Source organism: Amycolatopsis pigmentata (assembly GCF_042684065.1).
GTDB classification, from domain to species: Bacteria; Actinomycetota; Actinomycetes; order Mycobacteriales; family Pseudonocardiaceae; genus Amycolatopsis_E; species Amycolatopsis_E pigmentata.
In genome coordinates, this window is sequence record NZ_JBHUKR010000021.1 from 485,625 (window position 1) to 541,791 (window position 56,167).

At 68.9% G+C, this 56,167-nt stretch carries 54 protein-coding genes (1 of these 54 running past the window's edge); 35 read left to right on the plus strand and 19 right to left on the minus strand.

The annotated features are described in order from the left end of the window. Together ACFSXZ_RS33525 and ACFSXZ_RS33530 are read left to right on the plus strand one after the other, a co-directional pair. A partial coding sequence (locus tag ACFSXZ_RS33525) for a class I SAM-dependent methyltransferase (RefSeq protein WP_378269739.1) occupies window positions 1-386 on the plus strand: 386 nt, incomplete at its 5' end. A 276-nt stretch (window positions 387-662) separates the two neighbouring features. After that, window positions 663-1,166, plus strand: a complete 504-nt coding sequence (locus ACFSXZ_RS33530; protein ID WP_378269741.1) for a helix-turn-helix transcriptional regulator — start codon at window positions 663-665, stop codon at window positions 1,164-1,166. Window positions 1,167-1,238: 72 nt separating this feature from the next. Here the strand turns inward: ACFSXZ_RS33530 and ACFSXZ_RS33535 are convergent, their stop codons facing one another. Both ACFSXZ_RS33535 and ACFSXZ_RS33540 read right to left on the minus strand, forming a co-directional pair. Then, entirely contained in the window at window positions 1,239-2,231 is a 993-nt protein-coding gene (locus ACFSXZ_RS33535; RefSeq protein WP_378269742.1) for an LLM class flavin-dependent oxidoreductase, read from the minus strand. Window positions 2,232-2,266: 35 nt separating this feature from the next. Continuing rightward, window positions 2,267-4,387: a HelD family protein gene (locus ACFSXZ_RS33540; RefSeq protein ID WP_378269743.1), complete on the minus strand. Its 2,121-nt coding sequence runs from the start codon at window positions 4,385-4,387 to the stop codon at window positions 2,267-2,269. Window positions 4,388-4,452: 65 nt separating this feature from the next. Between ACFSXZ_RS33540 and rsmD the strand changes: the two genes are divergently transcribed. The 4 genes from rsmD to ACFSXZ_RS33560 all read left to right on the plus strand — a co-directional run bounded on the left by rsmD (window position 4,453) and on the right by ACFSXZ_RS33560 (window position 7,003). Then, window positions 4,453-5,028, plus strand: coding sequence for a 16S rRNA (guanine(966)-N(2))-methyltransferase RsmD (gene rsmD / locus ACFSXZ_RS33545; RefSeq protein WP_378269744.1), 576 nt, complete (start codon window positions 4,453-4,455; stop codon window positions 5,026-5,028). Between the two features lie 21 nt (window positions 5,029-5,049). After that, entirely contained in the window at window positions 5,050-5,523 is a 474-nt protein-coding gene (gene coaD / locus ACFSXZ_RS33550; protein ID WP_378269746.1) for a pantetheine-phosphate adenylyltransferase, read from the plus strand. A gap of 136 nt (window positions 5,524-5,659) precedes the next feature. Beyond that, the gene (locus ACFSXZ_RS33555; RefSeq protein ID WP_378269747.1) at window positions 5,660-6,088 is read left to right on the plus strand and encodes a ribonuclease domain-containing protein; all 429 of its coding nucleotides are present in this window, start codon (window positions 5,660-5,662) and stop codon (window positions 6,086-6,088) included. Window positions 6,089-6,313: 225 nt separating this feature from the next. Beyond that, window positions 6,314-7,003, plus strand: coding sequence for a DivIVA domain-containing protein (locus tag ACFSXZ_RS33560; protein WP_378269749.1), 690 nt, complete (start codon window positions 6,314-6,316; stop codon window positions 7,001-7,003). On the opposite strand, the gene ACFSXZ_RS33565 is transcribed toward ACFSXZ_RS33560, so the two are convergent. Further along, the gene (locus ACFSXZ_RS33565) at window positions 7,000-7,575 is read right to left on the minus strand and encodes a helix-turn-helix domain-containing protein (RefSeq protein WP_378269751.1); all 576 of its coding nucleotides are present in this window, start codon (window positions 7,573-7,575) and stop codon (window positions 7,000-7,002) included. The genes ACFSXZ_RS33560 and ACFSXZ_RS33565 overlap by 4 nt on opposite strands. Before the next feature lie 88 nt (window positions 7,576-7,663). On the opposite strand from ACFSXZ_RS33565, the gene ACFSXZ_RS33570 reads away from it, so the two are divergent. The 4 genes from ACFSXZ_RS33570 to rnc all read left to right on the plus strand — a co-directional run bounded on the left by ACFSXZ_RS33570 (window position 7,664) and on the right by rnc (window position 9,819). Then, window positions 7,664-8,146 carry a DinB family protein gene (locus tag ACFSXZ_RS33570; protein WP_378269753.1) on the plus strand — a complete coding sequence of 161 codons (483 nt, stop codon included), beginning with the start codon at window positions 7,664-7,666 and terminating at the stop codon, window positions 8,144-8,146. A 100-nt stretch (window positions 8,147-8,246) separates the two neighbouring features. Then, window positions 8,247-8,792 carry a YceD family protein gene (locus ACFSXZ_RS33575; protein ID WP_378269755.1) on the plus strand — a complete coding sequence of 182 codons (546 nt, stop codon included), beginning with the start codon at window positions 8,247-8,249 and terminating at the stop codon, window positions 8,790-8,792. Window positions 8,793-8,884: 92 nt separating this feature from the next. After that, the gene (rpmF, locus tag ACFSXZ_RS33580) at window positions 8,885-9,067 is read left to right on the plus strand and encodes a 50S ribosomal protein L32 (protein ID WP_378269757.1); all 183 of its coding nucleotides are present in this window, start codon (window positions 8,885-8,887) and stop codon (window positions 9,065-9,067) included. An 11-nt stretch (window positions 9,068-9,078) separates the two neighbouring features. Then, the gene (rnc, locus tag ACFSXZ_RS33585) at window positions 9,079-9,819 is read left to right on the plus strand and encodes a ribonuclease III (RefSeq protein ID WP_378269758.1); all 741 of its coding nucleotides are present in this window, start codon (window positions 9,079-9,081) and stop codon (window positions 9,817-9,819) included. A gap of 33 nt (window positions 9,820-9,852) precedes the next feature. Here the strand turns inward: rnc and ACFSXZ_RS33590 are convergent, their stop codons facing one another. Then, window positions 9,853-10,449, minus strand: a complete 597-nt coding sequence (locus tag ACFSXZ_RS33590) for a Uma2 family endonuclease (protein WP_378269760.1) — start codon at window positions 10,447-10,449, stop codon at window positions 9,853-9,855. Between the two features lie 52 nt (window positions 10,450-10,501). On the opposite strand from ACFSXZ_RS33590, the gene mutM reads away from it, so the two are divergent. Together mutM and ACFSXZ_RS33600 are read left to right on the plus strand one after the other, a co-directional pair. After that, window positions 10,502-11,365: a bifunctional DNA-formamidopyrimidine glycosylase/DNA-(apurinic or apyrimidinic site) lyase gene (mutM, locus tag ACFSXZ_RS33595; RefSeq protein WP_378269761.1), complete on the plus strand. Its 864-nt coding sequence runs from the start codon at window positions 10,502-10,504 to the stop codon at window positions 11,363-11,365. 63 nt (window positions 11,366-11,428) lie between these two features. Next, entirely contained in the window at window positions 11,429-12,421 is a 993-nt protein-coding gene (locus ACFSXZ_RS33600; RefSeq protein ID WP_378269763.1) for an alpha/beta fold hydrolase, read from the plus strand. Window position 12,422: 1 nt separating this feature from the next. Here the strand turns inward: ACFSXZ_RS33600 and ACFSXZ_RS33605 are convergent, their stop codons facing one another. Continuing rightward, window positions 12,423-12,944 carry a general stress protein gene (locus ACFSXZ_RS33605; protein ID WP_378270092.1) on the minus strand — a complete coding sequence of 174 codons (522 nt, stop codon included), beginning with the start codon at window positions 12,942-12,944 and terminating at the stop codon, window positions 12,423-12,425. A 338-nt stretch (window positions 12,945-13,282) separates the two neighbouring features. Between ACFSXZ_RS33605 and ACFSXZ_RS33610 the strand changes: the two genes are divergently transcribed. Continuing rightward, a complete protein-coding gene (locus ACFSXZ_RS33610) occupies window positions 13,283-14,536 on the plus strand; it encodes an ATP-binding protein (protein ID WP_378269765.1) in 1,254 nt (417 codons plus the stop codon). A 58-nt stretch (window positions 14,537-14,594) separates the two neighbouring features. On the opposite strand, the gene asnB is transcribed toward ACFSXZ_RS33610, so the two are convergent. After that, a complete protein-coding gene (gene asnB, locus ACFSXZ_RS33615; RefSeq protein ID WP_378269767.1) occupies window positions 14,595-16,424 on the minus strand; it encodes an asparagine synthase (glutamine-hydrolyzing) in 1,830 nt (609 codons plus the stop codon). Window positions 16,425-16,615: 191 nt separating this feature from the next. On the opposite strand from asnB, the gene ACFSXZ_RS33620 reads away from it, so the two are divergent. Together ACFSXZ_RS33620 and ACFSXZ_RS33625 are read left to right on the plus strand one after the other, a co-directional pair. Next, window positions 16,616-19,291, plus strand: coding sequence for a sensor histidine kinase (locus tag ACFSXZ_RS33620; protein WP_378269768.1), 2,676 nt, complete (start codon window positions 16,616-16,618; stop codon window positions 19,289-19,291). A gap of 22 nt (window positions 19,292-19,313) precedes the next feature. Then, window positions 19,314-20,003, plus strand: a complete 690-nt coding sequence (locus tag ACFSXZ_RS33625; protein WP_378269770.1) for a response regulator — start codon at window positions 19,314-19,316, stop codon at window positions 20,001-20,003. 46 nt (window positions 20,004-20,049) lie between these two features. On the opposite strand, the gene ACFSXZ_RS33630 is transcribed toward ACFSXZ_RS33625, so the two are convergent. Further along, on the minus strand, window positions 20,050-20,592 hold the full coding sequence (locus tag ACFSXZ_RS33630; RefSeq protein ID WP_378269772.1) for a hypothetical protein: 543 nt from the start codon (window positions 20,590-20,592) through the stop codon (window positions 20,050-20,052). A 250-nt stretch (window positions 20,593-20,842) separates the two neighbouring features. Here ACFSXZ_RS33630 and ACFSXZ_RS33635 point away from each other — a divergent pair, with 250 nt between their 5' ends. From ACFSXZ_RS33635 to ACFSXZ_RS33645, 3 genes are all read left to right on the plus strand, one after another. Continuing rightward, on the plus strand, window positions 20,843-21,139 hold the full coding sequence (locus ACFSXZ_RS33635) for an acylphosphatase (RefSeq protein WP_378269773.1): 297 nt from the start codon (window positions 20,843-20,845) through the stop codon (window positions 21,137-21,139). Between the two features lie 160 nt (window positions 21,140-21,299). Then, complete coding sequence (gene smc / locus ACFSXZ_RS33640; protein WP_378269774.1) at window positions 21,300-24,914, plus strand: chromosome segregation protein SMC; 3,615 nt, start codon at window positions 21,300-21,302, stop codon at window positions 24,912-24,914. Between the two features lie 202 nt (window positions 24,915-25,116). Beyond that, window positions 25,117-27,663, plus strand: coding sequence for a glycoside hydrolase family 172 protein (locus ACFSXZ_RS33645; protein ID WP_378270094.1), 2,547 nt, complete (start codon window positions 25,117-25,119; stop codon window positions 27,661-27,663). On the opposite strand, the gene ACFSXZ_RS33650 is transcribed toward ACFSXZ_RS33645, so the two are convergent. From ACFSXZ_RS33650 to ACFSXZ_RS33660, 3 genes are all read right to left on the minus strand, one after another. Then, complete coding sequence (locus ACFSXZ_RS33650) at window positions 27,647-28,183, minus strand: hypothetical protein (RefSeq protein ID WP_378269775.1); 537 nt, start codon at window positions 28,181-28,183, stop codon at window positions 27,647-27,649. The genes ACFSXZ_RS33645 and ACFSXZ_RS33650 overlap by 17 nt on opposite strands. Before the next feature lie 93 nt (window positions 28,184-28,276). Next, window positions 28,277-29,821, minus strand: a complete 1,545-nt coding sequence (locus tag ACFSXZ_RS33655) for a sodium:solute symporter (RefSeq protein ID WP_378269776.1) — start codon at window positions 29,819-29,821, stop codon at window positions 28,277-28,279. Beyond that, window positions 29,808-31,019, minus strand: coding sequence for an anhydro-N-acetylmuramic acid kinase (locus ACFSXZ_RS33660; RefSeq protein ID WP_378269778.1), 1,212 nt, complete (start codon window positions 31,017-31,019; stop codon window positions 29,808-29,810). Before ACFSXZ_RS33660 ends, ACFSXZ_RS33655 begins: the two co-directional genes overlap by 14 nt. Window positions 31,020-31,286: 267 nt before the next feature. Between ACFSXZ_RS33660 and ftsY the strand changes: the two genes are divergently transcribed. The 5 genes from ftsY to ACFSXZ_RS33685 all read left to right on the plus strand — a co-directional run bounded on the left by ftsY (window position 31,287) and on the right by ACFSXZ_RS33685 (window position 35,691). After that, window positions 31,287-32,576: a signal recognition particle-docking protein FtsY gene (gene ftsY / locus ACFSXZ_RS33665; protein WP_378269780.1), complete on the plus strand. Its 1,290-nt coding sequence runs from the start codon at window positions 31,287-31,289 to the stop codon at window positions 32,574-32,576. Window positions 32,577-32,746: 170 nt separating this feature from the next. Then, the gene (locus ACFSXZ_RS33670) at window positions 32,747-33,196 is read left to right on the plus strand and encodes a hypothetical protein (protein WP_378269782.1); all 450 of its coding nucleotides are present in this window, start codon (window positions 32,747-32,749) and stop codon (window positions 33,194-33,196) included. Further along, window positions 33,196-34,587, plus strand: coding sequence for a putative T7SS-secreted protein (locus tag ACFSXZ_RS33675; protein WP_378269783.1), 1,392 nt, complete (start codon window positions 33,196-33,198; stop codon window positions 34,585-34,587). The genes ACFSXZ_RS33670 and ACFSXZ_RS33675 overlap by 1 nt, the downstream gene beginning before the upstream one ends. A gap of 139 nt (window positions 34,588-34,726) precedes the next feature. Continuing rightward, window positions 34,727-35,218 (plus strand): hypothetical protein, encoded by a 492-nt coding sequence (locus ACFSXZ_RS33680; RefSeq protein ID WP_378269784.1) that lies wholly within the window; start codon window positions 34,727-34,729, stop codon window positions 35,216-35,218. Further along, window positions 35,215-35,691: a YbaB/EbfC family nucleoid-associated protein gene (locus tag ACFSXZ_RS33685; RefSeq protein WP_378269786.1), complete on the plus strand. Its 477-nt coding sequence runs from the start codon at window positions 35,215-35,217 to the stop codon at window positions 35,689-35,691. The genes ACFSXZ_RS33680 and ACFSXZ_RS33685 overlap by 4 nt, the downstream gene beginning before the upstream one ends. A 2-nt stretch (window positions 35,692-35,693) precedes the next feature. On the opposite strand, the gene ACFSXZ_RS33690 is transcribed toward ACFSXZ_RS33685, so the two are convergent. Then, a complete protein-coding gene (locus ACFSXZ_RS33690) occupies window positions 35,694-36,476 on the minus strand; it encodes an IclR family transcriptional regulator (protein WP_378269787.1) in 783 nt (260 codons plus the stop codon). A gap of 87 nt (window positions 36,477-36,563) precedes the next feature. Here ACFSXZ_RS33690 and aceB point away from each other — a divergent pair, with 87 nt between their 5' ends. After that, the gene (gene aceB, locus ACFSXZ_RS33695) at window positions 36,564-38,138 is read left to right on the plus strand and encodes a malate synthase A (protein ID WP_378269788.1); all 1,575 of its coding nucleotides are present in this window, start codon (window positions 36,564-36,566) and stop codon (window positions 38,136-38,138) included. A gap of 22 nt (window positions 38,139-38,160) precedes the next feature. Next, window positions 38,161-39,360: a DUF6986 family protein gene (locus ACFSXZ_RS33700; RefSeq protein WP_378269790.1), complete on the plus strand. Its 1,200-nt coding sequence runs from the start codon at window positions 38,161-38,163 to the stop codon at window positions 39,358-39,360. Window positions 39,361-40,168: 808 nt separating this feature from the next. On the opposite strand, the gene ACFSXZ_RS33705 is transcribed toward ACFSXZ_RS33700, so the two are convergent. Next, complete coding sequence (locus tag ACFSXZ_RS33705) at window positions 40,169-41,152, minus strand: NAD(P)/FAD-dependent oxidoreductase (RefSeq protein WP_378269791.1); 984 nt, start codon at window positions 41,150-41,152, stop codon at window positions 40,169-40,171. A gap of 89 nt (window positions 41,153-41,241) precedes the next feature. Here ACFSXZ_RS33705 and ACFSXZ_RS33710 point away from each other — a divergent pair, with 89 nt between their 5' ends. After that, window positions 41,242-41,811 carry a helix-turn-helix domain-containing protein gene (locus ACFSXZ_RS33710; RefSeq protein WP_378269792.1) on the plus strand — a complete coding sequence of 190 codons (570 nt, stop codon included), beginning with the start codon at window positions 41,242-41,244 and terminating at the stop codon, window positions 41,809-41,811. Between the two features lie 4 nt (window positions 41,812-41,815). Here ACFSXZ_RS33710 and ACFSXZ_RS33715 read toward each other — a convergent pair whose 3' ends face one another. Next, window positions 41,816-42,346, minus strand: coding sequence for a GNAT family N-acetyltransferase (locus ACFSXZ_RS33715; RefSeq protein WP_378269793.1), 531 nt, complete (start codon window positions 42,344-42,346; stop codon window positions 41,816-41,818). Window positions 42,347-42,506: 160 nt separating this feature from the next. On the opposite strand from ACFSXZ_RS33715, the gene ACFSXZ_RS33720 reads away from it, so the two are divergent. From ACFSXZ_RS33720 to pucD, 5 genes are all read left to right on the plus strand, one after another. After that, on the plus strand, window positions 42,507-43,370 hold the full coding sequence (locus ACFSXZ_RS33720) for a class I SAM-dependent methyltransferase (RefSeq protein ID WP_378269794.1): 864 nt from the start codon (window positions 42,507-42,509) through the stop codon (window positions 43,368-43,370). Window positions 43,371-43,459: 89 nt separating this feature from the next. Next, window positions 43,460-44,323 carry an FAD binding domain-containing protein gene (locus ACFSXZ_RS33725; protein WP_378269796.1) on the plus strand — a complete coding sequence of 288 codons (864 nt, stop codon included), beginning with the start codon at window positions 43,460-43,462 and terminating at the stop codon, window positions 44,321-44,323. Beyond that, entirely contained in the window at window positions 44,314-44,769 is a 456-nt protein-coding gene (locus tag ACFSXZ_RS33730; RefSeq protein WP_378269798.1) for a (2Fe-2S)-binding protein, read from the plus strand. Before ACFSXZ_RS33725 ends, ACFSXZ_RS33730 begins: the two co-directional genes overlap by 10 nt. Next, the gene (locus tag ACFSXZ_RS33735) at window positions 44,766-46,112 is read left to right on the plus strand and encodes an 8-oxoguanine deaminase (protein ID WP_378269799.1); all 1,347 of its coding nucleotides are present in this window, start codon (window positions 44,766-44,768) and stop codon (window positions 46,110-46,112) included. Before ACFSXZ_RS33730 ends, ACFSXZ_RS33735 begins: the two co-directional genes overlap by 4 nt. A gap of 128 nt (window positions 46,113-46,240) precedes the next feature. Further along, window positions 46,241-48,493, plus strand: a complete 2,253-nt coding sequence (gene pucD, locus ACFSXZ_RS33740; RefSeq protein WP_378269800.1) for a xanthine dehydrogenase subunit D — start codon at window positions 46,241-46,243, stop codon at window positions 48,491-48,493. Here the strand turns inward: pucD and pucL are convergent. Genes pucL through ACFSXZ_RS33755 form a run of 3 tightly spaced genes read right to left on the minus strand, consistent with a single transcriptional unit; the run spans window position 48,480 to window position 50,236 of the window. Then, on the minus strand, window positions 48,480-49,367 hold the full coding sequence (pucL, locus tag ACFSXZ_RS33745; protein WP_378269801.1) for a factor-independent urate hydroxylase: 888 nt from the start codon (window positions 49,365-49,367) through the stop codon (window positions 48,480-48,482). The two genes, pucD and pucL, sit on opposite strands and share 14 nt — an antisense overlap. A 6-nt stretch (window positions 49,368-49,373) precedes the next feature. Next, window positions 49,374-49,688, minus strand: a complete 315-nt coding sequence (gene uraH, locus ACFSXZ_RS33750) for a hydroxyisourate hydrolase (RefSeq protein ID WP_378269802.1) — start codon at window positions 49,686-49,688, stop codon at window positions 49,374-49,376. Continuing rightward, window positions 49,685-50,236, minus strand: coding sequence for a 2-oxo-4-hydroxy-4-carboxy-5-ureidoimidazoline decarboxylase (locus ACFSXZ_RS33755; RefSeq protein WP_378269803.1), 552 nt, complete (start codon window positions 50,234-50,236; stop codon window positions 49,685-49,687). Before ACFSXZ_RS33755 ends, uraH begins: the two co-directional genes overlap by 4 nt. Before the next feature lie 103 nt (window positions 50,237-50,339). Here ACFSXZ_RS33755 and ACFSXZ_RS33760 point away from each other — a divergent pair, with 103 nt between their 5' ends. Genes ACFSXZ_RS33760 through alc form a run of 4 tightly spaced genes read left to right on the plus strand, consistent with a single transcriptional unit; the run spans window position 50,340 to window position 54,334 of the window. Further along, window positions 50,340-51,140 carry a hydroxypyruvate isomerase family protein gene (locus ACFSXZ_RS33760; protein WP_378269805.1) on the plus strand — a complete coding sequence of 267 codons (801 nt, stop codon included), beginning with the start codon at window positions 50,340-50,342 and terminating at the stop codon, window positions 51,138-51,140. Beyond that, window positions 51,137-52,018 (plus strand): 2-hydroxy-3-oxopropionate reductase, encoded by an 882-nt coding sequence (locus ACFSXZ_RS33765; RefSeq protein ID WP_378269806.1) that lies wholly within the window; start codon window positions 51,137-51,139, stop codon window positions 52,016-52,018. Before ACFSXZ_RS33760 ends, ACFSXZ_RS33765 begins: the two co-directional genes overlap by 4 nt. Window positions 52,019-52,025: 7 nt before the next feature. Continuing rightward, complete coding sequence (allB, locus tag ACFSXZ_RS33770) at window positions 52,026-53,333, plus strand: allantoinase AllB (RefSeq protein WP_378269807.1); 1,308 nt, start codon at window positions 52,026-52,028, stop codon at window positions 53,331-53,333. Next, on the plus strand, window positions 53,333-54,334 hold the full coding sequence (alc, locus tag ACFSXZ_RS33775) for an allantoicase (protein ID WP_378269808.1): 1,002 nt from the start codon (window positions 53,333-53,335) through the stop codon (window positions 54,332-54,334). Before allB ends, alc begins: the two co-directional genes overlap by 1 nt. On the opposite strand, the gene ACFSXZ_RS33780 is transcribed toward alc, so the two are convergent. From ACFSXZ_RS33780 to ACFSXZ_RS33790, 3 genes are all read right to left on the minus strand, one after another. Next, the gene (locus tag ACFSXZ_RS33780; RefSeq protein ID WP_378269809.1) at window positions 54,300-55,298 is read right to left on the minus strand and encodes a MerR family transcriptional regulator; all 999 of its coding nucleotides are present in this window, start codon (window positions 55,296-55,298) and stop codon (window positions 54,300-54,302) included. The two genes, alc and ACFSXZ_RS33780, sit on opposite strands and share 35 nt — an antisense overlap. A 34-nt stretch (window positions 55,299-55,332) precedes the next feature. After that, window positions 55,333-55,461 carry a hypothetical protein gene (locus ACFSXZ_RS33785; RefSeq protein WP_378269810.1) on the minus strand — a complete coding sequence of 43 codons (129 nt, stop codon included), beginning with the start codon at window positions 55,459-55,461 and terminating at the stop codon, window positions 55,333-55,335. Between the two features lie 103 nt (window positions 55,462-55,564). After that, window positions 55,565-56,167, minus strand: partial view of an MBL fold metallo-hydrolase gene (locus ACFSXZ_RS33790; RefSeq protein WP_378269811.1) — the 3' portion only. It continues 192 nt past the right edge of the window; only the last 603 of its 795 coding nucleotides appear in the window; its start codon lies off the right edge, out of view; it ends in the stop codon at window positions 55,565-55,567.

The following is a 56,167-nucleotide window of genomic DNA, read 5'->3' on the forward strand; positions in this document are numbered from 1 at the left end:
ACCCGTTGGTGGCGGCGACCCCGGACAAGACCTCCTTCATCTCGCGCTACGTCTTCCCGGACGGTGAGCTGGAGCCGTTGAGCGTCATGGCCGGAGCCTTGGAGGAAGCCGGTTTCGAGGTGCGAGACGTCGAGTCGTTGCGAGAGCACTACGCGCGCACTCTGCGGGCCTGGGTCGCGAACCTCGAAGCGAACTGGGCGGAGGCCGCCCGCCTGACCAGCGTGGGCCGTGCCCGGGTCTGGCAGCTTTACATGGCGGGTTCGGCCCTGGCCTTCGAAGGCGGTTCCATCGGCATCAACCAGATCCTGGCCGTGAAACGGGATGAAAAGGGTTTCAGCGGTATGCCGGCCACCCGCATGGGGCTGTTCCGCGGCGGCTCTCTCTAGGGAGCCAGGCCGGTTCTCCGCTCGCCCCTCATGACCTGGGTCACGATGAGTGGCGGGCGGTGCGCGCCGACGACCGCGACCGGAAGGTGGCCGTTTCGACGGATCTTCGTACCCGCGCTGACTCGGTTATTAGAGTGAGGGTGTGGCGTACCAGCGCCTGAATGGCAACCTTCGGGACGATGTGACCAGCTTCGTCGACCGTCGGCGGGAGCTGGAAGCGGTGAACCGGGCTCTGCCCGGCTCCCGGATGCTGACCTTGGTCGGACCAGGCGGGGCGTGGTGCTGTTCGTCGAGCGGTTGGCCTGGATGGCGGCGGACCGAGGCGAGGGGGAGCGGGGCGCGGCATTGCTGGGGGCGGCCCATCGACTCTGGCCGCTGGTCGGCGGCCAGTCGTTGATCAATTTTCAGCCCTACGTGACCGCGCATGAGGAATGTGTGCGGCAGGTGCGCCTGGCCTTGGGCGAGCGCGGGTTCGTGGCGGCGTTCGACCGGGGCGCCGAGTTCGATCGGGATCAGGCCATCGCCTACGCCCTGGGCGAGGACGCCCACGGCACTCCCGCGGCCGCCGAGGACAATCCGCTAGCGGTGCTGACCCCACGGGAGCGGCAGGTCGGCGAGTTGATCACCGAGGGGTTGTCCAACAAGGAGATCGCCGCCCGGCTGGTCATCACCCCGCGCACCGCTGAGGGACACGTGGAACACATCCTGATCAAGCTCGGGTTCACCAAACGCGCCCAGCTAGCCGCGTGGTACGCCGACCGACAAAGCCGGGACGAGTGAAGGAATACGGCCACGCTGGGATCGGATGGCTGTCAGTGTCCATTGTGGTCGGACTGGTGACAGGTACCTCCCCTACGCGGCGGCCACCAGCTCGTAGGAGCGGACGCGGTCGGCGTGGCCGTGCACCGCGGTGGTGATCATGATCTCGTCGGCGCCGGTGTCTCCGGCCAGCTTCTCCAAGCCCTTCCGGACGGTCTCCGGCGAACCGATGATGGTGCTGCCCATCCGTTCCGCGATGAGTTCGCGGTCCAGGTCGCTGTAGGGATACTCGGCCGCTTCTTCAGGCGACGGCAAGGGGATGGGCCGTCCGCGCCGCAGCGAGAGGAACGTCAGGCCGCTCGGCGCTGCCAGCCACTCGGCGCGCTCGTCGGTCTCCGCGCACACCACCGCGGCACCCAGCATCAGGTACGGCTCGGAGAGCGTGGCCGAAGGCCGGAACGAATTCCGGTACAACTCGACCGCGGGCAACGTGTTGCGTGAGCTGAAGTGGTGCGCGAACGCGAACGGCAGACCGAGCGCCCCGGCCAGTTGCGCGCTGAACCCGCTCGATCCGAGAAGCCAGACGGGCGGCTTGTTCCCGACCGCGGGGACCGCGTTGACGGCACGATGCTCGTCCGGTTCGAAGTAGTCCATCAACTCGGCGAGCTGCTGGGGAAAGTCGTCGGCGCCGAGCGCCGCCCGTGAACCGCGGACGGCGAGCGCGGTCCGCTGGTCGGTGCCGGGCGCGCGGCCGATGCCCAGGTCGATCCGGCCGGGGTGGAACGCCTCCAGCATGCCGAACTGCTCGGCGACGATGAGCGGAGCATGGTTGGGCAGCATGACCCCGCCCGAGCCGACCCGGATCTTTTCGGTCGCCGCGGCCACGTGCCCGATCAACACGGCGGTCGCCGAACTGGCGATGCCGGGCATGTTGTGGTGTTCGGCCAGCCAGTACCGGTGATAGCCGAGCCGTTCGGTCTGCCGGGCCAGGTCGATCGTGTTGCGCAGCGCCGTTCCCGCGTCACTCCCGGACGGGATCGGCGCGAGATCGAGCACGGACAGCCGGACATCGCTGAAGGAACTCACGTTCACCCCAACACCGGGACCCGCCTTTTCCTTCCCTAGAGCCAGTCCTGGTCGGAGGCGAGGACGGTGAGCTGCTGGGTGGCGCGCGTGAGCGCGACGTAGAGGACCCGGCGCCCCGTGGTCGATTCGGTGATCAACTCGGTCGGCTCGACGAGCACCACGCCGTCGTACTCCAGGCCCTTCGAGTCCAGGCTGCCGATCACCTTGAGCCGTTCGTCACCGTTGTCCTCCAGCCACGAGGTGATCTCCGGGACGCGGGCCATCGAGCAGATCACGCCGACCGTGCCCTCGACCGCGTCCAGCAGTTCCTTGGCCGCGGTTCCGACGGCGTCCCGCAGTCCCCGCTGGTCGACCGTGCGCACGTCGGGCGCGATACCGGTGGTCCGTACCGCGTGGGGCAGCTCACCCTCCGCGGCGTGCCCGGCGACCACCTTGGCGGCGAGGTCGAAGATCTCCGCCGAGTTCCGGTAGTTGGTGCGCAGCGTGTAGCGGCGCACCTGGGTGCGTGTGCCGAACGCCTGGTCGCGCGCCTGCGCGGCCTCCTCGGGATCCGGCCACGAACTCTGCACCGGGTCGCCGACCACCGTCCAGCTCGCGTACTTGCCGCGACGGCCGACCATCCGCCACTGCATCGGCGAGAGGTCCTGTGACTCGTCCACCACGATGTGCGAATACTCGTCGTAGTGCTCGGGCCGCTGGGGGCCGTGCTGGTCGGTTCCCCGGGGAGGAGGAGCCGCGTCCAGTTCGAGCCGTTGCGCCCGCCGGCGTCGTTTCGGCGGCGGGCCGAGCAACACCCGCAACTCGTCGAGCAACGCGATGTCGGCGACCGTCCAGTCGGCCGGGTCGGTCAGCGATTCCGCGAGCAGGTCGATTTCCGGCGCGGTCAGCACGCCTTTGCCCGCGCGCGCGAGCCGGTTCCGGTCGCCGAGCCAGCGCAGGATCTCACCGGGATAGAGCACGGGCCACCAGACGACGAGGAAACGGTGGAAGTCGATCCGCTCACCGAGTTCGGTGATCAGTTCCTCACGATCGACCGAGCGGCCGTCGGCACGCGCGTTCTCCTCGGCCTTGTCCGCCAGCGCCGCCAGCAGCGTCTCGGCCGCGCGGACGCGGGAACGGTTCGGCGGTCCGCCCTGGGTGTGCACGCGCCGGCGGACCTTTTCCAGTTCTTTGCCGCGCAGCTTGAGCACCTCGCCGCGATAGACGATGCGCATTTCGTCCGGTACGCCGGGCGGGGTTTCCCGCAACGCCCGCAGGAGGACTCTGCGCATGCGCAGCGAACCCTTGATCGCGGCCAGCGGCGCGGGATCCTGGCGGACCGCGGTGACGCCGTCCAGGATCGCCCCCAGCGGACGAAGTTCGACGTTGGTCTCACCCATCGACGGGAGCACACGCGAGATGTAGTTCGTGAACGCTCCCGAAGGACCGACCACCAGGACTCCCGCGCCGCCGAGCTGGCGGCGGTAGCGGTAGAGCAGGTAAGCGGCACGGTGCAGCGCCACCGCCGTCTTGCCGGTCCCGGGACCGCCGGTGATTTCGGTGACCCCGCGCCACGGCGCCCGGATGACCTCGTCCTGCTCGCGCTGGATGGTGGCCACGATGTCGCGCATCTTCTCGCCGCGCGAGCGGCCGAGCGCGGCCATCAGCGCACCCTCGCCGACCACCTGCATGTCCTGCGGGACCGCGTCGGCGATCAGCACGTCGTCGTCCACGTCGAGCACCGTCTGACCGGAGCACCGGATCACCCGGCGCCGCACCACCTCCATCGGAGCCTCGGCGGTGGCCTGATAGAAGGCGGCGGCGGCCGGAGCTCGCCAGTCGGTGACCAGGTTGTCGAACTCGGCGTCCCGGATACCCAGCCTGCCCACGTAGATCGTTTCGCGGCTGAGGTGATCCAGACGGCCGAAAACGAGACCCTCGTACTCGGCGTCGAGCGTCTGCAGCGTCTGGTTGGCGTGGAAGACCATCATGTCGCGCTCGAACAGCATCGAAGCCTGCTCGAAGACGGCCTCTCGTTGCGCGCCGTGACCAAGCTCGTACCCTTTGGTACGCATTGCTTCGGCTTGTGCGCGAAGCTCGGCAAGACGGGTGTAGACGCGATCGACGTGGCTTTGTTCGATGGCGATCTCGGCCCGTCTGACCCGAGGTTCCGACACGCAGGGCTCCTACAGCTCACGCGGCAACAGGAAGAACGACTCTACGCCTGCGGGAAGATGGTGTGGTGAGCAGGATCGTCGCCGGTACGGCGAAAGGCAGGCGGCTCAAGGTGCCGTCACGGGGAACGCGGCCGACCTCCGAGCGGGTGCGGGAGGCGGTGTTCAACGCGCTCGAATCACGGGGAGAGCTCAGAGACGCGCGCGTGCTGGACCTCTACGCGGGCTCTGGCGCGCTCGGCCTCGAGGCGTTGTCCCGGGGCGCCTCCGAAGCACTCTTCATCGAGAACGACCGTAAGGCGGTCGAGATCCTGCGCGCGAACGTGGCGGAAATCGGGCTGGGGGGCTGGATCCGGTCCGGCACCGTGGAAGTCGTGCTGGCCCAGGAAGTCCCGGCCGCGCCCTTCGATGTCGTGTTCGCCGATCCGCCCTACGTGTTCGACAACTCCAGGATCGCGGGGATGCTCACCGCGCTGGCCGAGGGAAGCTGGATCGTCGAGGACGGACTGGTCGTGCTCGAACGCGCGCGCCGGGCGGGCGAGCCGGAGTACCCGCCGGGCTTCGAGCACCTGCGTGAGATGCGCCACGGTGATACCGCTGTGTACTGGGCCGAGTTCGTCACGTCTTCGCGCGACCGGGTGTAAATGTTGGTAGCGTCCCGAGTCATGCGGCGAGCGGTGTGTCCCGGCTCCTACGATCCGGCGACCAACGGGCACCTGGACATCATCGAACGAACCGCCAAGCTCTTCGACGAGGTGGTGGTGGCCGTCCTCGTCAACCCGAACAAAAAGGGCCTGTTCTCGATCGAGGAACGGATCGAGATTCTCCGCGAGATCACCTCGGGCCTGCCGAACGTCCGGGTCGACTCCTGGCAGGGCCTGCTCGTCGACTACTGCCGCCAGCACGACATAGCGGCGATCACCAAGGGCCTGCGTTCGGTCAGCGACTTCGACTACGAGTTGCAGATGGCGCAGATGAACCGCGAGCTTTCGGGGGTCGAGACGTTGCTCATGTCCAACAACCCGGCCTACGGCTTCCTGTCCAGTTCGCTGGTCAAGGAGGTCGCCGCCTACGGCGGGAACGTCAAGGACCTGGTACCGGGTGTGGTGTTCGAGAGGCTGACGGCGAAGTTCTCCTGACCCCGCCGCTCCGCTCGACGGAAACGCTTCGCGCCCCTGCGGCCGGTACACGGTTGGCCGACAACGTTCGTCGGGACTTCGGATCGGTGCGTGTGAATTTCACCGAACCGTCACCGAGGGCGCCTACGTTCCGATCATGACCAGGTACCAGTCCCGTGTGGCCGCCGTGCTGCTCGCCCTGCTCACCACCCTGTTCGCCGGTCTGCTCACCGCTTCGCCGGCCCAGTCCGCTCCCGCCTCCCCGGTCGCCGTGGCGCAGGCCTCGTGCGGCGACACCTCCGGCTTCGATGTGGTCGCGCTCAGCGCGTTGCCGCCGCAGGCCACCGACACCTACGACCTCATCCAGCAAGGCGGGCCGTACCCGTACAAGCAGGACGGCACCGTCTTTTCCAACCGTGAAGGCCTGCTGCCCTCCTGCTCCAGCGGCTACTACCACGAGTACACGGTGGTCACGCCGGGCAGTTCCACCCGCGGCACGCGCCGGATCATCACCGGTGACGGCGGCGAGTACTTCTACACCGGGGACCACTACGCGAGCTTCCAGCTCATCGACGTGAACGCGTAATCAACGGGACGCGCTCCGCGCGACTGACACGCCCACCCGTCACCCACCGCCACCCTCAACCGAAACGCTTCGCGTTGCTGACACGCCCACCCGTCACCCACCGCCACCCTCAACGGACGCGCTCCGCGCGACTGACACGCCGGGGAGTGGTCCTCCCCGGCGTTTCCCCGTCGAGCGGGCAGACTGGAAGCGGCGAAGTGGGGAAGGGTCACCTAGGGAGTTGCCGTGTACCGGGTGTTCGAAGCTCTCGACGAGCTCGTGACCATCGTGGAAGAGGCGCGTGGGGTGCCGATGACGTCCAGCTGCGTGGTTCCGCGTGGCGACATGCTCGAGCTCCTCGACGATGTGCGGGACGCGCTGCCGAGCGAGGTCGACGACGCGCAGGACGTGCTCGACAAGCGCGATCACCTGATCGACAAGGCGCGTGCCGAGGCGGAGACGACGAAGCAGGACGCCAGGGCCGAAGCCGAGCGCGTGATCGCCGACGCCCGCGCCCGCGCCGAACAGATCGTCGCGGACGCCAGGGCGGAGGCCGACCGGACGGTCGCCTCGGGCGAAGCCGAGTTCCGCAAGCTGACCGAGCGTTCCCGCACCGAGTCGGAGCGGATGGTCCAGGCCGGCCGTGAGGCCTACGAGCGCGCGATCGAGGACGCACGGCACGAGCAGGCCCGCCTGGTCTCCCAGACCGAGGTCGTGCAGGCCGCGCACGCCGAATCGGCCCGCATCGTGGACGAGGCGCACGTCGAGGCCGACCGCCAGCGCGCGGAATGCGACGCCTACGTCGACGGCAAGCTGGCCGAGTTCGCCGAGTTGCTGGCCACGACGCTGCGCACGGTGGATTCGGGGCGCAACCACCTCCGGTCGTCCCCGCCGAACCTCGCCGGCCGCAGTCCGTTGTACGACTTCCAGCCTTAGTGCTCGACGCGTACGTGGGTGCGCATCCCTTGCGGGTCGAACAGGATGAGCAGCTCAACCGCGGCGCCGTCGGCGCTGCCCAGCCAGTGCGGCAAGGACGTGTCGAATTCGGCGGCCTCACCCGGTGGCAGGGTCAGGTCGCGCTCACCGAGGACCAGCCGTAGGCGTCCGTCGAGCACGTACAGCCATTCGAAGCCGTCGTGGGTCCGCGGGTTCGGTTCGAGCGTTTCCGGCTGGGCGGGGATGAGCATTTTGAACGCGTGCATTCCGCCCGGCCGCCGCGACAGGGGCACGAAGGTCATCCCGAACTTCCGGATCGGCGTGAGGTGAACGCTGGGATCACCGGTGCGCGGAGCGCCGACAAGGTCGTCCAGCGGCACGTTGTAGGTACGGGCCAGGGGTAACAGCAATTCCAGGGTCGCCCGGCGCTGCCCGTTTTCCAATCTGGACAGAGTGCTCTCCGACACACCGGTCGTCGTCGCGAGATCGGCGAGAGTGATGCCGCGGTCACGGCGCAGCGCCCGAAGCCGTGGCCCTACCGCGTCGAGCACCTCGTCCGTTTCGTGGTCCACGACATCATCTTGCCAGAACCGCAAGTTTCCGTGCCAGATCGGCGTGCGCCTGGTCAAACTGAGCCCCACGCCAACGGAAGGAGCACGGATGAATCGCCGTCGTGACACCCCACCGCCTCGCACCGGAAGCAGTGAAACCGAAGTCCTGCGCGGATTCCTCGACTACCTCCGCGCCTCGATCGCGGCGAAGGTCGACGGCGCACCCGAACCGGGGGCCCGGACGGCGGCGGTGCCGTCGGGTACAAACCTCCTCGGCCTGCTCAATCACCTGACCTGTGTCGAGCGCTCCCTTTTCCTCGGTCACGACATCACCGACTGGCGGGGCACGTTCCGGGCCGCGCCATCGGACAGCGTCGCCGATGTGGTCGCCCGCTACCGGGAAACCGTCAAGCGCGCCAACGAGGTACTCGACGGCTGCGCCGATCTCGCCGCACCGGTCCCTCGACCACGGCCGGGAAAGCCCGCTCCCAGTATCCGCTGGGCACTCACCCACATGATCGAAGAGACCGGCCGCCACGCCGGCCACGCCGACATCATCCGCGAACTCGCCGACGGGACGACCGGCCGCTGATCCCTTCGCGGGGAGTCCGGTCGGTCCGTCGTACCCGGTCCTGACCACGCGGTGGCTCCGCGTGGGAACGGCCCGGTGACGGCGGTAGACTCGGTGGGTCATGTCTGATCAGAGGAATCCCTGGATCTTCGACACTCGTGAGCTGGGCCGCCGCGCCGGCCTGAGCCGCGAGTTGCACCGGAGGGTCCCGTTCGGCGCCGTGATCGGCGTGCCGGACGTGATCGTCGTCCCCGAGGGTGCCGAAGTGGAGCTCGATCTGCTGTTCGAGTCGGTCGTGGAGGGCGTGCTGGTCACCGGCACCGCGGTCGCGCCGACCTCCGGTCAGTGTTCGCGCTGCCTCGACCCGGTCGACGGCAGCGTCGAGGTCGAGCTGACCGAACTGTTCGCCTACCCCGATTCGACGACGGAGGCGACCACCGAAGAAGACGAGGTCAGCCGCCTCGTGGACGACCGCATCGACCTCGAGCCGCTGGTGCGGGACGCTGTCGTGCTGGCCCTTCCGCAGGTGCCGTTGTGCACACCGGACTGCGCCGGGCTGTGCCCGGAGTGCGGGGGAAAGTGGGCCGATCTCGAGCCCGGACATGGGCATGAGACGATAGATCCTCGGTGGGCCGCGCTGGTCGAACGCTTCGGCGATTCCCCGTAGCGAGGCTGCCCCCCAGAAGGCTTGTCGAGCACTGGCTCGCGAAGCAAACCCGGCTCGTGTGAGCGAGCGAACCGTGATGAGGAGATCTAGCCGTGGCCGTCCCGAAGCGGAAGATGTCGCGATCGAACACGCGCTCCCGCCGGTCCCAGTGGAAGGCGACCCCTGTCCAGCTGGTGCCCTGCCCTAACCGTGCCTGCCGTGCGCTCAAGCCGCCGCAGGTGGCCTGCCCGACCTGTGGCCAGTACGCCGGCCGCCAGGTTGTCGAGCCCGCCTGAGGTCGCACGCCATGGGGGGTAAGAAGCCGGGAGCGGCTGCGGACCCAGCACCATTGCTCGAAGCGCTCGGCGTCTCCTTGGACGCCGAGCTGCTCACGCTTGCCCTGCGCCACCGCTCCTACGCCTACGAGAACGGTGGCTTGCAGCCGAACGAGCGGCTCGAGTTCCTCGGGGACGCGGTGCTCGGCCTGGTGGTGACCGATCACCTCTACCGTGTGCATCCCGACCTGCCCGAGGGCCAGCTCGCCAAGCTGCGGGCCAGCGTGGTCAACATGCACGCGCTGGCTGGCGTCGCGCGCGATCTCGGCCCCGGAGGGCTCGGTGCGCACCTGTTGCTCGGCAAGGGCGAGGAGCTCACGGGCGGGCGGGACAAGGCGAGCATCCTCGCCGACGGCCTCGAGGCGATCATCGGCGCGGTCTTCCTCGAACACGGGATCGACGCCGGGCGCGCGCTCGTCCACCGGTTGTTCGACGGCCTGCTGGCCGAAGCGCCGCTGCGCGGCGCCGGGCTCGACTGGAAGACCAGCCTGCAGGAGCTCACCGCGTCGTCCGGGCTCGGCGTGCCCGAGTACAAGGTCGAGGACACCGGGCCCGACCACCGCAAGGAATTCTCGGCCACGGTGCTCATCGCCGGCCGGGATCTCGGCCGCGGCGAAGGCACCACCAAGAAGGAAGCCGAGCAGAAGGCCGCCGAGGCCGCCTGGCGCGAGCTGACCGAGGAACTCAAGCCCCAGACCGAAGACGCCGGCTGACCTTCACGGCGCCGGCGTCCGCGGTCGAGGAATTCATTCCTCAAGTGTGCGGCTGTCTTCCGCGTCAAAGAGGCTCGAGTCGAGATCCCTGTCGATCGGCGGCGGAAGCTGGATTCGTGCGCCGAAGGCCCAGGTGACACTTCGGTGATACGTTCCGCGAGCGGGCTCGGAGAAGACCGTGACGCGAGGTCCCGGCTCGTCCCAAGGGTCGATCAGCAGGTAGAGGGGAACTTCGCCACGGGCGTAGGCCTTGGGCTTGGCCGTCCTTTCCGGTATCGAGTTGTCCTGCGCGGTGATCTCCGCGACCAGCCGGGCATGGCTGGACAGCACGTACTTCGGGCACTCCACGGGGACGCCGGGCGGGATCACCACGACATCGGGCCGGTAGATCCGTTCCTCGCCGGCGATCCGCAGACCGAACCTCTGATGGATCCGCCACCCGGCGGGCAGCGTGCCGGTGAGTGCCTTCGTCACCGCGTCCACCAGTTCGTCGTGACGCGGTCCCGGGGGTGGGGACACCGCCATGGTCCCGGCCACGACCTCGGCCTTCCAGCCGTTCGGCAGGTCGAGTTCGAGCCAGGCGCGGCGGAGGAACGTCCACTCGCCAGAACTTTCCGTAGCAGCGTTCACCGCGGCCACCTCCTTGTCCGATGATCAGTGGCGACCAGGCTAGGCTGCGGGAATGCCCGAGCTTCCCGAGGTAGAGGTGGTGCGCGCCGGGTTGCGGACGCACGTGGCGGGTCGCGTCATAACGAAAGTCGAGGTGTTGCACCCGAGGGCGATCCGGCGGCACGAACTCGGTGCCGACGACTTCACCGGCAGACTCGCCGGTCTCCGGATCGAAGCCGCACGCCGTCGCGGCAAGTATCTGTGGCTCGAACTTCCTGAAGGACAAGCGATTCTCGCCCATCTCGGCATGAGCGGGCAGATGCTGGTGCAACCCGAAGGAACACCGGACGAGAAGCACCTGCGCGTGCGAGTTCGCTTCGCCGACAACGGACCGGAACTGCGGTTCGTCGACCAGCGCACCTTCGGCGGCCTGGCACTGGCCGATCTGGTCGAGGTGGACGGCACGCTCGTGCCGTCGACGATCGCGCACATCGCGCGGGATCCGATGGACCCCGCCTTCGACCCCGCCGGCGCCGTTCGCGCGTTGCGGTCGCGGCGAACCGAGGTCAAGCGTGCTCTCCTCGACCAGACCCTGGTTTCCGGCATCGGAAACATCTACGCCGACGAAGCGCTCTGGCGGGCCCGGTTGCACTGGGCCCGGCCGTCCGAGCGGCTGACCCGCGCCCAGGGCACCGCCGTCCTCACCGCCGCGGCCGAAGTGATGGCCGAGGCGCTGCGGGCCGGCGGTACCTCGTTCGACGCCCTTTACGTCAACGTCAACGGCCAGTCCGGCTACTTCGAGCGTTCGCTCAACGTCTACGGCCAGGCCGACCGTCCCTGCCGTCGCTGTGGTACCCCGGTCCGCCGGGAGCCGTTCATGAACCGGTCGTCCTACTTCTGCCCGCATTGCCAGCCGAGACCGCGGGTGACGCGATAGCCTCGCACGCCGCCGAAACAGCGTCGGCACACGTCGGAAACGGCGGCGTGCGACGCTGGCCCGGTGCGCACCCAGGACACGGCGCTGACCAGCGTCGGGCCGGACACGTTCGACCTGCGCTGGCGCGTGATCCACGGCTACCGCCGTGCCTACCGGATGGCGGGTAGTGGCCCCGCGGTGCTGTTCATCCATGGGATCGGTGACGACTCGTCCACGTGGCTCGACGTGGCGGCCTCGCTGGCCGGTGACTTCACCGTGATCGCGCCCGACCTGCTGGGGCACGGCGGATCGGACAAGCCGAGGGCCGACTACTCGGTCGCGGCCTACGCCTGCGGTATGCGGGACCTGCTGGCCACTTTGGACATCGACCGGGTCAGCGTGGTCGGTCATTCCCTCGGCGGGGGAGTGGCGATGCAGTTCGCCTACCAGTTCCCCGAGCACTGCGAACGGCTGGTCCTGGTCAGCTCGGGCGGGATCGGCCAGGGAGTGCATCCGTTGCTACGGCTGGCCGCGGCCCCGGGTGCCGAGTTCGTCCTGCCGCTCCTCGGCATCCCGCCGGTGCCGGATTTCCTGCGTGGCGTGAGCAATCTGCTGAGCGCGACCGGCGGCCTCGGGCTGAGCCGGGATCTCGGCTACGTGTTCTCCAAGTACGTCCGGCTCGCGGAATCGCCGAGCCGGCAAGCGTTTCTGCGCACGCTACGCGCGGTGGTGGACTGGCGAGGCCAGGTGGTCAACATGCTGGACCGCTCGTATCTCGCCGAAGGCATCCCGACAATGCTGGTCTGGGGAACGCACGATCACGTCGTGCCGACCGCACACGCGGCGCTGGCGCACGCCGAGATGCCCGGGAGCAGGTTGGAGATCTTCACCGGCGCGGGCCATTTCCCGCACCACACCTCACCGCAACGTTTCCTGGCCGTCCTGCGCCAGTTCCTCACCGAGACCAGGCCCGCCCGGTACGACATGCGCCGCTGGCGGCAGTTGCTGCGAGCGGGCCGAAGGCCGCACGAGGGTGCACGGCAGGCCCTCGGCCCGGGAGTCTCGAGCGGTTCCTAGCTCAGCCGAACGCCGCCGCCCTCGCGGCGAGGTCGGCCAGGATCTCGCGGCCACGTTCGGCGTTGCGGGGCTGGCTGAGCACGTCGTACCGGCGCGCGACCAACTGGCTGCTGGAGACGAAGTCACGACGGCCTCGCGTGGCGCCGTAACCGATGGCGGCGAACACCATGCTGAACCCGACCCCGGCGAGCAGCCCGATCAGGATCGGGAGCAGACCGGCACCGGTGGTGAACATGCTCAGCAACAGGCCCACGAACAGGCCGAACCAGGCGCCCGAAAGCGCCGAGGTGCTCATGACCCGTCCCCAGCTGAGCTTTCCGGCGACTCGTTCCACGAGCATCGGCTCGACCCCCACGATGGTGAGGTCGGCGACCGGGAAGTCGTTGTCCGCCAAGTGATCCACGGCACGCTGGGCTTCCTCGTAGGATTCGTACGAGGCGATCGGCCACCCGGTCGGCAGGGTGGGCAGGCGGGGGTTCGCCTGGGCGTTGGTGAACGCGGTCTGAGTGAAGGCTTGGGTCATCATTCTCACCTCTCCTACCCGTGTGCAACGCAGGACGGATACCCGCTGTGCCGGGTTTGCGATCTTCACAGCGAAAATTCAGGTTGTTGTGCGGTGCGGGAAGGTGCTCGGGGGACGCCGGCGCAGGTGTCCATGCGCGGTCTCCGCGGGTCCACGCGCCTGACCGACAAAACGCGGAGACCGCCGGGCCTCGGGTGGGCCAGCGGCCAGGTCACCACGAACCTACCGGCTGGATGACCACCAATCCACCGTCCAAGTGACCACGACCGTATCGTCCAGGTGACCACGAACCAAGCGGCCAAGTGGCCACTGATCAAGTCATCAGTCACAATGGACCAGTGCGTGAGCTGCCCGATCTGGTCCCCCGCCATGCCGAGTCCGTGGTCTGCGAAGCGCTGGACGACACCCGTGTCGTACTCGTCAACGGCGCCCGGCAAGCAGGAAAGAGCACGTTGACGCGGTTGGCCGCCGGCCGACGGTCCAACGCCGTGACCCGCCTTCTGGACGATCCGGCCACGCTGGACGCGGCGAAACAGGATCCGACGGACTTCGTCCGTCACGAAGACCTGATGGTCATCGACGAGATCCAGCTCGCGCCGGAACTTCTCCGGCCGATCAAGGTGGTCGTCGACCTCGACCCGACGCCCGGACGATTCCTGCTCACCGGCTCTTCCCGGGTTCTGGCCCTGCGTGACCTCCCGGATGCCTTACCCGGCCGTATGGAGGTGATCGAACTCTGGCCGTTTTCACAGGGTGAGATCGCCGGTGAACCCGACAGGTTCATCGACGCGGCCTTCCGGCATGGCCCCGAGATCAGCCATTCGTCGTCTCTGCGTCGGCGTGACTACCTGGAGCGGCTCGTCATCGGGGGCTTCCCGGAAGCGGTGCGCCGAAGTCCCCGCCGCAGGACCGCGTTCTTCGACTCATATCTGTCGACTCTGATCGAACGAGATGTCCTGCGACTGGCCAGCATCGAACGTCGCGGTGAGATGTTCAAACTGCTGAGACTGCTCGCGGGTCGTGCGGGCGGTCTCCTGGTGCCGGGCACCCTCGCAGGACAGTCGGGCATTCCGCGTACCACATTGGTGCGATATCTGGAGCTGTTGTCCACGGTCTTCCTGACCAAGACCATCCCGGCCTGGTCGTCCGGCCAGACCCGCCGGGCCATCGGCACTCCGAAGCTCGCGTTCGTGGACACCGGGGTCGCGTGTCATCTGATCGGCCAGGACCCGGTCCGCCTCGGTGAGCCAGGTGGCGCCGCCGGATCCATGGTGGAGAACTTCGTGGTGATGGAACTGGCTCGCCAGTTGACCTGGTCGGAGGAGCGCGGACGGCTCTATCACTACCGCACCAAGGACAAGGTCGAGGTCGACGCGGTCATCGAAACACCCGACGGGCGGGTGATCGGGGTCGAAGTGAAGGCAGGCGCGACCGTACGCGCGGAAGACCTCGCGGGACTGCGTAACCTCGCCGGAACGTTGGGTGACCGGTTCATCGCCGGTTTCGTGCTCTACACCGGCCAGCAAACCTTGCCATTCGGCGACAAGTTCAGGGCTTTGCCGCTGGACGCCCTCTGGCGGCTCGCCCCGTGAGGTCGCCTTGTGCTCGTGTTCGCCGGGAGGCGGAAACACGAGCACAAGGCGACCTTGGTCAGGACAGGGCGAGTTCGGGGCGGTAGATGTCGAGCCAGTGGTACAGGTCGATGCTGCGGTCGAGGCCGTGGCGCGCGAGCGTGGTCATGGTGACCGGGTCGCGCTCCACGATGTCGCTCAGCCAGGCGCGGTCCACCAGGTCGAACAGTGGGTTGCCGGGCTCGGCGAGGATGTCCTTCGCCTGGCGTTGCAGTTCGGCCGCGTAGCCGGGGTCCTGAGTGGACGGATAGGGACTCTTGACCCGGTCCACGACGGACTGCGGCAGGACGTGTTTGGTGGCGTGCCGGAGCAGGCTCTTTTCCCTGCCGTCAAAGGTTTTCAGCGACCACGGCGTGTTGTAGACGTACTCGACGAGCCGGTGGTCGCAGAAGGGCACCCGCACCTCCAGCCCGACCGCCATCGACGCGCGGTCCTTGCGGTCGAGCAGCATTCGCACGAACCGCGTGAGGTGCAGGTGGAAGAACGTGCGCATCCGGCTGTCCGTTTCGCTCTCACCGTCCAGGTGCTGGACCGCCGCGACCGCGCTCGAGTACTGGTCCGAGACATAGGAGTCCAGGTCCAGCCGCTTCCGCAGTTCCTCGCGGAGGATCGCGCCGCGCATGTCGTGGCCCGTGCTGAAGGCCATCCACGGAAAGGTGCCGGCATTGCGCACGTTCTCGTCGTGGAACCACCGGTAACCGCCGAAGACCTCGTCCGCCGACTCCCCGGACAGCGCCACCGTCGATTCCGCGCGGATCGCCTTGAACAGCAGATACAGCGAGACATCGAGGTCACCCATGCCGGAGGGGATGTCTCGAGCGGTGATCATGGCGCGGCGGACGGACGGGTCGGTCAGCGCCTGCGGGTCGAGCACCACGTCCTGATGTGCCGAGCCCACGAGCTTCGCCACGTCCCGGATGAACGGCGAATCCGGGGTGTCCCGCATCTCGTCGGGGGTGAAGTTCTCTTCCTGGCCCACGAAGTCGACCGAGAAGGTCCTGAGCTGCTCGCCCAGGCTCGCGGCGGCCAGCCCGGTGATCGCGCTGGAGTCGAGCCCGCCGGACAGCAGCACGCAGCGGGGTACGTCGGCGACGAGCTGCCGCTCGACGATGTCGTTCATCAGCTCCCGTACCCGCGCGACCGTGGTCTCCTGGTCGTCGGTGTGCGGACGGGCGGGCAGCGACCAGTAGGTGTGGGTGTGCACGCCGTCTTCGTCGACACGGACGATGGTGCCGGGCTCGACCTCGGTCATGCCCTTCCACAGCGACCATCCGGGCGCCTTGGTGAACGAGAACAGTTCGCGGAACCCGTCGGCGTCGACCACCTTGCGGACGCGGGGGTTGGCGAGGATCGCCTTGGGCTCCGAACCGAAGATCACGCCGTCACGGGTGGGGTGGTAGTAGAACGGCTTGATCCCCATCCGGTCGCGGATCATCACCAGCTTGCGGTCGCGGGCGTCCCAGATCGCGAAGGCGTACATGCCGTTGAGATGGTCGGCTACGGCCTCGCCCCATTCGAGATAGCCGTGCAGGACGACCTCGGTGTCGCTTTCGGTGATGAACCGGTGGCCCTTGCCGATCAGCTCCGCGCGCAGTTCGGTGAAGTTGTAGGTCTCGCCGCTGTAGACCATCGCGACCTCTCCGTTCGGAGTGGTCACCGACATCGGCTGCCTGCCGCCCGGCAGGTCGATGATGGCGAGCCTGCGGTGGCCGAGTGCGGCTTCGGGGGCGACCCACGTGCCGGAGTCGTCCGGGCCACGGCAGGCCATGGTCTCGGTCATCGCGTCCAGGGCCGCCCGTTCGCGGGACAGGTCGGTTTCGAAAGAAACCCAGCCCGTGATGCCGCACATGGTCAAGAACCTCCCGCTTGCTTCGTGTCCGCAAATATCTTTAACGCAGTGGTAACACGAAAACGGTGGCGGTGTCTGCCCGAATTGTCGTCTTCTCGGGCGTTGTAACGTTCCGTGTGAATTTTCTCACGGTGCGTCAAGGAAACGTCAACGCCGACTGCCTTTCCGGCCGGTGGGGGCACACTGATGTCGTGGATGAACAGCGGAAACGCGACCGTCCGCGCCGCGGTGAACTGCGGATCTACCTCGGTGCCGCGCCCGGCGTCGGGAAGACCTACGCGATGTTGGGCGAGGCGCGGCGCCGCCTGGACCGTGGCGCCGATGTGGTCGTGGGTGTGGTGGAGACGCACGGCCGCGTCCGGACCGCGGACCTGGTGGAGGGGCTCGAGGTGGTACCGCGACGCGTGCGGTTCCACCGAGGGCGCGAGTTCGCGGAGATGGACCTGGACGCGGTGCTCGCACGCCGGCCGGAGGTCGTGCTCGTGGACGAACTGGCCCACACGAACGTTCCGGGTTCGCCGCACGAGAAGCGCTGGCAGGACATCGACGTGTTGCTGGACGCCGGGATCGACGTGCTGTCCACGGTGAACATCCAGCATTTGCAGAGCCTCAACGACGTGGTGGAGAAGATCACCGGGGTCGCGCAGCAGGAGACCGTGCCGGACGAGGTGGTGCGCAAGGCCGAGCAGGTCGAGTTGGTGGACATCACGCCGGAGGCGCTGCGGCGGCGGCTCGCGCACGGAAACGTCTATCCCGCCGAGCGGATCGACGCGGCGCTGGGGAACTATTTCCGGCCCGGAAACCTGACCGCGCTGCGGGAACTGGCGCTGTTGTGGGTGGCCGACCAGGTCGACGTGGCCTTGCAGCGGTACCGGGCCGAACAACGGATCACCGACACCTGGGAGGCGCGGGAACGCGTCGTGGTGGCGATCACCGGGGGACCCGAGAGCGAGACGATCATGCGCCGGGCGCGCCGGATCGCCGCGCGGGCGGGCGCTGATCTGCTCGTGGTCCATGTGATGCGAGGTGACGGACTGTCCGGGCTGGGGGCGGCGGAGACGGGGCGGTACCGGACGCTGGCGGAAGACCTGGGGGCGACCTTCCACACCGTCGTCGGGGACGACGTGCCCAGCGCGCTGCTCGATTTCGCGCGCGGGGTCAACGCCACGCAACTGGTGCTGGGGACCTCGAGGCGTTCCCGGGTGGCCCGGTTGTTCGACGAGGGCATCGGCGCGACCGTGGTGCAGCGGTCGGGGCGGATCGACGTCCACATGGTCACGCACGACGAGGCGGGCGGGCGTCCGCGGAGGCGGCCCGGCTGGTCCAGTCCACTGGGAAACACCCGCCGGATCGCCGGCTGGGTGCTGGCCGTGGCAGGACCGGCGCTGGCCACCGGGTTGGGCATCGTGCTGCGCGGGCATCTCGACCTGTCCACCGACGTGGTCGACTACTTCCTGGTCACGGTGGTCGTGGCGGTGGTGGGCGGGCTCGGTCCGGCCCTGGCCGCCTCGGTGCTGTCGGCCGGATTGCTGAACTTCTTCTTCACCGAGCCGTTCTACAGCCTGGCCGTGCATTCGCCGCGCAACGTGATCACGCTGCTGGCGATGGTCATCGTGGCGGTGCTCGTGGCACTGGTGGTGGACACCGCGGCGCGCCGGTCCGCCCAGGCGGCTCTGGCGCGCACGGAGGCGTCCTTGCTCGCCTCCTACGCGCGGACCGTACTCACCCATAGCGAGCCCCTTCCCCGGCTGCTGGAGAAGGTGCGGGAGAACTTCGGCCTGGATTCCGTGGCGCTGCTGGAAAAGCAGGACGGGCGTTGGAGCTGTGTCGAGTGTGCCGGCGGGGACCCGTGCGAGGAACCCGACGAAGCCGACGCCGACCTGCCTGTGACCGAGGAAGTCCACCTCGCGCTGCGGGGCAGGGCGTTGCCCGCCGCGGACCGGCGCGTCCTCGAAGCGGCCGCGGGACAGGCTTTGCTCGCCTTGCGCCAGCAGCGGATGGCCGCGGCCACCGCACGGGCCGAGCGCAAGGCCGAGGCGACCGAGTTGCGTACCGCGCTGCTGTCCGCGCTCGGCCACGACCTGCGCACCCCGCTCACCTCGATCAAGGCGGCCATCGGCAGCCTGCGCGCGCAAGACATCGACCTGACACCGGAGGACGCCGGGGAACTCCTCGCCGACGCGGACGCGTCGACCGACCGCCTGGCAGGCCTCGTCGACAACCTGCTCGACTCCTCGCGGCTGGCCACCGGTGCGGTCCAGCCCCGGTTGCGGGCGGTCGGCTACGACGAGGTGGTCGAGCGCGCTCTGTCCAATGTGGACCGAGCGGCGCCGGTGCGGGTGGCGGTCGACGAACGACTGCCCGCCGTGCTCGCCGATCCGGGCTTGCTGGAGCGCGTGGTGGCCAACGTGGTGGACAACGCGATGCGGTACGGGCAGGGGAGCGAACCGGTATCCGTGCGCGGCAGCAGCCACGCGGACACCGTCGAACTTCGCGTCGTGGATCACGGGCCGGGCCTGAAGAAGGGAACCGCCGAATCGGCCTTCGCACCTTTCCAGCGCCTTGGGGACTCAGCGGCCCAAAGGGCCTCCATTGAGGGCGGCGGTGGGAGACGGGAGGGGGATTCAGCGGCCCAAAGGGCCTCCATTGAGGGCGGCGGTGGGAGACGGGTCTCCGTTGAGGGTGGCGCGGCCGTTGGGAACGGCGCCCCAGGGCTCGGCCTGGGTTTGGCGGTGGCCAAGGGGTTCACCGAAGCGATGGGCGGCACGATCCGGGCCGAGGACACTCCCGGCGGCGGACTGACCATGGTGATCGCACTGCCCGCCTGCCGCGCGTCCGGCGTTCCGGCCCTGCCGGAGGTGCGATGAAGAACCTCGTGGAGGATTGGAGATGAGCAACGGCAACGTGCTGGTGGTCGACGACGAGCCACAGATCGTGCGAGCCCTCCGCATCAACCTGAGCGCCCGGGGCTACGGGGTCGTCACCGCGCACGACGGGGCGGCGGCGCTGCGCGCGGCGGCGGAGACCAAGCCGGACGTGGTGGTGCTCGATCTCGGTCTGCCCGATATGGACGGCAACGAGGTGATCGCCGGGCTGCGCGGGTGGACGACGGTGCCGATCATCGTGCTCTCGGCGCGTGCCGACTCTCCGGACAAGGTGCGGGCGCTGGACGCCGGAGCCGACGACTACGTGACGAAACCGTTCGGCATGGACGAACTGCTGGCCCGGCTCCGGGCCGCGGTGCGCAGGTCATCGGTGTCCACTCCGGACGGTGAGGATGCCGTCGTGGAGGCCGGTGACGTGACCGTCGACCTGGCGGCGAAGAAGGTCCGGCGCGCCGGTGAAGAGGTCCACCTGACCAAGACCGAATGGGGCGTGCTCGAACTCCTCGTGCGCAACCGGGGGCGGCTGGTGTCGCAGAAGCAGCTGCTGCGAGAGGTGTGGGGCCCCGCCTACGAAGCCGAATCGCACTACCTGCGCGTGTATCTGGCTCAGCTGCGCCGAAAACTGGAACAAGAGCCTTCGAGGCCCCGCCATCTGCTGACCGAGCCCGGTATGGGCTATCGCTTCGAACTCTGAAGCGGGTCGGTCTGGGGCTTGCCCCCGCAAGACGCAGGGGCTCGGCTCAGCCCGACGTGCCTGTTCCGCCGCCGCTGCTGCCCGTGGTGGTTGTCGTCGTGGTCGGGGAACTCGGCGGAGGGGACGACGGAGACGACTCCGACGATTTGGGCGGTGGTATCGACTTCGAGGATGTCGTAGGCGGCGGAAGGTGACCGCCGCCCTGCGGCATCGACGAGACCGAGACCGGAGCGGAACCCGCGGGAGGCAGGATCGCCGTGGTCCGCTGGCCGTCCGGGCCGATGGTCACCGACGTGGTCGGTGAAGAAGAGGTGTGCTTCGTTTGGCCGCCGGAGGTCGCCGGCAGCGTCCCGGGCAGGTCGTCCGCGGGGACGACCTGCTGCGAGCCCGGGTTGCGGTTGCCGGCGGGGATGTCCGTGCTGGGGGCGTGCGGGGAGAGGAGCTGGGCTATACCACCGAACGCGGTGGCGAGGACCACGCCGCTGGCGGCGAGCATGAGGTAACCGCCGCGATGCACCCGCGAAAGTGGCTCGCGCGGCGGTGTTTCCTCCCTGGCGGGTGGACCGGATCGTGGCCCGGAATGGGTCATCACACGGCTCCTTTTGCCGGATTCACCTGGCGTTGCCCCACAGTCGCACTGGCAAGCCGATGGACTTGGCCGGAACGTTATCACCCCTCGTTAACCCAGGGAGAACGACGGTGCGCCGAAAGTGTCAATGATGCGGACGGTCTCGATCGAGAGTGGCCGTAGGGTCACGCTGGGTATGACCGCGCGGAGTCCTGGATGCTCGATTGATCATGGTGGGTGAGAGACCCGCGTTCGTGCCAGGTGGGGCACGATGGGTGGTGTGGTGAACGAAGACGAGCGGGTGCGCCTGACGGCCTGGGTCGCGGGCACCGTCCAGGGCGTCGGTTTCCGCTGGTGGACCCGGTGCCGCGCGCTCGAACTCGGGCTGGTCGGCAGCGCGGCCAACCTGCGTGACGGCCGGGTCGAGGTGATCGCCGAAGGCGTGAAGGAGGACTGCGAGCAACTCCTGTCCGCGCTCCGCTCCGGCGCCACGCCCGGGCGGGTCGACCACGTCGTCGAGCACTGGTCCACCCCTTCCGGCGCCCTCACCACCTTCGACGAGCGCTAGCCGGCCGGAAAAGTGGCTGGTGGGGCTGGTGTGACAGGTGGGAAAGGCGGCGCGCCGGGCAAGGGGCGGCATCCCGCGATCGGGCGGAAGGGGTCGGTAGACTCTGTCGACTGGCCGCGTGCCTTCCCGTGTCGAACGCCTCGGAGGGGTCCTAAGCGACGTGCACCTGAAAAGCTTGACGCTGAAGGGATTCAAGTCCTTCGCCTCGGCTACCACCCTGCGTTTCGAGCCGGGCATCACCTGCGTCGTGGGTCCGAATGGTTCGGGCAAGTCCAATGTCCTGGACGCGCTGCGCTGGGTCATGGGTACGCAGGGGGCGAAGGACCTGCGCGGCGGCAAGATGGAGGACGTCATCTTCGCCGGCACGTCGGGGCGGGCCCCGCTCGGCCGCGCCGAGGTGACCCTGACCATCGACAATGCCGACGGCGCGCTGCCCATCGACTACACCGAGGTCTCGATCACCCGCCGGATGTTCCGTGACGGCGCCAGCGAGTACGAGATCAACGGCAGCTCCTGCCGCCTGCTGGACATCCAGGAACTGTTGTCCGACTCGGGGATCGGCCGCGAGATGCACGTCATCGTCGGTCAGGGTCAGCTTTCCCAGATCCTCGAATCCAAGCCCGAGGAGCGCCGCGCCTTCATCGAAGAGGCCGCCGGTGTGCTCAAGCACCGCAAGCGCAAGGAAAAGGCGCTGCGCAAGCTCACCGCGATGCAGGCCAACCTGGATCGTCTCGGTGACCTGACCGCCGAGTTGCGGCGGCAGCTCAAGCCGCTGGGCAGGCAGGCCGAGATCGCGCGGAAGGCCCAGACCGTCCAGGCCGAGCTCCGCGACGCGCGCCTGCGCCTGCTCGCCGACGACCTGGTCACCCAGCGCTCGGCGATCGCCAGGGAAGAGGCCGACGAGCACGCCGCCCGCGCCCGGCGCGCGGAGGTCGAACAGGCGTTGGAGGCCGTCAGCGCCGAGGAGAACCAGCTCGAGCTGTCCCTGGCGGAGGACGCGCCGCGCCTGGCCGCCGCGCAGGACACCTGGTACAAGCTTTCCGCGCTGGCCGAACGGCTCCGCGGCACGGTCCGGCTGGCGGTCGAGCGCCACCGGCATCTTTCCGCCGCGACCGAGACCCACACCAGCGGGCGTGATCCCGAGGAGATGCTCGCCGAGGCGGAGCAGATCGCCGAGCGCGAGGAGGAGCTCAACGAGGCCGTCACCGAGGCCAAGGCGATGCTTTCGGCCACCGTGCAGCGCCGGGAACAGCTGGAGCACGCCGTTCAGGCGGCCGAACGGGCCCACATGGCCGCGGTCCGCGCCGTCGCCGACCGCCGTGAGGGCCTGGCGAAACTGACCGGACAGGTCGAGGCTTTGCGCAGCAAGAACGGTGCCACCTCCGACGAGATCGACCGGCTCACCGCGTCCATCGACGAAGCCGAGGCACGGGCCGAAGTCGCGGTCGAGGAGCTGGAGCAGGCCGAGGCCGAGGGCGGTGTCGAGGAGTCGGACGACGCGGAGTTGCTCGTCCGCCACGACCTGGCCGTGGAAGCCAACAACGCGGCCAAGGCCAGGGTGGAGGAGCTGGTCAAGGCCGAGCGGGCCGCCGAGCGGGAAATCGCGTCCGAGAAGGCGCGGGTCGACGCGCTGTCGATGGGATTGCGGCGCAAGGACGGTGCGGGCGCGTTGCTGGGTGCGACCGACGTGCTGCCCGGGCTGCTCGGCTCGGTGGCCGCGCTCCTCACCGTCGAGCCCGGATACGAGGTCGCGCTCGCCGCCGCGCTCGGCCCGGTCGCCGACGCCGTCGCCTTTCAGGGCGGCGAGGACGCGCTCGCCGCCCTGAAGTTCTTGAAGGACAACGACTCCGGCCGCGCGAGCATGCTGCTCGGTGGACTCGATCATGTCGCGGACACCGCGTCGTGGCCCTCGCTGCCGCCCGGTGCGCGCTGGGCGCGGGATGTGGTCAGGGCGCCGGAAGCGCTCCGCCCCGCGGTCGAGCGCGCCCTCGACCGAATGGCCATTGTGGACACTCTGGAGTCGGCTCGCCGGCTTGTCGCGGTGCACCCGGAGGTCAGCACGGTCACCGCCGAGGGAGACGTCTTCGGTTCCCATTGGGCCGTCGGGGGTTCCACGCGCAGCGAGAGCGTCATCGAGGTCCAGGCCGCGGTGGACGAGGCGCAGGACAGGCTGCTCGCCGCGGAACGCAGGCTCGAACGCTCCGGCGCCGAGCTGGAAGGCGCGCGGGCCGAGCAGCAGGCCCGCCGCGAAGAGGTCGGGCAGGCCAAGGAGGCGCTGGGCGAGGCGAAGGTCCGCAAGGCGCGCTCGTCGGAACGGCTCAACCGGTTGCGCCAGGCGGCGCGTTCGGCCCAGGCCGAGGTCGCCCGGCTGCGTGAGCAGCGCGCGAAGGTCGAGTCCAACCGCGAAGAGGCGCTCACCAAGCTCGCCGAACTGGAGGAGCGACTGGCGGCGGTGGCCGAGCAGCCCGTCGACGAAGACCCGGACACCACCGAGCGGGACCAGGTCGCCGAGGAACTGGCCGTCGTCCGTCAGGAGGAGGTCGAGGCACGGCTCGCGCTGCGGACGTCCGAGGAACGCGCACGCGGTATCGCGGGCAGGGCCGAATCGTTGCGCCGCGCCGCCCACGCCGAGCGGCAGGCCCGCGAACGGGCCGAGCATGCCCGGGTCGCCCGGGCCAAGGGCGCGGCCATCGCCACCGCCGTCGTCGAGGCCGGTGAGCTGGCCCTGGAACGCATCGAGTTGTCCGTGCAGCGTGCGGCCGTCGAACGCGATGAGGTGCAGGCCATGCGCCAGCAGCGGGAGACCGCGCTGGCCCAGGTGCGCAGCAGAGTCCGTGAACTGTCCGGCGAACTGGAAAAGCTGACCGACGCCGTGCACCGCGACGAGGTGCTCCGGGCCGAGCAGCGGCTGCGTCTGGAACAGCTGGAGACCAAGATCGCCGAGGACTTCGGTATCGGTCTGAACGAACTGGTCGCCGAGTACGGCCCGGAGGTGCCCGTGCCGCCCAGCGCGGGTGAGCTGGCCGAGTACGAGGAGGCCAGGGAGCGCGGCGAGTCGGTGACGCCGCCGCCGTCCATGCCCTACGAGCGGGCGACCCAGGAGCGCCGGGCCAAGCGCGCCGAGCGGGACCTTTCCTTGCTGGGCAAGGTGAATCCGCTGGCGCTGGAGGAGTTCGCCGCGCTGGAGGAGCGCTACAAGTTCCTGTCCACCCAGCTGGAGGACCTGAAGGCCACCCGCAAGGACCTGCTCCAGGTCATCAAGGAAGTGGACGAGAAGATCCTGGAGGTCTTCAGCACGGCCTACGAGGACGTCGCGCGCGAGTTCGAGGTCGTGTTCTCGGTGCTGTTCCCCGGCGGCGAGGGGCGCATGGTGCTCACCGAGCCGGGTGACATGCTGGCCACCGGCGTCGACGTCGAGGCCCGGCCGCCGGGCAAGAAGGTCAAGCGACTGTCCCTGCTCTCCGGCGGTGAGAAGTCGCTGGTCGCGGTCGCCATGCTGGTGGCGATCTTCCGCGCCCGTCCGTCGCCGTTCTACGTGATGGACGAGGTCGAGGCCGCGCTGGACGACACCAACATGCGCCGTCTGATCGGCCTGCTCGAACAGCTCCGGGAGTCTTCGCAGCTGATCATCATCACCCACCAGAAGCCGACCATGGAGATCGCCGACGCGCTCTACGGCGTGAGCATGCAGGGCGACGGGATCACGAAGGTCATTTCCCAGCGGCTCCGGCAGGATCGGGTGGAAACCCAAGAGGATGTTCCCGTCACGGCATGAGGCCGGCGTCTTTGCCCGATCCGGTGAACTTCGAGACCGGTAGGGGTACCGCCGTGTCACACTGACGGTGGGTGTTGGTACAGACCACCCGAGTGGCGGATTCACCTTGGCGTCCGGGCGTCCTAGATTCGCGCGGTAATCGTTTACTCGCATCGCTGGCGCGATCCCCGACCCTGCCCCAGGAGCCCTGACTGTGTCGAAGATGTGGCTTGCCGCGCCCGGAAACCGGCGACGGTGGCTGGGTGTTGCCCTGCTGATGACCCTGCTCGTAGGCATTCCGGGGCGAGCGGACGCCGCGCCGGCGGTGGCCGCGGACAAGGGTCCGGTCGGCTGGGACACCTACCGTTCGCTGGGTGCGATGGAACGGCTGCGGCCGGGCGAAGAGGTCAAGCAGTTCTCCAGCTTCGACCGCACGGGCAACAACGACGACGGATTCAACGGGACCTATTCCTGTCTGCGTAACGAACCCGACGGCCAATGCGTGATCGCGGAGGCCCACGGGGCCGGTGAGATCAACTCGATCTGGTTCACCTACGCGCCGACCTCGATCGCGGCGATCGGGCGGATCACCGTCGAACTGGACGGTCGCGTGGTGCTGCAGGGGCAGGCGCAGGACATCGTGAACGGCGCGAAGGGTGCCCCGTTCGTGTGGCCGCTGGTCGGGAACTCGGCCGACACCATGGGCGGCTCGGTGATCAAGGTGCCGATGCCGTACACGAACTCGATGAAGATCGTCACCCAGAACAACCCGCACTTCTACCACGTGACCTACCGGAAGTTCGCCGACGCGGCCGGGGTGCGCACCTTCGACCCGGGCGATCGCGCGCTCGACGTGATCGACCGGCTCCGCGGCTACGGTGTCCGCGATCCGAAACCCGCCGCTCTGGCGGCGCAGGACCAGATGACCGGCGTGGCGCTCGCGCCCGGTGCGGCGATGTCCCTGCCGTTGCCGTCGGGTTCCCGGCAGATCACCCAGCTCAGATTGCACCTTCCCCAGGTCGTGGCCGGTCCGGGCCTCTACGACGACGGCCGCTCGTACAACCCGGGTGGCAGTTCCTTCACCGCCACGATCGACCCCGCGAACCAGGGTGTCCGCCTCACTCGCCGCTTCGACGCGGGCATCGGCGACCAGCACGCGACCGTGACCGTGGATGGTCAGCCGGCCGGCGAGTGGTCCAGCGGACCCGCGAGGCCGGGCGGCGGCTGGGCCGATCAGACCATCGACGTCCCGCCGGCGCTGACCGCGGGCAAGACGCACATCAAGGTGCGGAACACCTTCGTCTCGTCCAGCTTGGACGTCAACGAGTTCCGCTACGACGTGCACAGCCTGCTCGGCGGCCAGTGGGTCCGCACGGACCTGCTCGATGTGGGCAACGACCACGTCAGCGACGAAGCCGCGCACGGTTACCAGATCGACGGCGCGCGCTGGGAGGGCCTGCGCTGGTTCTCCTACGGCACGGACGGCGGCCAGGTCGCGGCCTCGGACGCGCTGCTGGACGGGCTGCGGCTGCGCATCACCTTCGACGGTCAGTCCACTGTGGACGCACCGGCGGGTGAGTTCTTCGGGTCGGGCCTGGGCAAGTACGGCTCCCGGACGCTCCTGCACTCGATCGACACCACCGCCGACGGCGCGTTCACGTCGTGGTGGCCGATGCCCTACGCACACTCGGCGACGGTGGAACTGGTGAACACCTCGGGTGTGCCGGTCACGGCGGGGACTCTCACCGTGACTTCCGCCCCCGACGCTTCGGCGGGTGCGAGGCTGGCGGACGGCTCGGCCGGTTACTTCCACGCCACCCAACACCGGCAGGACACGACGCCGGGTCAGGACTGGACCTTCCTGAAGTCGCCGGGGCGCGGTCTCTTCTACGGCGTCACCACCAGCATGCGCGGCCTGATCCCGCCGGGGCAGAACCAGCTCAACTACCTCGAAGGCGACGAGCGGATGTATCCGGACGGCTCGGCCAGCCCGTTCATCTACGGCACGGGTTCCGAGGACTTCTACGAGTCAGGCTGGTACTTCCAGGACGGGCGTAACGGCGGAATCGAGGGCGTGCCGTATGCGATGCCGCAGGCAGGCCTGGTCAGCCACCAGAACGCCGAGGCGGGCTGCCAGGACGTGTGCCTGAACTCCTACCGGCTGATGGTGGCCGACGCGGTGCCCTTCGGCAACGGTGTCGAATTCGACATCGAGCACGGCGACCGGTCCTCGCAACCGGCGAACTACAGTTCCACCGCCTACTGGTACGGCCAGGCATCGCCGTCACTGGTGAGCAGCGACGTGGTGGACATCGCCGACGACGGCAGCCGCGCGCAGCACGGATATTCGGCCAACGGGGAGACCAGGGGCACCCTGACCTCCACCTTCGAGGGCAAGGCCGACCGGACCCCGGTGACGATGGGCACCGGTTCGTCGACCGGGCCGATCACCTTCACCGCCAAGGCGGATCCGGCCAACGGAGGGCTGCGCCTGCGCCGGGTGTCCGACCAGGCGAACGCCTTCCAGCGGGCGAACGTCTACGTGGACGACCACTATGTCGGCGAGTGGTTCGAACCACTGGGCAACGGCTACTCGCGCTGGCTGGAGGACGCCTTCGACGTCCCGTCGTCGGCGACCGCGGGCAAGACCGCCGTCCGGGTCCGCCTCGAACCGATCGCGGGGGCGCCCGCGTGGTCGGCGAGCCGCTACTCGGTGTTCTCCCAGGTCGGCCCGCTCAGCAAGGCCGGTTCGGCTACCGGGGCCGACTGAGTCCCGGTAGTGATGGCTCGACCGGTGGCACTCCGTCCCACTCGGCCAGTGGGGCGCAGTGCCACCGCCAACGTTCGAGCTTGGGCAAGCCGGGCAAAGCGACCCGGCCGTTGGCCCACAACAGGGCGCGCCACGGATCGGTGTCCGACGGCGCCCAGGGGAACAGACGGTGCAGCGTCGCGGCCGCGAGCGCGGGATCCGGTTCGAAGGAAGCGTTCCAGGCCGAACCGGTGTCGGCGGTGTGCACGAGCAACTCGTCACACGCCATGGCGACGAAACCAGCCGGATCCGCGATGCCCCAGGGATGCCACCCTCGTTGGTCCGCGGAAGCCGAGTCGGCGACCGCGCCCAGCACGCCGGCCCAGACCTCGATCGTCCTGACGAGGTGCGGGGGAGATGCGTCCGGCTTCACCGATATGTCCACTGTGGACAATTCGGTGCGACCGGCGGCGAGGTCGCTCGTGTACCAGATCAGGCAGCCTGCGATGTGCGCCGCGACCTCCGCCGCGGGCCTCTCCATCACGTCCACCCTGGCCTGCCAGTCGGCGTCCAGGTGCTCGGCGAGAAAGGCTGTGCACTGCTCGACCGTGCGCCGAAGAATCGACGTGTCCAGCTAAACCGCCTCCGCTTCTCGTGCCTCCGTGGCCTGTGTGTTCGGGTCGGGCGTGCGGTGCCGCAGGGACAGCAGGCCACCGACGGCGAGCGTGATGAGCACGCCGAGGAGGGTGTACCAAGGGAAAGCCAACACTACGGGCTTCGCGCCGGGCGCGGGCGGGATCTTCACGCCGAGCACCACGTAGGCCATGACGGCGACGGTCACCACGAACGCGATGATCGCGTCGGTTTGCCGGGCACGCTTGATGAGCAGGCCGAGCAGGAAGGCGCCGAGCATCGCGCCGTAGGTGTAGCCGGTGATGGACAGGCCCTGCTCGATCACCGGGTTGTTCCGGCTGCTGAACAGAGAACCGAAGACCGCGAACACGACGGCCCACACCAGCGTCCAGACCCGCCCGTGCCGCAACAACCGGGAATCTTCCGGGGCACGGCGGGTGAACCGCTGGTACAGGTCGGAGACCGTGGAGTTGGACAGCGCGTTGAGGGCCGAGGCGAGCGCGCCCATCGTGGACGCGAGGATCGCGGCGATCAGGAGCCCGGCCACGCCCGCGGGGAGTTCGCTGGTGATGAAGCCGGTGAAGATGTCGTCGCTGCTCTTGACACCCAGCTGCTTGAGGTTGCGGAAACCGTTGTGTGCCCACAACATCGCGCCCACGAGCAGGAACAGTCCAAACTGGAGGGTCACCGCGATGCCGCTGCCGATCAGCGCCTTCCGCCCGTCGGCGACGCTCCGGCAGGCCAGGAACCGCTGCACGATCAACTGGTCGGCACCGTGCGAAGCCATGGTGAAGATCGCGCCGCCGACCACCGCGGTGAGGAAGGCGTACTGGCTGGTCAGCAGGTGCAGTCCGGAGAAGTCGAAGTCGAAGAGCCGGAACACGCCCGCGTCACGGGCCCGGGCCGTCCACCCGGCGGGCAGCTTGGTGGCCAGCACGATCATCGCGATGATCGCGCCGCCGACATAGATCGAGAGCTGGATGACGTCCACCCACACCACGGCCTTGATCCCGCCGACCAGCGCGTAGACGACGGTGAGCGCGGTGAGGACCACCACGATCTGCCAGTACTGCGTGTGCAGGCCGTAATGCGAGAGGATCAGCTGGATCGGGATGGCGCCCGCGAAGAGCCGCACCCCTTCGGCCAGGAGCCGGGTGACGATGAACGCGACGGACGAAACGCCCTGCATGGCCGAGCCGAACCGTTGACCGAGGAAGGCGTAGGCCGTGGTCTGCTTACCCCGGAAGTAGCGCGGGAGCAGGATGAACGACACCAGCGTGCGGCCGATGATGTAGCCGAACGGGAGCTGCAGGTAGGTCAGCCCGTTGTAGCTGCCGGACGCCGCCCAGATCAGCCCCGGCGTGCTGATCACGGTCAGCGTCGAGGTCTCGGTGGCCACGATCGAGAAACACACGGCAGGCCACGGCAGGCTCCGCTCGCCGATGAAGTAGTCGGTGGCCGAACGCTGGCGGCGGCCGATCAGGACACCGATCACGGGCATGGCGGCCAGGTAGACGACGATGATCGCCAGGTCAACGGGGTGCATCAGTCTCTCCTACCGTCCAGGGGCCTTTGCCTGCTACCCGCAGCCGGGTGATGCCTTGGGTCCGGGGTGGGGGCAGCGTCAGGGGCCCGGCACCGGGGGTGATGCTGCCGAGCAGCCGGGGGCCGCGAGCGCCGGTCGCGCTGGGCACGTCCGCGGCCACGCCGTGCCACGTGAGCCAGCCGAGCAACGCCGTGAGGTAGGCCTCCTTGGCGCCACGAGGCAGGCCCAGTTCGTCGCTGACGACCAGGCGCGCACCGTCGAGTCGGGCGGTCAGCTTGCGCAGGAGCACCGGGTTTTCGACACCGCCGCCCGAGGCGACGACGGTCCGGGCCCGGTGCCGTCGACAGGCCTCGCCGATGGTGCGCGCGGTCAGTTCGGTGAGGGTGGCGAGCAGGTCTTCCGGGCTGATCTCCATGCCCTGTGTGGCCGAGCCGAGGTAGTCGGCGTCGAACAGTTCCCGGCCGGTCGACTTCGGGGGTTTGGCTTGGTAGTACGGCTCCGCGAGCAGTCGCCGGAGCAGTTCGTCGCGGACCTGACCTCGTGCGGCGAGGGCGCCGTCGAGGTCGCTGCGCGCTCCGGTGAGGCGCTGGGCGGCCAGATCGAGGAGGGCGTTGCCGGGCCCGGTGTCGTAGGCGATGGTGTGGCCGCCGGGCTCGACCACGGTGATGTTGGCGATGCCGCCGATGTTCAGCGCGATCGCGGGCTCAGCGGTGGATTCGGCGAGGTCTCGCAACCACAGCCGGTCCAAAACGGCGGCCAGCGGCGCACCCTGCCCGCCCGCGGCCACGTCGCGGGAGCGCAGATCGGCGATGACCGGAAGGCCCGTGCGCTCGGCGATCCACGCCGGACGGCCGAGTTGGAGCGTGCCCCGTGCGCGACCGTCTTCGACCCAGTGGAAGACGGTCTGGCCGAGGGAAGAGATCAGGTCCGCGGGCCCGAACCGGTCGATGGCCCGCTGGGCGGCTTCGGCGAAGGCCTGTCCGGCCTCCGTGTCCAATTTGGTCAGCCGGCCGGCGCCGACGGCGGCCGGTGGCAGGGCCTCGAGCAGTTCCTCCCGCAGCCGCCCGGGGTACGGGTGTTCGAACTCGCCGACCGGGCGTAGTTCGAGTTCGTCGCCATGGGCGCGGAACTCGGCGACCGCCACGTCGATCCCGTCGACGGACGTGCCGGAAATGAGCCCGACGACCCGTTCTGCCATGGCTGTGGTCTAGCCCGCGTTTCACCAGACCGCAACCGGATCCGCCACTTCTTCACAGGTTCGAGAGGAAGGTGTCTTTACTACGGATCAGCAGCGTCGAATCGGCGGCCGGACGAAAAGTGTGTCCGGCCGCGTGCGGTGGCCTCCGGCGGAACCTTGCGCTGTGGTCGTCCGCCGTTGCCGCCTCCGGCCGAGCAAAGACACCTTGCTCCCGAACCCGGCGAGGGCACCACCACGGGCGGCGGGCGTGGATGCGAGGATGGCCCGGTGAGTGCGTTGTGGGAATGGATCGTCCTCGTCGTCATCCTGGTGCTGGCGATCGCCCTGGTCAGCGGGGTCACCGTCGCGCGAAGGCGGCGGGTGACCCTGCGCGGGACCGAGCGCCCGGAGGTGAAGCCGAAGGGCGGCGGCTATTCCACCGACAGCGGGTTCGCGCTGGCGCCCGGCGGTGAAAAGACCTCCGAGACCGAGGCGCCGCCGCATCCGGCCGGGGAACGCACCGAGGTCGACGGCCAGCCCGGGGTCGGGGACGACGCCGCGGTACCGCGGGATTCGGACCGGCGCACACTCGTGGACGTCGCTCTGCCGGAGGCCGAAGAGACCACGAGGCTCGAGGAAGTCACCGAACCGGTCAGCGGCCGCCTCGAGCGGATGCGCGGCCGTCTCGCGAAGTCCCGGTCGGTGTTCGGGCAGAGCCTGCTCGGGTTGCTCGGGGCGGGCGACCTCGACGAGGACTCGTGGCAGGACGTCGAGGACACCTTGCTGATGGCCGATCTCGGTGCCGCGACCACGACCGAGATCGTGGACACGCTGCGCACCGAGATGAGCCGGCGCGGGGTGCGCACGACGGAAGAGGCGCGGTCGCTTCTGCACGACGTACTCACCGAGGCCTTGCGCACCGACGGAGACCGCGCGGTGCGTGCGCTGCCGCACACGGTCGACGGCCGGAAGCAACCGGCGGTGGTGCTCGTCGCCGGGGTCAACGGCACCGGCAAGACCACGACCACCGGGAAGCTCGCGCGGGTACTCATCGCGCAGGGCAGCCGGGTGATGCTCGGCGCCGCCGACACCTTCCGCGCGGCCGCCGCCGAACAGCTCCAGACGTGGTCCGAGCGGGTGGGCGCGGAACTCGTGCGAGGCAAGGAGGGAGCCGACCCGGCCGCGGTCGCCTTCGACGCGGTCAAGCGCGGTGTGGACGCGGGCGTGGACGCGGTGCTGATCGACACCGCGGGCCGGCTGCACACCAAGACCGGCCTGATGGACGAGCTCGGCAAGGTCAAGCGCGTCGTGGAGAAGCAGGCCAAGGTCGACGAGGTGCTCCTGGTGCTCGACGCCACCACCGGGCAGAACGGGCTCGCTCAGGCCCGGGTTTTCGCCGAGGTCGTCGACGTCACGGGGATCGCGCTGACCAAACTGGACGGTACGGCCAAGGGCGGCATCGTTTTCCAAGTACAGCGCGAACTCGGCGTGCCGGTCAAGCTCGTCGGCCTCGGGGAGGGACCCGACGACCTGGCCCCGTTCGACTCGTCGGCCTTCGTGAACGCCCTCCTCGGCTGAACGCCCTCGGTTCGCCTACCCCGGCGTCGTAGTGGAGCAAGGTGGATTTACTACGGATCATCCGTAGTAAACATTCCTTGCTCCAAAACAGCCCCATGGCCGGGAACCGCGGCGGGGGTGTGATCGTCGAAGCGGAGAAATCCCGACCGGCGATGGGGGCTTGTGAACTTATGACCAGCGGATTCGGCGCTGTCCCTGATGATCTGCGGCAGAGCGCGGGCAAGATCGGTGAGGTGATCGGCGGGGTCGCCGGCCTCGTGTGGCAGGGCCCGAGTGGGGACTACGGGCACGCGGCGGTGCAGTCCGGCTGGGCGCGCTTCATCGAGGGCATGAAGGGCACCGTGCAGGGGTTGCACGACAAGGCAGGCGAACACGGCGAGAGTCTCAGGACCGCCGCCTCGGCGTACGAGGGCTCAGAGGCAGAGGCCGGTACGAAGATCGGCGATTTCGGTGAGGCGGTCGCCGCCGCTGATGACGGCATGGTCGGCGGAGGCTTCGGCGGGCCGGTCCGCGGCGGGATGGCCGGTGGTTCGGGCTTCCTGGATCCGGCGATCATCCAGAGCCGGCTGGATCCGGGTGCCGATCCGGGCTCCTGGGAGAACACCGGGGCGGTGTACTGATGGCCGCCGAACTGGGAGAGTCGACCGACCCGAGGGATCTCATCCCCGGTGACCCCGGCCGTATCGCGGCGGATCTGCGGTCGCTCGTGGGGACCATACGCGGCATCGAGGGGGTGGGCAGCGGCCTCGGACGCATCGATCCCGCGCAGTGGACCGGCCAGGCCAGCTCCAGTTTCCGGGCGGCCTTCGGCGCCGAACCGCCCAAGTGGGCCAAGGCGGTCGATCAACTCGGCCAGGGCGCTCGGTCGCTGGCCGACTACGGTGACGTGCTGACCTGGGCGCAGGGCCGGGCACAGCAGGCGATCGAGCTGTACACGCAGGCGCGGGCGGCGAGCCGTACGGCCGCGGCCCAGTATCGGGAGCAGGCCGGTTCGGGCGATCCGCCGATGACCCCGTTCTCCGATCCCGGGCAGGAAGGGGCTCGGAACGCGAAGGCGATCCTGGCCGACGCTCGGCAGAAGCTGGAGCACGCGGGCGGCGAGGTCGCGTCCGCGCTGGCGCTGGAACCCGACGGCAAGGGCGGCTTCATCCTCAAGAAGAAAGAGAACGAGTTCGGCGCCGACCACCGGAAGACCAAGAAGGTCTGGGACCCGGAACAGAAGAAGTGGGTCGACAAGGACCCCGGCGGCTGGCAGAAGGGCAAGTACGGCAGCAGCTACAAGAAGGAGTTCGGCGATCCGGCCGACGGCCTGCTGGGCGACAAGATCGAGGGCACGCTCAAGGCACTCGGCATCGACGTTCCCGAGAAGACGTGGAAGGCCTCGGCGAACGTCGACGTGGCACATGGATCCCTCGACGGGAAGTTCCACTCCGGACCGTTTTCCGGTAACGGCAAGCTGGAAGGGTCGGTGCTCGGTGCCGGCGCGGAGGCGCACGCGACAGCGAGCGCGCTCGGTGTCAACGCGGGCGCCAGCGCCGAGGCCTACCTGGCGAAGGGCAGCGCGGAGGGCGAGGTCAAGTTCGGTGACCACACGAAACTGACCGGAAGCGGTGAGGCGCTCGTCGGAGCCAAGGCGGAGGCCCAGGGCAGCGCGGGCTGGACCGGAATCCAGGGCGGCGCCGAGGCGTTCGCCGGGGCCAAGGCTTCCGGTGACGTCGGGGCCGAGGTCGCCGGTGTCGGCGCCGGTGCGCACGGTGAAGCGTGGGCCGGTGCCGGGGCCGAGGCGAGTGGCCAGCTCGGCATGGGCAGCGACGGGAAGTTCCATGTCGGTGGCTCGGTCGGGCTCGGCCTCGGCCTCGGCGCCAAGGTCGGCGTCAACGTGAGCGTCGATCCCGGTGAGGTCGTCGACACCGCGACCGACGTGGGCAAGGACATCGGCCATGCCGCCTCGGGCGTGACCGGTGCGGTGTCCGGCGGGGCCAAGTCGGTCTGGCATGGCCTGGGCTTCTGACCAGGCTTACCAATCCGGCCAAAAGTAGGCGGACACGGGCCGCAGCCGAACCGCTTACAGGGCCCCATTTCCGCCGTGGCTGTGGTCGGATTGGTAACGATCGGCACAGTAGTGACAAACGATTTCGGAGGATTTCGCCATGGTGGCAACCATTCCCGTGCCGATCCAGTTCTCGTTGCCCGAGGGCTGGCGGTCGGTCCCCCCTGACGAGGTGAACGCGGCGGAGGCCGCTTTCGTGGCCCTGCGTCCACCGCCCGTGGAGGGGTTCACCGCCAACATCACCATCAGTGGTGAGCTGCGTGAAGACGACGTGCCGCTGCCGCGCATCGCGGACGAGGCGGTCGAAAAACTGCGTACCGGCGCGCGTGACGTGGAACTGGGCCGCCGGAACGAGGTGGGCTCGACGGCGAATCCGGGCTTGACGCAGGCCGTCCGGATGACGGTCGACCTACACGGCACGCCGACGGAAATCGGTCAGTTCCAGGTGTTCCTCGCGATGCGGGACACCGAGCACAAGGATCGCCGAGCGGTGCTCCATATCGTGCTGAGCGCCCTGCCCGAGCAGTTCGACAATCTCTTGGAGGAGTTCCAGCAGTTCGTTTCGACCATCCGGCCGGAAGGCGCGTCGTGAGCGAACAGGCCGAGGAACTCCTGCGCAGGATCGAAGCGATCGACGAGGCGGCCGCGGACAACCAGCGGCGCGCCGAGTCCTACCAGCGGATGAGTGACGAGCTGAAGACGGTCGAGGCCACGGTCGCCTCTCCGGACGGGATCGTGACCGTGGTCGCCGCCGCGGGCGGGGAGATCAAGTCGGTCACCTTCACCGACCGGGTCCGGACGGCGTCGCCCGAGGCGTTGTCGGCCGTGGTCACCCACACGCTGGCGGCGGCTCGCGCGTCGGCAGCCCGGTTGCAGGCCGAGGTGGTCCGGCGGGGGCTGGGCGACACCGCATTGCTGGACAAGGTGCTGACCTCCGACGGGGAACTGTTCGGCGACCGACGGCCTCACGATCCCGGTCCGCCCCCGGCGCCGGTCCGTCGGCGTGCCGCCGCCCAGGAGGACGAATTCTTCGAAGAGTTCGACGTGTTCGGGCGCTCTCGCTGAGTTCAGTTCGGGGCGGTGAGTTCGGTCACGGCCAGGTGGGCGGACAGGGTCGCCGCGATGCGCTGGACGACCGGGGCGATCCGGTCGACCGCTTCCTTGGTGAGCCTGCCTTCCGGACCCGAGACCGAGACCGCCGCGCGGGCCGGGGTGCCGGTCAGAGGGGCGGCGACACAGCGCACTCCTAGTTCCTGCTCGCTTTCGTCCATGGCATAGCCGAGCTCCGCGACCTTCGCCAGGTGGGTCAGCAGGATGTCGGGGTCGGTGCAGGTGTGCTCGGTGTAGGCGGGCATGCCGGTCCGTTTCAGCAGGGCACGGACCTCCTCGGTGGGGAGCTGCGACAGGATCGCCTTTCCCACCCCGGTGCCGTGCGGCAGGACCCGGCGGCCGACTTCGGTGAACATCCGCATCGAGTGCTTCGACGGCACCTGCGAGACGTAAACCACTTCATCGCGCTCCAGCACCGCGAGGTTGGCGGTCTCGCCGACTTCGTCGACCAGTTCGGCGAGCAGCGGCCGTGCCCAGACCCCGAACTGCATGCTCGCGTTTTCCCCCAGCCGGATGAGACGGCCGCCCAGCGCGTAGCGCCGGTTGGTGTTCTGCCGCACATAGCCCAGTGCCACCAGCGTGCGGATCAGCCGGTGGATCGTCGGCATGGGAAGCCCCGAACTCGCCGCCAGCTCGGACAAACTCGCTTCACCACCGGTGTCGGCCAGCCGTTCCAGCAGTTCGAAGGCGCGGCGGAGCGACTGGACGCTTCCGTCACGCCCGCCCTTCTCTTCGGTCACCCGACTCTCCTCGCGTTTGAGCTTCCGCTATGCAGAAACTATAGTCCGAGATGTAAAAACGTACGGACGTCTTTGGGAGTGTCCCCCATGTCTGAAGCCCGGGTGGTCGGTGGCAAGGTTGATGGAGTTGAGCGCGTCCTTTCCAAGGCGGCCCTGGAGTTCCTGGCCGGCTTGCACGACAACTTCGCGGCGCGACGGGACGAGCTCCTCCAGGCTCGCGGGAAGCGCCGGGAAGAAGCCAAGCGCACCGGCAAGCTCGACTTCCTGGCCGAGACCAAGGAGATCCGCGAGTCCGAGTGGCAGGTCGCCGTGGCGCCGCCGGCCCTGCGCGACCGGCGGGTCGAGATCACCGGCCCCACCGACCGCAAGATGACCATCAACGCCCTCAACTCGGGCGCGAAGGTGTGGCTGGCCGACTTCGAGGACGCCAACACCCCGCACTGGGCCAACGTGGTGGCCGGTCAGGTCAACCTCCACGACGCCATCCGCGGCACCATCGAGCTGGACAGCGGCGGCAAGCACTACGCGCTGCGGGACGATGTCGAGCACGCGACCATCGTCGTGCGTCCTCGCGGCTGGCATCTCGACGAGCGGAACATCACCTTCGACGGCCGCAAGGCGGTCGGCGCGCTCGTCGACTTCGGTCTCTACTTCTTCCACAACGTGCGCGCCCTGCTCGCCGCCGACAAGGGCCCGTACTTCTACCTGCCGAAGATGGAAAGCCACCTCGAAGCGCGGCTGTGGAACGACGTTTTCAGCTACGCCGAAAAGGAACTGGGTATCGAGCACGGCACGATCCGCGCGACCGTGCTGATCGAGACCATCCCGGCCGCTTTCGAGATGGAGGAGATCCTCTACGAACTGCGCGAGCATGCCTCAGGCCTCAACGCGGGCCGCTGGGACTACCTGTTCAGCATCATCAAGTACTTCCGTGACGCCGGTAAGAAGTTCGTCCTGCCGGACCGCAACAGCGTCACCATGACCGCGCCGTTCATGCGCGCCTACACCGAATTGCTGGTGCGCACCTGCCACAAGCGCGGAGCTTTCGCGATCGGCGGGATGGCCGCGTTCATCCCGAGCAAGGACCCGGAGGTCAACGAGGGAGCCTTCGCCAAGGTCCGGGACGACAAGGCCCGCGAGGCCGGCGACGGTTTCGACGGGTCCTGGGTCGCGCACCCCGGCATGGTGGGCATCTGTGCCGAGGAGTTCGACAAGGTCCTCGGGGATCGGCCGAACCAGCTCGAGCGCACGCGCGACGAGGTCAGCGTGACCGCCGACCAGTTGCTCAACGTCGCCGCGACCGAGGGCGAAGCGACCGAAGCGGGGTTGCGCGGTGCGGTCGATGTCGGGGTCCGGTACCTCGCGTCCTGGCTGGGCGGCAATGGCGCGGCGGCGATCCACAACCTGATGGAGGACGCCGCGACCGCCGAGATCTCGCGGTCCCAGATCTGGCAGTGGGTGCGCAACGGCGTCGAGTTGTCCGACGGCACCAAGGTCACCGAGGAGCTGGTGCGCACGGTGCTCGACGAGGTGCGCAAGGAACTCGACGGCGTCGTCCCGGCGGAGCACCTGGACACCGCGGTCGAGCTGTTCGAGCAGGTCGCGCTGGCCGACGAGTTCCCGGACTTCTTGACCCTGCCCGCCTACGAGCGGATTTCCTGACCAGGAAAGGGAAACCGCGGACATGACCGAGCCGGGCGAAGCCCCTGGCCGGCTTCCCGGCTCGGTCTATGCCGCCGCCGACGCCCGTCTGTCCGAAGTGGACGCGCAGGTGGCGGCGCGTTATCCGGGTGAGCGGGCCGGGCGGCAGCCGGTGCACACCGTCTACGTTCCGGCGCACCGGTTTTCCGGTGGCGTGGTCGAGCGATGGGGTGAGCAAGCCCGCGTGGTGTTCGCCGGGCACGGCGACGCGCTGGGGCTCGAACCCGGTATCGCCGACCGAGTGCGTCGCAAGCTTGCCGTGGAACCGATCGAGGATCTGCGGATCGACTTCGAAGACGGTTACGGCAACCCGGGTGACGAAACCGAAGACGCGGACGCGCTGGCGTGCGCCCGCGTTCTCGTCTGCTCTCCGGGCACGCCGTTCACCGGCATCCGGTTCAAAAGTTTCGAGGCGAGCACCCGGCGTCGGGGAATCCGGACGTTGGACGTGTTCCTCGACGGACTCGGCGGTGAACTCCCGCCCGGGTTCGTGGTGACGCTGCCGAAGGTGACGGCGGTGGCGCAGGTCGCCGTCCTGGTCGACGTGCTCGGCACTCTCGAAGCGGCCTACGGACTGGCCGAAGGCGCGTTGCGGTTCGAGGTGCAGATCGAGACACCGCAGTCCATTGTGGACGCTGACGGCCGGATCGCGATCGCGTCGATCATCTCGGCGGCCGCCGGCCGGTGTGTCGGCCTGCACTACGGCACGTACGACTACAGCGCGGCCCTCGGCATCGCGGGCGCCTACCAGAGCATGGACCATCCGGCGGCGGACTTCGCGAAGGCGTTCATGCAGGTCGCCGCGGCGGGCACCGGAATACGCCTGTCCGACGGCTCGACCAACCGGCTGCCGGTCGGTGACGCCGTCCTGCCCGCCTGGCGGGAGCACCTGCGCTTGGTACGCCGTTCCCTCGAACGCGGCTTCTACCAAGGCTGGGACCTGCATCCCCACCAGTTGCCGACCCGGTTCGCCGCCACTTACGCTTTTTTCCGCGAGAACCTGCCGTCAGCGGTGGCGCGCCTGCGTGGCTATGCCGCCCAGGCGGCCGGCGCCGTCTTGGACGAGCCCGCCACCGTACGCGCGCTGTCCGCCTTTCTCCTTCGAGGCCTCGACTGCGGCGCCGTCGACGAGGACGAACTGCCCTTCGACCGCGCCTGGCTGCGAGCCCGGGCGACACCCTGATGTAATCGCACCACTACGGCTGGCCAGTCGTCCGGCCGATAGATGAGCCTGTGCGATCCATCCAGGAACTGGCGAAGGGTTGCCTCGCACTGGCTCGTGCGAGGCAACCCTTTTGCGGAGCTTTCTGAAGCCCTACGGGGTATTAGCTTGATCGGGCGGTTTTTGTCGGCGAGCTTTCCGGCGTTTATGAGGGCGCGGCCGATTGTGAATGCTTCGGTAGGGATGAGGCTGTAGCCGGGGGAGTTGACCTCGGTGAGCAGGATGCGTGGTGTGGTCTCTCGGACGTGTTGTTCGAGGTCGATGTGGATTTCAGGCGGTTCGAAGTACCAATTTCCGTCCGCGCGCAGGCAGCGGATGGGGTTGCTTGTTGTCAGTCTGACGGTCGCGAGTTTGAGGTCGGGGCGGTGGATGCGGTCCTCGGGGAAGTCCGTGTGGGTAGGGCTGATGGTGCACCAGGGTGGGCAGGTCGCCGCCGCGACACGCACCGCCGAGGACTCTGTCTCGAACAGCAAGGGGAGAAGCAGCGCGCCGGTCTTCCCGTTCTCGGCGGCTTTCCTGACCAACTGGTTGAGTTCTTCGGCTCGGTGGTCCGGGGTCTTGGTATCACCGTTGTCCACCGTCGCCCAGTGGGCGGCAACGAGTTCACGGAACCGGGCCTGGGAGGCGTTCTCGCCAGTCATACCGTTCATCCTCTCGGATAGCCCATGGGATCGAACGTTCACTGCGCCGGTATTGCTCGCATATCGACGGTGATCGGCTTGTCGAGAAAGCGCTTACAGAATTCGCCGGACGGGCTTCCTCATGACGCTCAGGTGAGAGTGCCGGACAGTGCGGCAGCCAGGGCGGCGTTGGTGTCGGCGTTGACGAGGTCGGCGTTCATGTGGGCGCCGGCGAGGGCTCCCGCCGCGGCCGAGGCACCGACTTGTGCCATCGGGTCCGTGGCATTGCCCGCCACCCACACACCTGGCACTTCGGTGCTACCGGCCATGCCGGTGACGAAGTGGCGGCCCATGCCGCCGGGCAGATCCTCCATCGGTAGTCCGAGGCCTTCGAGGCCGTCGGTGCGAGCCAGCAGTGTGGTGGCGACCGCGAGGACGCGCCGCGGCACTACATTTCCATCGGCCAGCCGCACACCCGTGATGCCGTTGTCGTCGGACTCGACCTCCGCGACGGGGATGTCGACGACACGGATGTCGCGAGCCGCGAACCGGGCGCGCGTGTCCTCATCGAGGTCGGTGCCGCGGGTGAAGTACACCAGGTCTTCGGTCAGCTGACGGAACAGCAGGGCGTGATGGACCGAGGCCGGGCCGACGGCGAGGATGCCGATGGCTTCGTCGCGTACCTCCCACCCGTGGCAGTACGGGCAGTGCACCACGCTGTGTCCCCAGTGCCGGGCGAGTCCGGGGATGTCGGGCAGCACGTCCCGTAGCCCGGTGGCGACCAGGACCCGCCGCGTTCGCAGGACTTCACCATCGGCCAGGGTGATGGTGAAGCGAAGGTCACCTTCGGGCGAGGCTGGAGCTGCGGAGGTCACCTCGCCGGGCACGAACCGGCCGCCGTAGCGGGTCACCTCCTCCCGTCCGCGACGCAGCAGTTCCGCCGGTGGGGTGCCGTCCAAACCGAGCAACCCGTGTACGCCTTCGGCCGGTGCGTTGCGCGGAGTGCCGCTGTCGATCACGACGACCGAGCGGCGCGAGCGGGCCAGCATCAGCGCGCCGTTCAGGCCCGCGGCGCCCCCGCCGATCACCACGGCGTCGACGATCTCGTTCGGGAGAGTGGTTGTTCCAGGCATGGCAGCGTCCTTGTTCTCCGGGGCCCTCGTTGGGGCGGTACACCACCGAGCGTAGGAGCTACTTGCGCAGAAGGCATACAATCATGCCTATGACGCAAAAGGATGACGAGCTGGACAGCCTGGTGCGCAAACGCGTCCGGGCCTTGCGAGTGGCGCAGGGCTGGTCCCTGGAGGAGTTGGCCGCCCGTGCGCGGATCAGCCCGTCCTCGCTCAGCCGGATCGAGAACGGTCAGCGACGCCTCGCCCTGGATCAACTCGTCACCCTCGCCCGCGCTCTCGACACCACTCTCGATCAGCTGGTCGAGACGGACACCGACGATGTGATCTCCAGTCCGGTGATCGACGCGGCCCATGGGCGCATGCGGTGGCCGATCAAGGCGGAACCCGGCATGACCGTCATCCGCCAGCGCTTGACGGGCCCGCCGCCGGACAACCCCGCACGCCTGCGCGCGCACCCCGGGCGCGAATGGCTTGTCATCCTCTCCGGGACCGCCGTGCTGCTACTGGGAAACCGCCGTTTCCGGGTGGAGACCAACCAGGCCGCGGAGTTTCCGACCATGCTTCCGCACGCGCTCGGGGCCGAGGCGGGTCCATGCGAAATCCTGGGCATCTTCGATCGCGATGCCCGGCGAGGGCACCGGAACGACGAGGACCGTTGACCCCTTATGCGTGTCCGGAGGCGGATATCGGTTTTTCGAAGATGAGCTCGAGGCCGTCTTCGTCGTCCCACTGCTCGCCGCTCCGCACGAACCCGAAGCCCGCGATCGTGGCCAGCGAGGCGACGTTGTCCGGTCTGATGGCCGCACGGACCGTGCTGACGCCGGGTTCCGCGGCGGCCCTGCGCAACAGTTCGACCAGTGAGGCCCTGGCATATCCGCGGCGACGGAAAGCGGGATCCACGGCGTAACCGATCTCGACCATGCCGGATTCGCCGGGCGGGCCGTGGAACCCGGCATGTCCGACGACCACGTCATCGCCACCGACGACCGCCTGCCTCGCCATCCACCGCGCGTTGTGCGGGTCCGCGGCGATCTGCGCCAATCGGTACTGCCATAACCACCGCGCCTGATCGGTCAGGAAGTACTCGGTCAGCGAGACCCCGGCCAAGCGTCCGGCCTTGGCCAAGTCGCCCTCGGCAAGCGCGGACATCGCCGTGGCACCCAGTTCGACGAAACGAATCTCCGGTAGCGCCATCGAGCCATGCTCGTTCAGCCGCGGTGAGGGCCGCAATCGAAAAACCCGAGGACCGACCGCACGCCAGGACGCTTGCGTGTTCAGCGGGCCGTGAGGCCATTACCTTGCCATCAAGGCAAGAGGTAGTGCTTCCAGCGCATGGACGACTTACCGTGGCGCCATGACGCACGCCGCCCATCACCATGGCACGCAGCACCAGCACGAACACCACGACCATGACACCGACGTCCAGGCGGAGATCCTCGATCTCGACGCGGAAGTGCTCGCCGAACACATCGCGTCCATCACCGCGTGGCTGCCTGTCGAGGCCAGTGCCCGGCAGATCGTGGATCTGGGCTGCGGGACCGGTACCGGAACCTTCGCTTTGCTCGCCCGTTTCCCGGAAGCGCAGGTCACCGCCGTCGACTCCTCCGCCGACCATCTGCGTCGCCTACAGGAAAAGGCCCGCGAGAACGGGTTGGCCGACCGGGTACGCACCGTCCAGGCCGATCTCGACGCGACGTGGCCGGAACTCGGCGAGCCCGACCTGGTGTGGGCATCGGCCTCCCTGCACCACATGGCCGATCCCGACCGGACACTGCGCCAGGTCCGCGAGACGCTCACCCCCGGCGGGCTTTTCGCGGTCGTCGAACTCGCCGCCTTTCCCCGGTTCCTGCCCGCCGGCGCTCCCGAGAATCGCCCTGGCTTGGAGGAGCGCTTACACGCCGCGATCGACCGCCATCATGCCGAGCACCTACCCCACCGTGGCGCCGACTGGGGTGCCAAGCTGGCCGCCGCCGGGTTCACCCTCGAAGGTGAACGGACGATCACCGTCGAGATCGAGCACTCCCGCTCCGAAGCGGTTGGCCGCTATGCGTTGAGCAGTCTGCGCCGCTTGCGCGGCACCGTCGCCGATGCGCTTTCGGCCGACGATCTCGCGGTGCTGGACCAACTTCTCGATACCGACAGCCCCGGCAGCATCCTGCGGCGTGACGACCTGGGAGTGCGCACCGAACGTGTCGTCTGGGCCGCGCGGCGCACCTGAGCGGCGGGTCGACCAGGTCACCGTGGCCGTCCGGTGTTCATACTTCCGCGCCGTTGTGCCGGCGCGGCAACCGGAGGTCTACTGGCAGTGTGGACTTCCTGCGACCGACCACTCTCGGTGAGGCGCTGGCCCTCAAGGCGGCGCGGCCGGACGCGGTGCCCATCGCGGGGGGCACCGACGTCATGGTCGAGGTCAACTTCGACCACCGTAGGCCGACAGCGCTTCTCGACCTCACCGGAATCGCGGAGCTTTCCCGGTGGTCCGCCGAGGGCAGCCAGGTCCGGCTCGGCGCGGGCGTGCCCTACACCCGCCTGATCACGGAACTGGGGGAGCGGTTGCCCGCGCTGGCGATGGCCTCGCGCACGGTCGGTTCACCGCAGATTCGCAACCGCGGCACGGTCGGCGGCAACCTCGGCGCGGCCTCCCCCGCCGGGGACACCCATCCGGTGCTGCTGGTGACCGGCGCCGAGGTGGAGGTCGCGTCGGTCCGGGGCACCCGGCGCATCCCGGCCGAGGACTTCTACGTCGGCGTCAAGCGCAACGCCCTCACCGAGGACGAGTTGATCACCGCGGTGCACCTGCCCGCCGCCACCGGGCCGCAGCAGTTCGCCAAGGTCGGCACCCGGAACGCGATGGTGATCGCGGTGTGTTCGTTCGCGATCGCGCTGGAGGACGGCCGGGTGCGGGCGGCGATCGGGTCCGCGGCGCCCACGCCGCGCCGGGCGTACGAGGCCGAAGAGTTCGTCAACGCCGAACTGCCGTGGGGATCGTCCGGGCCGCTCGGGGAGGGTCTCGTCCGCCGGTTCGGTGACCTCGTCGCCGCGGCCGCGGCCCCGATCGACGACGTCCGGGGGACCTCGGCCTACCGAAGGCACGCACTGGCCGTGCTCGCCCGCCGTGCCCTTGGCTGGGTCTGGCACGACCACCCGGGAAGTGATCGCTCTTGCGCGTGAAGGTCACGGTGAACGGCGAACCCCGGCAGGCTGACGACGTGTGGGAGGGCGAGAGCCTGCTCTACGTGCTCCGCGAACGGCTCGGGCTCCCGGGTTCGAAGAATGCTTGTGAACAGGGCGAATGCGGCTCGTGCACGGTGTATCTCGACGATGTCGCGGTGTGCGCGTGCCTGGTCGCCGCGGGCCAGGCCGAGGGCCGGGACGTACGCACGGTCGAAGGACTGGCCGAGGGGGACCGGCTCGACCCGGTGCAACAGTCCTTTGTGGACGCCGGTGCGGTGCAGTGCGGGTTCTGCACGCCCGGTCTGGTCCTCGCCGCGCACGATCTGCTCCGCCGGGTGCCGCGGCCGTCCGACGAGGAAATCCGCGAGGCGCTGGCGGGGAACCTGTGCCGCTGCACCGGCTACGAGAAGATCATCGAAGCGGTCAAGGGGGTGGCGCGATGAAGATCGCGCTCGAGAACGCGTCGATCGCCACCGTGGACGCCGGTGGCACGGAATACCGGTCGGGGCATGTGGTCGTGGAAGGGGAGACCATCGTCGCCGTCGGCGAAGGCCCCGCCCCGGTTGCCGACGGCCACCGGGTGGACGCGGCCGGCTGCCTGGTCACGCCGGGTCTGGTGAACACCCACCACCATCTTTACCAGTGGGCGACCCGCGGCCTGGCGGCCGATTCGACGCTGTTCGAGTGGCTGACCGAGTTGTATCCCGTCTGGGCGGGGCTCGACGCCGAGATCACCCACGCGGCCGCGACCGCCGGGCTGGCGCGACTGGCCACGACCGGGTGCACGAGCGCCGCCGACCATCACTACGTCTTCCCCGCCGAGGGCGGGGACCAGGTCGAAGCGCTGGTCGCGGCGGTACGCCGGGTCGGAATCCGCGCGCAGGTCGTGCGGGGTTCGATGGATCGTGGCCGGTCCGCCGGGGGCCTGCCGCCGGACAACCTGGCCGAGGACACCGAGGCCGCGTTGCTGGGCACCGAGCACGCCATCGATACCCACCACGATCCGGCACGCGGCGCGCGGATCCGGATCGCGGCCGGGCCCTGTTCGCCGTTCAGCGTCACCGAGGCCCTGATGACCGGTGCCGCGGAACTGGCCCGCCGCAAGGGAGTCCGGTTGCACACCCACCTCGCCGAGACGCGGGACGAGGAGGAACAATGCCTCGCCGAATTCGGGTGCACACCGGCCGAATACGCCGACAAGCTCGGTTGGCTCGCCGACGACGTGTGGCTCGCGCACGCCGTGCACCTCGCTCCGGCGGCGGTGCGCAGGCTGGGCGCGACCGGCACCGGAGTAGCCCATTGCCCGAGCTCGAACGGCCGTCTCGGCACGGGGATCGCACCGGTGCGCGACCTGCTCGACGCTCGCGTGCCGGTCGGCCTGGGCGTGGACGGTGCGGCGTCCAACGAATCCGGCGGCTTGGGCGAGGAACTGCGGCAGTCGCTGGTGCAGGCGCGACAGCGCGGCGGCCCGACGGCTTTGAGCGTGCGTGAGGCGTTGTGGATGGGGACCATGGGCGGCGCGCGTTGTCTCGGCCGGGAAGGCGAAATCGGTTCGATCGAGCCGGGCAAGCTCGCGGACCTGGCGGTGTGGGACCTCGGCGGTCTCGCGCACGCCGGCATCGACGACCCGGTGGCCGCACTGGTCCTCGGGGCGGTTCCTCCGGTGAAGCTGCTGCTCGTCGGCGGGGAAACCGTTGTGGAGGACGGGGAACTGCGTACCGCGGACGAGTCCACTGTGGCTGGTGAACTCGCCCGTGCCTGTGGGAGGTTGCGGTGTCCGAGTTAGCAATCCGACCAAAAGTAGGCGGAGACGGCCCGGAGCCGAATCGCTTACAGGGCCCCATTTCCGCCGTGGCTGTGGTCGGATTGGTAACGACCGGCACAGTAGCGGCGCCTGTCCGGGCCCCCGATACGGTGACGGGAGTCGGCGGCAGCCCACGCCGTCCGGACGGCACGGTCAAGGTCCGTGGTGAGTTCGCCTTCTCTTCTGATCTCTGGCACGAAGACATGCTCTGGGGCGTGACGTTGCGCAGTCCGCATCCCCACGCGCGGATCACGGCCGTCGACATCACCGAAGCTCTTGCCGTACAAGGGGTTTACGCGGTGCTCACGCACGAGGACGTCCCCGGCGTGAACCGGTACGGGCTCGAGCGCCCCGATCAGCCGGTGCTCGCCACCGATGTCGTGCGTTACCAGGGTGAACCCGTCGCGCTGGTGGCGGCCGACCATCCGGAAACCGCGCGTCGCGCGATGAAACGGATCAAGGTTTCCTACCAGGTCCTCGAACCGGTCGTCGACGCCGAGTGTGCGGTCGCGGGGGAGGGGCCGGCGGTGCATCCGGGCGGGAACGTCGTGCGTCATGTGCCGGTCCGTTTCGGTGATCCCGGTGCGCGGGCCGAGGTCGTCGTGACCGGCGCCTATGAGGTCGGCATGCAGGACCAGGCATTTCTGGGACCGGAGTCCGGGTTGGCGATCCCGGCCGCCGACGGCGGGGTCGACCTCTATGTGGCGACCCAATGGTTGCACGTGGACCAGCGGCAGATCGTGGCCGCGCTCGGCTTGCCGGAGGACAAGGTGCGGCTGACGCTGGGCGGGGTCGGCGGTGCCTTCGGCGGCAGGGAAGATTTGTCGATTCAGGTCCATGCCTGCCTGCTCGCTTTGCATACCGGGAAACCGGTGAAGATGGTTTACAACCGCGAGGAATCCTTCTACGGGCATGTCCACCGGCATCCGGCGAAGCTGCACTACGAGCACGGCGCCGATCGTGACGGCAGGCTGGTTTACGTCAAGGCGCGGATCTTCCTCGACGGTGGTGCTTACGCCTCGTCGACCTCCGCGGTGGTCGCGAACGCCGCGACGCTCGGCGTCGGACCCTACGCCGTGCCCAACGTCTCGATCGACTGCTGGGGCGCGTACACGAACAACCCGCCCTGTGGGGCCATGCGTGGTTTCGGCGCGGTACAGGCGGCTTTCGCTTACGAATCCCAAATGGACAAGCTCGCCAAGGCATGCGGCCTCGATCCGGTCGAGGTGCGGGTCCGTAATGCGCTGAGCGAAGGCTCGGCGATGCCGACCGGTCAGGTAATCGACTCACCGGCACCGGTCGCGGAGCTGTTGCGGCGCCTGAAGGCCAAGCCGTTGCCGCCCGAGCCCATGGGCGAGCGTGACCTGCGGACATTGCCGGGCGGGGTGTCCAACACGACGCACGGGGAGGGCGTCGTGCGCGGAGTCGGTTACGCGGTCGGGGTCAAGAACATCTGTTTCTCCGAGGGATTCGACGACTACTCGACCGCGCGGGTGCGCCTGCAGGTGGTCGGCGGGGAGGCGGCGGCCACGGTGCGGACGGCGGCGTGCGAGGTCGGGCAGGGCCTGGTCACCGTGTTGCAACAGATCGTGCGGACCGAACTCGGTGTCGAGCGGGTCACCATCCTGCCGGTGGACACCACGATCGGGAACGCGGGTTCCACGTCCGCGTCGCGCCAGACCTACGTCACCGGGGGCGCGGTGCGGGCCGCGTGCCTGGCGGTGCGAGCGTCCCTGGCCGAACGGGCCGGACGGAAGCTCGGCATGACAGGCGAACTCAGCCTCGCGGGCGGCAAGTTGGTGTCCACAATAGACGGTAGGGTCGCGGAACTGGCGGACGTGCTCGGCGACGAGGCGCTGGACGAGACGGTGGAATGGCGGCACCGGCCCACCGAGACCCTGGACCCCGAGACCGGTGCGGGCAACGCGCACGTGCAGTACGGGTTCGCCGCGCATCGGGCCGTCGTGGACGTGGACACCGAGCTGGGACTGGTCAAGGTGGTCGCGCTGGACTGCGTCCAGGATGTCGGCAAGGCGATGAACCCGCAGGCCGTGCTCGGGCAGATCCAGGGCGGGTCGGCGCAGGGCCTCGGCCTCGCGCTGATGGAGGAGATCCAGACCTCCGGCGGCACGATCGCGAACCCGTCCTTCACCGACTACCTGATCCCGACCATTCTCGACGTTCCGCCGATGGACATCGACGTGCTGGAACTGCCGGATCCACGCGCTCCCTACGGGCTGCGCGGTGTCGGGGAACCGCCGACGATCTCCTCTACGCCTGCGATCGTCGCGGCGATCCGGGCCGCGACTGGCCGTGAACTGACCAGGGTGCCCGTCCGGCCCGAACACCTCACGGGGTCCTGAAATCCCAAGCTGGTCCGGGGTCTTCCGCGTCTTCTCGCAGGACTGTGCCTTCGATCAGGCCGTACGGGCGGTCGGTCGCCACGAAGACCTCGTTGTCGTTGGCCAGCCCGAAGGGAGTCAGGTCGACGGCGAAGTGGTGCTTGTTGGGCAGGGACAACCGGATTTCGGCGACCTCCGGGCGCCGGTGGAGTACCGCTTCGCCCATCGCGTACAGGGTCTGCTGGAGGGACAGGCTGTGGTGGCCGGCGAAGGTTTCGAGCAGGATCCGGCGAATATCCCGGAAACTCTCGCCCCAGTCGGTGTCGGAAGCCTGATGGCGCCAGCGGGCGGTGACCGCGGTGGCGAGGATGCGGTCGTCCGTTTCGGGCAGGGTCGTGTACTTGTCGCGCGGGAAACCGTGGAACTCCGAGCCGGCCGACTTGAGCACCACCAGGTCCTTCAGCCCGGACACCACCCACGCCCGATCCGTGCCGACCGTGACCTCGGCCGTCCGCTTTTCGTCGCCGGAGCGGGAAAAGGCGTGCTCGTGCGGCTCGCCGCGCACCGCGATCCGATCCCAGCCGTGCTCGTCGATGGCGATCCGGGCCGCGGTGATATGGCTGAACTCGTGGACGAAATGGCGGCCGAGCCGCAGCGCGAAGTCTTCGATTTCGCCGACCGGCCGCTCCTTGGCGAAGGCGTAGACGGTGTTCTTCTGGGTGTCGGTGGTGACCACCGCGGAGTTGTCGCCGGTCAGATGCGTCGCGGCCAGGTCGCCGCGGAGTGCCGTGGACACGGTGAGGTCCTTGAGACGATGGACCTCGTCCTCGCGCGTGACCGTGACGAGGCGGATTTCCGCCTTGCCGTAGGAGTTCGGCCCCAACCTGATCGCCATGGAAGGTCAGCTCCCTCGATAGGTGGAGTACGCGAAAGGGCTGAGCAGGACCGGGATGTGGTGGTGCGCTTCGCCGTCGAGGACACGGAAGCTGACCACGATTTCGGGGAAGAAACCGTGTGCGCCGAGATGGCCTTCCGTGTCGAAGACCAGCCGGTAGATGCCCGGCTCCAGCCGGGCGGGGCCGAGGTCGCGGACTCGGCCGTCCTCGTCGGTTCGCGCTTCGGCCAGGATCACGCCCGCGGACTCCAGCCGGACCCCGATGCCCGCCGCCGGTTTGCCCTCGGCCGTATCGAGCACGTGCGTGGTCACCAGGCTCACGTCGTCACCGCCTTGGCCAGGCGGAGCAGCGCGATCTTGGCCAGTTCCCGCCCCGCCACCTCCAGTTCGGTCTCGGGATCGTGGTCCAGCCGCGAGGTCAGGTCGGCGAGCAGTTCGTCCCCGTCGCGGCCGCTCGCGCACACCAGGTACACATGCCCGAACCGCCGCTCGTATTCGGCGTTGGCCACGCGGAAGCGTTCGGCCGCGGCACTGTCCACACCGGACTGCTCGGCCGCGGAGGCGCCGGTGGTGCGCTCGCCGATGCGAGGGTGTGCGGCGACCGCGCGGCGGATCTCAGGCGGGGTGAGACGGGCTTTTTCAGGGGGTCTGGGGGCTTGCCCCCAGTGGGGGTCGGGGGGCTGTGCCCCCAGATGGAACCGAGCTGAGGTGAACAGCGCCTCGCGGTCGGGATACGGCCGCCCGGCCAGCACGGCGTCCACCCAGCGCGGGACCGCCAGGCACGCGGCGAGGACCGGCCGCACTTCCTCCGGCGTCGCGTGGTTGAAGGCGGCGAGGTCGAGGGGCACGGCTCGATCGTCGGTCACCATCGTGGACCCGTCAACTCACGATCGGGGGCTTCGACGGAGCAGGGTACCGGGGCTATTGTCGGCCTCGGGTAACCCGAATCGCGGCGACCAGGAAGCGAAGCGCATGCGCTATGACGTGAACCTGTCCATCCTCTTCACCGAGCTTCCCCTGCTGAGGCGTGCCGAGGCGGCGAGGAAGGCGGGCTTCGGCGCGGTCGAGTTCTGGTGGCCGTTCGCCACGGCGACGCCGTCGGATGCCGAGGTGGACTCGTTCGTCCGTTCGGTCGAAGACGCCGGGGTGGATCTGGCCTCGCTCAACTTCTTCGCCGGCGAAATGGCGGCGGGTGAGCGCGGGCTGGTGTCGTGGCCGGGGCGTGAGCGGGAGTTCGCGGACACCGTCGAGATCGCCGTGGCCATCGCCGAGCGGCTCGGCTGCCGGACCTTCAACGCCTTGTACGGCAACCGGATCGAGGGCATCGCGCCGGAGGCCCAGGACGAGCTGGCGCTGGCCAATCTCGCCGTGGCGGCCGACTCCGCGCGGCGGATCGGTGCGAGCCTGGTCCTCGAACCGCTCTCGGGCGCCGAAAGCTATCCGTTGCGCACGGCCGCGGACGCGTTCGCCGTGATCGACAAGGCGGGGCGAGAGAACCTCGCGCTGCTGTTCGACCTGTACCACCTGGCCGTCAACGGTGACGACATCGACGCGGTGATCTCGGTCCATGCCCAGCGGATCGGCCACGTTCAGGTCGCCGACGCGCCCGGTCGTCACCAGCCGGGCACGGGTTCGCTGGACATCCGGGGATACCTGGCCAAGCTGGCCGCCACCGGCTACGACGGGTATGTCGGGCTGGAGTACCAGCCCGCCGGCCCGAGCGAGGAGTCCTTCGGCTGGCTGGCCGCCGCACCGGGAAGGGAAAACGCATGAAGGTGGGTTTCATCGGCCTCGGGATCATGGGCGCGCCGATGGCGGCCAACCTGGTCAAGGCCGGGTTCGAGGTCACCGGCCACAACCGGACGATGTCCAAAGTGGACACACTGGTCGCGGCGGGCGGCCGCGCGGCGGATGATGTCGCCGGGGCCGTCGCCGACGCCGACATCGTGATCACCATGCTGCCGGATTCGCCGGACGTCCGCGCTGTCGTCCTCGGTGACGACGGAGTGCTCGCCCACGCCCGCGAAGGCACGGTGTTGATCGACTGCAGCACCATCAGGCCCGACGTCTCACGGGAAATCGCCGAGGCCGCCTCCGCCAGGGGCGTCCAGGCGCTCGACGCGCCGGTCTCCGGTGGTCAGCAGGGGGCCGTCGAAGGCAGCCTGTCGATCATGGTGGGCGGTCCGGCCGAGGCGTTCGAGGCCGCCCACGACGTGCTCGACGCGGTCGGCGGCACGGTGGTGCACGTCGGTCCCGCGGGCGCGGGCCAGACGGTCAAGGCGGCGAACCAGCTCATCGTCGCCGGCACCATCGAGCTGGTCGCCGAGTCGCTGGTGTTCCTGGAGGCGCACGGCGTGGACACCGAGGCGGCGATCAAGGTGCTCGCGGGCGGACTGGCGGGTAACCGGATCCTCGACCGCAAGGCCGGTGCGATGGTCCGGCGCGAGTTCACCCCGGGGTTCCGGGTCGAGCTGCATCACAAGGATCTCGGCATCATGCAGGATGCGGCGCGCGAGGCCGGCGTGGTGATCCCGCTCGGCGCCGTCGTCGCGCAGCTCATGGCCGCCCTGCACGCGCAGGGTCACGGCGGACTCGACCACGGCGCACTGCTCAAACTCGTCGAACAGCTCTCCGGCCGCGCGGACGGGTAGCGCCGCGGTGGACCTGGTGATGCGGGCTCGGCGGGCCCTCACCGCGGAGGGTGAGCGGCCGTGCGATGTCGGTGTCACCGGGGGACGGATCGTCGCGCTGGGCTCGAATCTCAGCGGTGATCATGTTGTCGAGTTCGGTGAGGACGTCGTGTTACTGCCCGGCCTCGTCGACACGCACGTCCACGTCAACGACCCGGGCCGGGCGGAGTGGGAAGGGTTCGAGACCGCGACGCTGGCGGCGGCCGCCGGGGGCGTCACCACCATCGTCGACATGCCGCTCAACAGCCTGCCACCCACCGTGGACGGCACGTCTCTGGAGATCAAGCGGAAGACGGCCGAGGGCCGCGTGCACGTCGACGTGGGTTTCTGGGGCGGAGCGGTGCCTGGCAACGGCGATGAGCTACGGGCCCTGCACGACGCCGGGGTATTCGGGTTCAAGTGTTTCCTGTCGCACTCCGGTGTCGACGAATTCGGATCACTCGGGGAGGCCGAACTGGAGGCGGACCTGCGTGCGCTGGCGCGCTTCGGCGGCATGATGATCGTGCACGCGGAGGATCCGGACGTGCTCGCGGACGCGCCCGAGGCGCAAGGTAGGCGTTATGCCGGTTTCCTGCGGTCACGGCCCAGCGAAGCGGAAAACCGGGCCGTCACGACGGTGATCGAAGCCGCCCGCCGGACCGGTGCCCGAGCGCACATCCTGCATCTGTCCTCTTCGGACGCGCTGCCGCTGCTCTCCCGTGCCCGCGCCGAGGGCGTCGCGATCACCGTGGAGACCTGCCCCCACTATTTGTGCTTCACCGCCGAGGAAATCCCCGACGGTGCCACGCGGTTCAAGTGCTGCCCGCCGATCCGCGAAGCCGGCAACCGTGAACTGCTCTGGCAGGGCCTGCGAGACGGTGTGATCGACTGCGTGGTCAGTGACCATTCACCGTGCACACCCGAGTTGAAGCGGTTCGACACCGGCGATTTCGGCGCGGCATGGGGCGGGATCTCAGGTCTCCAGGTCGGTCTGCCCGTGGTGTGGACGCAGGCCCGGCGGCGTGGATTCACCCTCGTCGACGTGGTGCGATGGATGGCGGAGCGTCCGGCGGCGGTGGCGGGCCTGACGGCCAAGGGAAAGATCGCACCGGGCTTTGACGCGGACTTCTGTGTTTTCGCGCCCGACGAGGAGTTCACGGTGGACGCCGCGAGGTTGCGGCATCGGCATCCGGTCAGTGCCTACCACGGGCTGCGTCTGTCCGGTGTGGTGCGCGGCACCTGGCTACGCGGCCAGGAAACCGGCCCTGCACACGGCAGGTTGCTCAGGAGGCCGTGATGGAAGATGCGGAATGGACGATGTTGCCCGACCTGGCGTCACGACGGGTGGGCGGTGGTGTCGTATGGGCCGACGACGAACTGTTCGCCGAGCGGGAGAACCTGATCAAGCCCGGCCCGCCGGTGTTCCAGCCCGGCACCTTCGGCCACAAGGGACAGATCTACGACGGCTGGGAGACCAGGCGACGCCGCGAACCCGGATGCGACCGGGCGATCGTGCGGCTGGGCCTGCCGGGCACGGTCGCCGGGGTCATCGTGGACACGTCGTTCTTCACCGGCAACTATCCGCCTTCCGCCTCCGTCGAAGCCCTCGCCGTCTCCGGCTACCCGAGTCCCGTCGAACTGTCCGAAATGGACTGGGACACCATCGTCGAGCGGTCACCGCTGACCGGCGACGCGGAGAACTTCTTCTCCGTCACGTCCGGCCGCCGGTACACGCACGTACGGCTGACGATCCATCCGGACGGCGGAGTCGCCCGGTTCCGGGTGCACGGCCTTCCGATCGCCGACCCGTCGCTGCTCGATCCGGACGCGCTCGACCTGGCGGCGCTGGAAAACGGCGCACGCGTCACCGGAGCCAGCGACATGTTCTACGGTTCGCCGGCCAACCTGATCGCGCCCGGTTTCGCCGCGGTGATGGGGGAGGGCTGGGAGACCGCCCGCCGCCGCGACGACGGGAACGACTGGGTGGTCGTGGAACTCGCGGCGGAGGGGGTGCCGAGGTTCGCCGAACTCGACACCACGCACTTCAAGGGCAACGCCCCCGGATGGGCGGCATTGAGCGGGAAGACCGAGGGCGACTGGACCGAAGTCCTGCCCCGCACGCGTCTTCAACCCGACACCCGTCACCGGTTCCGTATCGAGGACGCCAGGGCGCTCACCCACCTGCGGCTGGACATCTATCCCGACGGCGGCATGGCCCGCCTCCGGCTTTTCGGCGCGCTCACCCCCACCGGCCGTGAAACTCTCACACACCGGTTCCAGGATGCGGATTCTCTTTGACCGCTGTCATGAGCCATTTCATGACCGCCACGTTCTCCTGCTTGTCCTGGACGGTCCCGTTGATCTTGTCCACGAGCGAGTTGTATCTGGTGAACAACTCGGCGAACCGGGTCACATGCCGCGGGGGGCGGGCGCCGTCCATGTCGGTGTAGTCGACGGCGGCCATCCGTCGCCGGAGTTCGACGGCGTCCTGGCCCGCCGTCTCGGCCAGCGACGCCACGAAGCGGGCGGCGATGTCCTGCGCCTGGGGAGAGTCGGGAGTCAGTCGGGCCTGGTAGGCCTCGCGGGCTTCCTGCACGATCGCCTCTCGTTGTTTGCTCCGCTCCACTTCGACCGGACCGGCCGGGTTGGCCGCCAGCTTGGCGGAGAAGGTCACGTGGAAGAAATCGCGGACCTCTCGGCGGAAGTCGTCGTCCCGCACCAGATCGGCCAGTTCGATCCAGGCTTCGAGTTGTTCGGTGCTGGGGTCCTCCGGCAGGTTCGGGCGTCTTTCGCGTAAACGCTCGACGAGGACGGGCCGTACCTCGAGGCCGTCGACGATTTCGTTCCAGAACTCGTCCAGGAGGCGTTCGCGATCGTCGTCGGACATGGAGACCAGTTTGTGCATGAGGCTCACCTGCTCGGTCGTGCTGTGCTGTTTGAGGATGGTCCGCAGGACGGCTCGCCGGGCGTGGAGACGGCGTGTTTGGCGCTCGACGAGCGTGAGGTGGGTGGCGGCGAGATCGGCGAGCGTCGTCTCGTCGGCCAGCAACCGCCGGATCTCGTCCAAGCTCGCGTCCAGCTCGCGGAGGGTGCGGACCAGTTCCAGCCGGGCGATGGCCTGGATGTCGTAGAGCCGGTAACCGGCCTGGGTGTGGCCGGTGGGACTGATGATCCCGGCGTCCGAGTAGAACCTGATGGCGCTGACGCTCAGGCCGGTGCGGCGGGCCACGTCGCCGATGGGATAGAGATCGTTGTCGTCCACGGCAGCGACTATGGGGTCTCAAGCGGGTCGAGAGTCAACCCCGCTGGCGGGCTTGCGCAGGGAGTTGGCCGCATTGCTCGGCGTTGACGTCGATGTCGTGCCGGCCGCCACGCTGAAGATCGGTGAAGCCGTGAAAGCCATTGATCCCGCGTCGCTCGCCCATGAACCAGGCATCCCCTGGATCGACGTCGCCGGTCCAGGGGATAGGTGCCGACCCGTGCGCCGCCGCTCTGGCGCCGGCGTGCTACCTGCTCGCGGCCATCGCGCTACTGAGCGCCGCCTGAACGGCCCTCCCGCGCTCCGAGTGACCATGTCTCGCCCGGTTCCAGCAGGTGGAGGCGGTCGGTCAGACCGGCGTTGGCGAACGCCTTGCGCACGCGGTCGGGGCCCTCGCTGAAGTGTTTCCACCCGCGCGTGTGCAACGGGACCACGTGCCGCGCGCCGAGAATCCTGGTCGCCCCGGCGGCTTCCTCACTGGTCAGCGTCAGCGACGCACCATCGAACAGGGAGGTTCGCGCCGCGCCCGCGAACAGCACGGCGACGTCCACCGTCCGCACCCGGCGCGAGATCTGCTGCACCACCTCCAGCGAGGCGTTGTCCCCGCTCACGTAGACCGTCGGCAGGTTCGGGCCACCCAGCACGAACCCGGTGACCTCGCCGGTGGTCCGCTCGGCCCCGGGCGGACCGTGCAGCGCCGGCACCGAGGTGACCTCCAGGGAGCCGAGCCGCAGGGTCGCCCACGGGGGTAGTCCTTGCGCGGTGCCGCCGAGCCGCCTGGCGCCGCTGATCGTGGTGAGCGTCAACAAGGTCTGCCCGACGAACGCGCGCCCCGCCGGGTCGAGGTTGTCCGCGTGCTGGTCGTGCGAAAG

Coding starts and splice junctions, on each gene's coding strand:
- coaD (WP_378269746.1), top strand. CDS start 5,050: ATGCGGCGAGCGGTGTGTCCCGGCTCCTACGATCCGGCGACCAACGGG.
- ACFSXZ_RS33555 (WP_378269747.1), top strand. CDS start 5,660: ATGACCAGGTACCAGTCCCGTGTGGCCGCCGTGCTGCTCGCCCTGCTC.
- ACFSXZ_RS33570 (WP_378269753.1), top strand. CDS start 7,664: ATGAATCGCCGTCGTGACACCCCACCGCCTCGCACCGGAAGCAGTGAA.
- ACFSXZ_RS33575 (WP_378269755.1), top strand. CDS start 8,247: ATGTCTGATCAGAGGAATCCCTGGATCTTCGACACTCGTGAGCTGGGC.
- rnc (WP_378269758.1), top strand. CDS start 9,079: ATGGGGGGTAAGAAGCCGGGAGCGGCTGCGGACCCAGCACCATTGCTC.
- mutM (WP_378269761.1), top strand. CDS start 10,502: ATGCCCGAGCTTCCCGAGGTAGAGGTGGTGCGCGCCGGGTTGCGGACG.
- ACFSXZ_RS33605 (WP_378270092.1), bottom strand. CDS start 12,944: ATGACCCAAGCCTTCACTCAGACCGCGTTCACCAACGCCCAGGCGAAC.
- asnB (WP_378269767.1), bottom strand. CDS start 16,424: ATGTGCGGCATCACGGGCTGGGTTTCTTTCGAAACCGACCTGTCCCGC.
- ACFSXZ_RS33625 (WP_378269770.1), top strand. CDS start 19,314: ATGAGCAACGGCAACGTGCTGGTGGTCGACGACGAGCCACAGATCGTG.
- ACFSXZ_RS33630 (WP_378269772.1), bottom strand. CDS start 20,592: ATGACCCATTCCGGGCCACGATCCGGTCCACCCGCCAGGGAGGAAACA.
- ACFSXZ_RS33635 (WP_378269773.1), top strand. CDS start 20,843: ATGGGTGGTGTGGTGAACGAAGACGAGCGGGTGCGCCTGACGGCCTGG.
- ACFSXZ_RS33645 (WP_378270094.1), top strand. CDS start 25,117: ATGTGGCTTGCCGCGCCCGGAAACCGGCGACGGTGGCTGGGTGTTGCC.
- ACFSXZ_RS33650 (WP_378269775.1), bottom strand. CDS start 28,183: ATGGAGAGGCCCGCGGCGGAGGTCGCGGCGCACATCGCAGGCTGCCTG.
- ACFSXZ_RS33655 (WP_378269776.1), bottom strand. CDS start 29,821: ATGCACCCCGTTGACCTGGCGATCATCGTCGTCTACCTGGCCGCCATG.
- ACFSXZ_RS33660 (WP_378269778.1), bottom strand. CDS start 31,019: ATGGCAGAACGGGTCGTCGGGCTCATTTCCGGCACGTCCGTCGACGGG.
- ACFSXZ_RS33670 (WP_378269782.1), top strand. CDS start 32,747: ATGACCAGCGGATTCGGCGCTGTCCCTGATGATCTGCGGCAGAGCGCG.
- ACFSXZ_RS33675 (WP_378269783.1), top strand. CDS start 33,196: ATGGCCGCCGAACTGGGAGAGTCGACCGACCCGAGGGATCTCATCCCC.
- ACFSXZ_RS33680 (WP_378269784.1), top strand. CDS start 34,727: ATGGTGGCAACCATTCCCGTGCCGATCCAGTTCTCGTTGCCCGAGGGC.
- aceB (WP_378269788.1), top strand. CDS start 36,564: ATGTCTGAAGCCCGGGTGGTCGGTGGCAAGGTTGATGGAGTTGAGCGC.
- ACFSXZ_RS33700 (WP_378269790.1), top strand. CDS start 38,161: ATGACCGAGCCGGGCGAAGCCCCTGGCCGGCTTCCCGGCTCGGTCTAT.
- ACFSXZ_RS33705 (WP_378269791.1), bottom strand. CDS start 41,152: ATGCCTGGAACAACCACTCTCCCGAACGAGATCGTCGACGCCGTGGTG.
- ACFSXZ_RS33710 (WP_378269792.1), top strand. CDS start 41,242: ATGACGCAAAAGGATGACGAGCTGGACAGCCTGGTGCGCAAACGCGTC.
- ACFSXZ_RS33715 (WP_378269793.1), bottom strand. CDS start 42,346: ATGGCGCTACCGGAGATTCGTTTCGTCGAACTGGGTGCCACGGCGATG.
- ACFSXZ_RS33720 (WP_378269794.1), top strand. CDS start 42,507: ATGACGCACGCCGCCCATCACCATGGCACGCAGCACCAGCACGAACAC.
- ACFSXZ_RS33735 (WP_378269799.1), top strand. CDS start 44,766: ATGAAGATCGCGCTCGAGAACGCGTCGATCGCCACCGTGGACGCCGGT.
- pucL (WP_378269801.1), bottom strand. CDS start 49,367: ATGGCGATCAGGTTGGGGCCGAACTCCTACGGCAAGGCGGAAATCCGC.
- ACFSXZ_RS33755 (WP_378269803.1), bottom strand. CDS start 50,236: ATGGTGACCGACGATCGAGCCGTGCCCCTCGACCTCGCCGCCTTCAAC.
- ACFSXZ_RS33760 (WP_378269805.1), top strand. CDS start 50,340: ATGCGCTATGACGTGAACCTGTCCATCCTCTTCACCGAGCTTCCCCTG.
- ACFSXZ_RS33765 (WP_378269806.1), top strand. CDS start 51,137: ATGAAGGTGGGTTTCATCGGCCTCGGGATCATGGGCGCGCCGATGGCG.
- alc (WP_378269808.1), top strand. CDS start 53,333: ATGGAAGATGCGGAATGGACGATGTTGCCCGACCTGGCGTCACGACGG.
- ACFSXZ_RS33785 (WP_378269810.1), bottom strand. CDS start 55,461: ATGGGCGAGCGACGCGGGATCAATGGCTTTCACGGCTTCACCGATCTT.